Source organism: Nocardioides litoris (genome assembly GCF_006346315.1).
Classification (GTDB): Bacteria; Actinomycetota; Actinomycetes; order Propionibacteriales; family Nocardioidaceae; genus Nocardioides; species Nocardioides litoris.
In genome coordinates, this window is record NZ_VDMR01000004.1 from 54,793 (window position 1) to 109,936 (window position 55,144).

Here is a 55,144-nt window from a genome sequence, read left to right on the forward strand (position 1 = left end):
CGCGGTGCTCGCCGACGTCGACGCCGCCGACGTGCCCGAGCTGGTCGTCATCAACAAGGCCGACGCCGCCGACCCGCTCGTGCTGGCCCGGCTGCGCCAGCACGAGCCGCACTCGGTCGTGGTCAGCGCCAAGACCGGCGCGGGCATCGCCGAGGCGCTCGCGGTCGTCGAGTCCGAGCTGCCCCGCCCGGGCGTGGAGTTCCACGCGCTGCTGCCCTACGAGCGCGGTGACCTGGTCAACCGGCTCCACCAGCACGGCGAGATCGACAGCATGGAGCACACCGCCGACGGCACCGTCGTCCGCGGTCGCGCCAACGCCGACCTGGCCGGCGAGCTGGCGTCGTACGCCGTGTGACGCGCGACGTCCTGCACCGACGACGACGGGGCCCGGGGATCACCCCGGGCCCCGTCGTCGTACGGCTCAGAAGGTCAGGTGGTCCAGGTAGCAGCGGCCGACGGCGGCCGAGGTGAGGGGCGTGACGTCGGGGGTGTCGTTCTCGACGATGTACTCCTCGACCTGGTGGGCCCGGAAGATCCGGGCGAAGTCGACCACGCCCGTGCCGAGGTCGCTCATGTCGCCGGACGTCGCGTCGCGGTCCTTGACGTGGTACTGGCGCACCTTGTGCGGGGCGTCGCGGACCACGTCGATGGCGAACTGGTCGGGGTCGACGGCGCCGGTCTGCACGCCGGCGGTGTAGGCCCAGTAGAGGTCGACCTCGAGGTGGACCAGCTTGGGGTCGAGGCGGTTCATGAACACCTCCCACGGCGTCTTGCCGTTGCTGAGCTTGATCGTGAACTCGTGGGCGTGGTTGTGGTAGCCGTAGGCGATGCCGTAGCGCTTGGCCTGCTGGGCCTCGGCGTTCATCTGGTCGGCCCACCGCTGCCAGTCCGACAGGTTGTTGGAGTTGAGATAGGGCACGTTGATGTACTTCTGGCCCAGGATCGCGGCGTTGCGCAGCTTGGCCTGCAGCGCGGCCGAGTCGGCGCTGATGCCGTCGTGGCTGGAGCTGGTCCAGATGTCGAGGCCCCGGGCGAAGTCGCGCAGCTCGGTGGCGGTGCGGTCGCCGAGCCCGGCGAGCTCGATCCGGCTGTAGCCGTACTGCGCCAGCCGCTTCATCACCAGGTCGAAGCCGGCGCGGGTGCCGGTGGCGGCGCGCAGGGTGTACATCTGGATGCTGATCCGGTCCTGGGGGACCTCGCGCTGGCGGCCCTTGCCCGGCCCCTGGCCGGGCTTGGGGCCCTTGCCGGGCTTGGCCTGAGCGGGCGCGGCGCCCGCGATCGCGGCGAGACCGACGGCGCCTCCGACGCCCGCCGCGGCCCCGCGCAGCACGTGGCGCCGCGAGCTCCCACGCTCCTCGAGCGAGCGCTGCAGCGCTGCGTCACCGTCGTACCCGAAGCACATGTGGTTCTCCTCAGTTCAGGGGTGCACGTCTGGCGTGCGTGGTCGGCCGAGACCCGGCCCACCTCCACTGTGACAGCGCTCACCCCTTCTGTCGAGGTTCGTGCAAAAGATTCCCGGCGACCGGTCCGAAGGGGCGCGGACCTGTCCTCCACAGGCCGCCGCGTCGAGGTCGAGAGGGTCGGGGGCCGCCGTTAAGGTGCTCCGGTGCCCCCGACCGCGACCAGCTCGACGACTGGCTCGACGACCGGCTCGACGACCGGCTCGACGACCGGCTCGAGCACCGTCCGCGAGGTGCTGGGGCGCGCCGTGGAGGCGCTCGGCGGCACCGAGCGCGAGGGCCAGGTGGCGATGGCCGAGGCCGTCGCCGCGGCCATGACCGACGAGCGCCACCTGCTCGTGCAGGCCGGCACGGGCACCGGCAAGTCCCTGGGCTACCTCGTGCCCGCGCTCGTCCACGACCAGCGGGTCGTCGTCGCCACCGCGACCCTCGCCCTGCAGCACCAGCTCGTCGAGCGCGACCTGCCGCGGCTGGTCGAGGCGGTCAAGGACGTCGCCGGGGTCGACACCTCCTTCGCGGTGCTCAAGGGCCGCTCCAACTACGCCTGCCTGCACCGCATCCGCGAGGGCGTGCCCGACGACCAGGGCGTCCTCGTCGACGTGCCGCAGGGCTCGATGGCCAAGACGGTGCTCCAGCTGCGGTCGTGGGCGGAGGAGGAGGCCGAGTCCGGCGGGTCGGGCGAGCGCGACCACGCCCCGCGCCACACCGACCGCGAGTGGCGCCAGGTCAGCGTCGGCCACCGCGACTGCCTCGGCGCGACCAAGTGTCCCTTCGGGCAGGAGTGCTTCGTCGAGCTGGCCCGCGAGAAGGCCCACCGCTCCCACCTCGTCGTCACCAACCACTCGCTGCTGGCCATCGACGCCGTCGAGGGCGTCCCGATGATCCCCGACTACGACGTCGCGGTGGTCGACGAGGCCCACGAGCTCGTCGCCCGGGTCACCCAGGCGGCCACCGACGAGCTCGCCCCCTCCGACGTCGAGCGGGCCGCCCGTCGCTCGCAGCGCCACGTCGAGGGCGCCGAGGCCGACGACCTCGCCGACGCCGCCGACACCCTGCGCGACGCGATGGCCGAGGCCCGGGCCGGTCGCTTCGACCCGGTGCCGACCGAGCTGGCCGACGCCCTCGCGCTGGTGCGCGACGCCGCCCGCGCCTGCCTGTCGGCCTACCCGCGGGCTGAGAAGAGCGAGGGCGGCGGGGCCGGCGAGCCCGACGCGGGGCTCGCCCAGGCCAAGGGATCGGTGCAGGAGGTCTTCACCACCGCCGAGCGGATGGCCGCGGGGTCGACCGCCGACGTGCTCTGGCTCTCCGAGGGTGGGGAGCGGATGCCGCCGCGGCTGCACGTCGCGCCGCTGCAGGTGTGGGGCCAGATGCGCGACAAGCTGCTCACCGACAAGACCGTCGTGCTCACCTCGGCCACGCTCATGCTGGGCGGCGACTTCGACACCATCGCCGGCAGCGTCGGGCTCAAGCCGTCCGAGCGGGTCGCGGGCGAGGTGGAGCGCGACCGCACCGAGACCGTCCTGCCCTGGACCGGACTCGACGTCGGCTCACCGTTCGACTACGCGCGGCAGGGCATCCGCTACGTCGCCCGCCACCTGCCCCCGCCCGGGCGCGACGGGCTCGGCCCGGCCCAGCTGGCCGAGATCACCGAGCTGGTCGACGCCGCCGACGGGCGGGCGCTGGGGCTGTTCTCCAGCCGGCGGGCGGCCGAGGCCGCCGCGGCCCACGTGCGGGCCGAGCTGCCCCACCTGACCACGCTGGCGCAGGGCGACGCCCAGCTCCCCGAGCTGGCCGCCCAGTTCGTCGGCGACCCGCACACGGTGCTGTTCGGCACCCTCTCGCTGTGGCAGGGCCTCGACGTGCCCGGCGACACCTGCCAGCTCGTGCTCATCGACCGCATCCCGTTCCCGCGGCCCGACGACCCACTGATGAGCGCCCGGCAGAAGGCCGCCGACGCCGCCGGCGGCAACGGGTTCATGCAGGTCGCGGCCACCCACGCCGCCCTGCTGCTCGCCCAGGGTGCAGGCCGGCTGATCCGCACGACGTCCGACCGCGGGGTCGTCGCCGTCCTCGACCCGCGGTTGGCGACCGCGCGCTACGGCAGCTTCCTGCTCAGCAGCCTGCCGCCGATGTGGACCACGACCGACCCGGCCGTGGTCCGCAAGGCGCTGGCGCGGCTCGCCGCCTCCGCCGCCTCCGAGGCCCGCTGAGCCGGGCGTCGACCGACGCCCGCGCCCGCGCCGCCGGCGGTGGGCCCCCGGGACGTCCTACGAGCTGGTTGCCGGCGCCGCCGGGTCGGATGACGCTCCCGCCGCTGCCGCCGTCCCCGCCGCCTGCGGCCGGGGGACGCTCAGCGCACCGCCGTGGCGCGCAGCGACACCTGGCGGCCGTCGTCGAGCGGCGTGCCGCTGCAGGAGTAGCTCGGCAGCCGGTTGGAGGTGTAGCACCGGAACCGGCCGCTGCCGTTGACGAGGGTCACCTCGACCGAGCGGACCCGGCGTCCGCTGAACGGCACGGTCCGGGTCGCGCGGCCGGCCTTGCCCGCCTTGAGGTACATGGTCGAGACCTGGCCCGAGCGCGTGGTGGTCGTGATCGCGGCCTGTCCACCCCGCCCGCGCGGGCCGAGCTGCATGACCAGGCGCAGCTTCCAGCGCTTGGCGGGGACGTTGCGCGGCCGCAGCCGGACGGTCGCGGTGGTGAGGTGGTCCAGGCGCAGGGTGCGGGTGGCCGGGCTGCGCGGCCCCACCCGCAGGTCGCCCGCCAGGGGCGCCCGGGGGTAGCCGCCGGCCCGCCCCTCGGCGTACGACACCTGGGGGCGGCGGTTGGCGACGGCGTACGCCGCGAGCATCTTCTTGCCGCTGGCGCCGCGGGCCTTCAGGGCCCGGTCGACGGCCTGCCAGGAGTAGGTGCTCGGGCTGCCGGCGCGCTGCACCATCTCGAGGACGACGGCCGGGAGACCGCCCCGCTCGGCGCGGTAGCGCTCGGTGAGGAAGCGGAAGAACGACCAGGTGCCGTAGTGGAAGCCGCTGTCGGCGAAGGTGTCGAGCGGGGTGCGGGGACGGCGCAGCTGGCTGGCCCGGAGGTACTGCCGGTTGTCGTCGACGCCGTCGTACAGCTCGTCCTCGGCCCAGGTCGCGGTCGCCTCGAGGAACCACGGGTCCTCGAAGCGGTCGTAGGCGTACTGGACGGCGTGGTAGTACTCGTGGGCCGCGGTGACCTGCAGGTTGGCCAGCGGGCTGCCGCGGAACCCGGCGTAGTCGTTGTCGAGGGCGCAGTAGGCCCAGCGAGCGGGGTCGGTGCGGCTCTGTGACGGGTCGTCGGAGGTGCAGTAGCCGTAGAAGCCGTTGCCGATGTCGCCGAGGTAGACGTCGAGCCGACTGTCACCGCCGCGCGTGCCGTCGGACTTCGGCTCGCGGTAGCCGGCGCGCAGATAGGTGTCGTGGACCTGCGTCAGGGTGTCGAGCACCGTGTCGACCCAGGCGCGGGACGACCGGTGGCGGCCGCTCGCGACCCAGTGCACGCAGATGTCGGTGGAGCAGACCGGGGTCTGCTCGGGCACGTCGTAGCGGAGGATGTCGGCCTGGCCGGGGTTGGTCGGCCGGGCCAGCAGGGCGTCGGCGGCCGCTCGGTCGTCGCCCTCGAGCGCGGGACGGGTGTTGGCCACCTCGAGCAGCGCCATGGTGAGGTCGGTCGTCTCCGCGGCGTCGGGTTCGGCGACCGCCTCCTCGACGGTCTCGACCGCCTCCAGGGCCTCCTGCACGGTCGGCTCCGCCACGTCCTGGACGACGTCGGTGACCGGGCTCAGCGGCGCCGTCGGGGTGGCGTCGTCGGCCCGGGCCGGGACGGCGAGCGCCGAGACGACCAGCGCCGCGGTCGCGGCGAGGGCGCTGAGCCCGAGCAGGCGCGGACGGGTGGGCACGGGGGAGGGCATCGGTTCTCCGGACGAGACGGCGACGGCGGGCGGGTGCTGCACGAGCCCGGCCACGGTAACCCGGCCACCTGAGCGTCGCTGCTTCCCGGCCGCGGCCGGCGGGGAGGCGACGAACCTGAGGGTTCGTCGACGAAGGTTCGTCGACGAACCCTGAGATTCACCACTTAAGTGGTGATTCTCAGCCCCCGACCGGCCCCGTCAGACGCGCGCCTTGCCGTCCCACCCGCCGCGCGGCCGGCCGCGGACGCCGAAGAAGCTGGCCACGGTCGGGGCGACGTCGACGGTCTGTGCGACGGCCGACGAGGCCGCCCGGTGCTTCAGGCGCGGGTGGCCGCCGTTGACGAAGAACGGGATCGGTCGGGTGGCGGGGTGGCCGTGGTTGCCCGGGATGGGGTTGCTCGTCAACGGGTCCGGGTCGCTGAAGCGCCACCCGGCCCGGCAGAACACCACGACCTCGCCCGCCTCGGGCCCCAGCCGCAGCCACCGCGTCCGTCGGTCGTGCGCCGACAGGACGCCCGGCTCGGCCTTGGCGATCCGCAGCATCCGGCGCACGGCCTCCTCGCGCTGGCGGGTTGCGCCGGTCCAGTAGAGGAGGTCGGCGCCGCCGTTGTCGGCGATCTGCACCTTGCCGCGCAGGAACGGGTCGTCGTCGAGCGGGCCGGCGAGGCTGATGACCGACGTCGGGGTCGACCAGTCCATCGAGTGGTCGGCCAGCACCAGGACCATGGAGTCCTTCCAGGTGCCGCGGTCCTTGAGCATCTGCACGAACCGGCCGACGTAGGCATCGGTCTTGAGCAGCGCGAGGCGGCGCAGCACCTTCGCGCCGAGCGGGCCGGTGACGTCGGTGTGGCCGTAGCGGTCGATGTCGCCGAGGTTGACGAACATCAGGTGCGGGTCGACGTCCTCGACCATCTGCATCGCGGCGTTGATGGTGAACTCGTCGGGCGCGTGGCCCGAGACCGGGATGATCGGCGCCGGCTCCCACCGCGCGGTGGCCCGGGCGCCGAAGATGCCGTAGAGGTACTCCTTGCTCAGCACCGTCCCGGTGCGCAGCCCCCGCCGGTTGAGCCGCTGGATGATCGTGTCGGCGCGCAGGTCCGAGGGCCGGTCGAGGTCGCGGACGTCGCGCAGCCGGCGGTCGTAGATCGCGTTGGCCGGCACGCCCGAGCGGTCGGGCCGCACGCCGGTCATCATCATCACGTGGTTGGGGATCGTCTCCATGATCGGCATCGACTGCGCCCGCCGCCACCGCTGGCCGGTCACCATGAGCTCGAACAGGTGCGGCGTCTGGCCGCCCGTCACCTCCTCGGGCAGGCAGCCGTCGACCACGAGCACGTAGACCCGTCGCCGCTCGCGGCGCGCCGGCGCCGCCTCGGCCAGCCCGCCCGAGGCGGTGGCCAGCCCGGCCGCGGCCGAGAAGGCCACGCCGCCCCCGGCCTTGAGCAACGTACGACGGCCCGTGGCCAGCTCGGCCCGCCCGGCGTCGTACGGCGTGGGCGTGCCGGGCTCGTGCCGGTCACCACACCCGCACATCAGGACTGGCCCGGCTTCTGGCGGTGGAGCGGCACGAAGGCCTCCTTGACGAGGTTGGTCGACGCGAGCGTCACGAACGAGCGGCTCCAGCGGATCGAGGTGCCGCGGTCGGCCCGGTCCCCGATGACGAACCAGTCCATCTGGGCCCGCTTGGCGTTGAGGTCGAGCACCGAGTACCCGTGGTCGTCGAAGTTGAGGTACTTGATGTGCCGGTTGTTGGCCAGGATGGTCTGCTCGACCGCGGTGCTGGTCGTGTGGGCCGGGGTGCCGGTGATGTCCTTGAGGTTGTTCGACGTCACCGAGGTGCACACGAACTCGACCGCGCCGGTGCCGCCGAGCGGGTAGTTGCCGGCGTCGTAGGGCACCTCGGCGGCCCACCCGGAGTGGATGTCGCCGGTGACGAACAGCGCGTTCTGCACGTGGTGGTCCTTGATGTGGCGCAGCACCTCGGCCCGGTCGGCGGTGTAGCCGTCCCACTGGTCGACGTTGTAGGGCACGCCGTCCGCCGGCAGCAGCCCGGTGACCTCGTTGACCGCGCCGACGATCGCCGACGGCAGCTGGGCGAAGGTGACGGGTGAGATCATCACCGGGTTGCCGATGACCTTCCAGAACGGCGCGGGCCGCGACAGCGACTGCTTGAGCCAGCGCATCTGCGCGTCGCCGGTGATGGTGGCGGCGGGGTCGTTGATCTCGCGTGCCGCCGTCGGCCCGCTCGGCTGCCGGGTCCGGTAGGTGCGCAGGTCGAGCATGCTGATCTCGGCCAGCCGACCGAACGTGAGCCGGCGGAAGAGCCGGTCGCCGTCGCCAAGCCGTGCGGTGCCGTCCATCCGCACCGGCATCCACTCGTCGTATGCGCGGTGGGCGCGGGCCCGGCGACGGAGGTAGTCGCCCTCGGCCGCCTGGTGGTTCTCCGCGCCGCCGCGCCACTGGTCGTTGGTGACCTCGTGGTCGTCCCAGGTGATCACCCACGGGTACTTCGCGTGCAGCGCCTGCAGGTCGGGATCGGTCTTGTACTGCGCGTGGCGGCGGCGGTGGTCCTCGAGCGAGACCATCTCGCGGGCCGGGTCGTGGCGGCGGATGTCGCGGTCGGACTGGCCGTAGCCGTACTCGCCCGGTGCGTACTCGTAGAGGTAGTCGCCCAGGTGCAGCACGGCGTGCAGGTCGTTGCGCGCGGCCAGGCCGCGGTAGGCCGCGAAGTAGCCCGCCTGCCAGTTGGTGCACGACACGACCCCGAAGCGCAGGTTGGTCGGGCGGGCCTTGGCTGCCGGGGCGGTGCGGGTGCGGCCGACGCGGCTGCGGGCGCCGCGATAGGTGAAGCGGTAGTAGTACCAGGTGGCCGGCTTCAGCCCGGTCACGTCGAGCTTGACGGTATGGTCGCGGTGGGCGCCGGTGACCACCTGGCCGCGGCGGACGACGCGACGGAAGTCCTTGCGGGTCGAGACCTCCCACCGCACGCGTGCCGCGGGCCCCGTGCCGGAGCCCGGGGTGGCGGCCGCGGTCGGGGTCACCCGGGTCCACAGCACGACCCGGTCGGGCATCGGGTCGCCGGAAGCGACGCCGTGGCGGAAGAAGCGGGCGCCCGCTCCAGCGGCGTCGGCCGGCGTCGCGTCGACGGTCGTGGCGAGGGTGGTGAGGGCAGCGCCGGCCGAGCCGGTCGCGAGGACCGTACGGCGGCGTACGCCGGTGGTGGCGCCGGTGGTGGTGGTCACGCCAGGCCCAACGAGCCGGACCGCGCCGGGTGATGCCCCGGTCGGTCCGGTCGCCGACTGTTCACCCGGAGTACGCCGGAGCCGTGACCTGGGTCGCTCAGACCTTGCGGAGCACCGCGGTGACGACGCCGAGGATCGTGGCGTGGGTGCCGTCGATGGGGTCGAAGGCGGGGTTGTGGGGCAGCAGCCAGACCTGGCCGTCCTTGCGCTGCAGGGTCTTGACCGTCGCCTCGCCGTCGATCATGGCCGCCACGATCTCGCCGTTGCTGGCGGTCTGCTCCTGCCGGACCACGACGTAGTCGCCGTCGCAGATCGCGGCCTCGATCATCGACTCCCCGGAGACCTCGAGCAGGAACAGCTGGCCGTCGCCGACCAGCTGCTGCGGCAGCGGGAAGACGGCCTCGAGGTTCTGCTCGGCCAGGATCGGCCCACCGGCGGCGATGCGGCCGAGCAGGGGCACGTTGACCGGGGGCACGGCGACGTCACCGATGCCGGTCTCGTCGTAGGAGGTCTCCTCGGCGCTGCTGATCGAGCGTCGGGCCGCCATCACCTCGGGCAGGAACACCTCGAGCGCGCGCGGCCGGTTGGGGTCGCGCTTGAGGTAGCCCTTCTGCTCCAGCACGCGCAGCTGGTGGGCCACGCTCGAGGTGCTGGTGAGCCCCACCGCCTCGCCGATCTCGCGCATGCTGGGCGGGTAGCCCCGGTGCTCGATGCTGTCCTTGATGTGCGAGAGCACGCGCTGCTGGCGCGGCGTCAGGCCGGTGGCGTCGGCCGGGCCGTCGGGCAGCTCGCTGACCTTGCTGCTCGCCTTGCTGCTGGCCTTGCTGCTGGCCTGGCGGGGGGCGCGGGTGCGGGGCGTGTCTGGCATGCGAGCAGGGTCGCACCACCCGCCGACGATTTCAAACACCTGTTCGAACCGCGTGTCGCGGGAGCCCCCACTGCCACGATGGCCCGGTGAGCTCCTCCACCTCCCGCACCTCCGCCGTCGTGACCGGCGCCGCCCGTGGCATCGGCCGCGCCGTCGCGGTCCGGCTCCTCGCCGCCGGCCACGACGTCGTCGTGACCGACCTCGACCCCGACGCGGTGGCCGCGACCGCCGCCGAGATCGGCGCCACCGGCGTCGCGCAGGACGTGCGCGACCCCGGGTCCCACCGCGCGGTCGCCGCCGCGGCCGTGGCGCGTGCGCCGCTGGGCGTCTGGGTCAACAACGCCGGCGTCGGCTTCGACGGCGACCTGGCCGAGCTCCCCGACGAGCAGGTCCGGGCGCTGGTGGAGGTCAACCTCCTGGGCACGCTGTGGGGCATGCGCGCCGCGCTGGCGGCGTACGCCGCGGCCCCGGGCGGGCGCGGCGAGGTCGTCAACGTCGCCTCGCTCTCCGGCCTCGGGCCGGTGCCGGGCCTGTCGGTGTACGCCGCCACCAAGGCCGCGGTCGTGTCGATCACGACCTCGGTGGCGCTCGAGGCACCCGAGGGGGTCGGGGTGCACGCGGTGCTGCCCGACGGGGTGGCAACGCCGATGGTCGAGGCCATGCACGGCGGCACGGGGCAGCGGCTGGTCGAGTCCGGCGGACGGCTGCTCACGACCGAGGAGATCGCCGAGGCCGTGCTCGGGCTGGTCGGCTCGCGCCGGGTGCTGCGCACCGTCCCGGGCTGGCGCGGGGCCGCGATGCGAGCCGGCGCGCTCGTGCCCTCGGCCGCCGGCCCGGCGATGGCGCTGTTCGAGGCGCAGGGTCGCAGGCGGGCGCAGCGGCGCTCGACGTCGTAGAACACATGTTCGCCTAGGGGGTTGCGCTCGTTCGAACACCTGATCTAGTCTCGCTCATGTGTTCGAACCGGCTGAGGCCGGACCCGTTCTGTCGGTGGTCACCACTAGACATCGGGATCGACCGCTCCACTTCCCCAGGAGGCACCTCATGAGCACCGCCACGCACGTCCCCGTCTACCGGCTGACCCGCCGCGGCCGCATCGTGGTGTTCCTGCTCGCCGTCCTGCTCCTCGCCGCCGCGGCGCTCGCGCTGGCCGGCGGTTCGGTCGCCACGAGCGAGGCCGAGGCCACCGAGACCGTCGTGGTGCTGCCGGGCGACACCCTGTGGTCCATCGCCAGCGACGTCGTCTCCGACCAGGGCGGCCGCGACGTGCGCGACACCGTCGACCACCTGGTGCAGCTCAACGACCTCGACACCAAGGTCCTCGCAGCCGGCCAGCACCTCGAGGTGCCCGCCGCCTGACCCACCGACTTCGTCCGCCGCCTCGACCCCGGCGGGCGAAACACCAAGGGACCGCCGGGTGCGGAGCTGAGGGAAGACAGCTCTCGCCCGGCGGTCTCGGCGTTCCCGGGCTCGCCCACGGTGGTCGAGGAGGGCCGCCTGGCGGCCCCTCGCGGGACCACGCGACCGCAGCCGCTCAATAGGGCCTGACCTACAGGTCGGACCACCAGGCGCGCAGCTCCGACAGGTCGGTCAGGTCCCGCGGGTCCTCGCCGGCGGCGGTGACGACCACGACCGCACCGATGGTCAGCACCACGGCCACGACGAGCAGCACCGCCAGCAGCACGAGGTAGTCCTGCCACGGCGCGCGCCCGGTCTGCAGCGTCACGTGCGCCCGGTGCTTGGCCCGGGCCGACCGCGCCGCCGCGGCGGCACTGCCGGACCGCACGGTCGCGGTCCAGCCGCACGCACACCCGACGTAGCGCGACCAGCGTCGGCCGTGCGCCGTGGCGGCACTGACCGAGCGCGGGTGCCGGTAGCGGGCCGCCGCCCGGGGGCGCAGCCTCGCCGAGGGCGACTGCCGCGGGTGCGCCTGGAGCAGGTGGTCGAGCCGCTCCCGGGCGGCCTCGGCCAGTGCGAGCGGCTCGCGGTCGCCGTACGCCGTGCCCTGCCAGCCGCAGTCGCACGAGCACGTCGCGTGGAAGCCGTCGCGGTCGACGATCGCCGCGGTCACGCTCACGTCGTACTTGGTCGACACGGGGCACCTCCGCCGGGGGCGACCGCGGCGCCTCGTCGCGCCTGGTCAGCGGCAGGATAGGACGCCGTACGCGCGCCCGTCAGCAGTTCGTCGCCGCGGTCTTGCGCAGCATCAGCGCGCCGCTCGCCGCCCGCCGGGCGGCGGGGGAGGGGCGTCGCCGTCCTCGGACGGGTCCGGGGCCTGCGACGGCGGGGGTCCGGTCAGGCCGACCACCCGGCTGATCCGGGCGATGAGGACCAGGGCGAGGAACAGGCAGACCACGGCTCCGAGGGCGGCGACGAGCAGGAACCACCACGCCGTCTCGTCGCCGTTGCGGGCCGAGCTGCCGAAGTCGATGGCCGCCCACACCAAGTAGCCCCAGGCCACGAACGAGGCGGTCACGCCGAGCGCGAGCACCAGCAAGACCGGCCGGAACCGGCGCTTCGGGCGCGACCCGGCCCGCTTGCCCGCCGATCGCTTGCCCGCTGCCACGGGCCCATCATCGCTGATGGACGAAGCGGAGGTGAGCGCTACAAGCTGATGACGACCCCGGCGACCGCGGCGTTGGCCAGGTTGGCCAGGCTGCCGGCCAGCAGCGCGCGCAGGCCGAGCCGGGCCACCTCGGCCCGCCGCTGCGGGGCGAGGGTGCCGAGCGCGCCGATCTGGATGGCGATGGAGGAGAAGTTGGCGAACCCGGCCAGCGCGAAGGTCACCACCGCCACGGTCACGGGGGAGAGCGAGTCGACGTTCGGGCCGAAGTCGGCGTAGGCGACGAACTCGTTGAGCACCGTCTTCTGCCCGATCCAGGAGCCGGCCTCGACGGCCTCGGACCACGGGACGCCGAGCAGCCACGCCAGCGGGGCCACGGCCCAGCCGAGGATGCGCTCGAAGGTCAGGTCGTCGACCCCGAACCACCCGCCGACCGAGCCCAGGATGCCGTTGGCCAGCGCGATGAGGGCGACGAAGGCGATGAGCAGCGCGCCGACCGTGACGGCGATGCGTCCGCCGGCGAGGGCGCCCCGGCCGATGGCGTCGATGACGTTGGCCGATTCCTCGTCACGCACCTGCCGCACGTCGACCTCGTCGTCGCGCCCGGCCTCGTCGTCCTCGTGCTCGGAGTCGTCCGGTCCAGCACCGTCGGGCCACATCAGCTTGGCGACCATCAGCGAGGCGGGGGCGTTCATGACGGTGGCCGCGAGCAGGTACTCCAGCGGTGCGCCGAGCAGGGAGTAGCCCACGAGCGTGGACCCGGCGGCCGCGGCGAACCCCGCGGCCATGATGGTGAACAGCTCGCTGCGGCGCAGCCGGTCGAGGTAGCCCTGGACCATCAGCGGGGCCTCGGACTGGCCCAGGAAGATCACCGTGCCGGCGTACATCGACTCCACCTTGCCGATGCCGAGCAGCCGCGCGAGCGCGCCGCCGACGAGGTAGGTCGCCCACTGCACGACGCGCAGGTAGTACAGCAGCCCGATCAGTGCGCCGAGGAAGACGATGACCGGCAGCACCTGGAGCGCGAAGATCGTCTGGTTCTCCCCACCGGCCTCCAGGAGCGGTCCGAAGAGGAACGACGTGCCCTCGTCGGCGTACCCGATGAGCGACTCCACGCGCGCCGAGACCCAGCCCAGGGCCCGCTCGCCCGGCCCCCAGCGGAGCACGAGGAGCGCGAAGCCGACCTGCAGCGCCAGGGCCACGCCGACCGTGCGCCAGGCGACGCCGCGGCGGTCGCGCGAGACCGCCCACGCGATCAGCAGCAGGAGGGCGAGACCGAGCACGCCGCGCAGGTCGGCCATGGCGTGAGTGTGTCGCCGCCCCCACGAGCCGTCCCCACCTACCGGGGTGGCGGGGCGAGCCCGCCCGCCGGTGAGACTGGGCGGCGTGGTGGTCCTGCCCGACATCGTGGCGCCCGACCCGGTCGTCGTGTTCTGCGGCCTCGCCGGTGCGGAGAGCACGAAGGAGCGCGACCACTACTACGAGACGCCGGGCAACAGCTTCTGGGAGTCCCTGCACCTGTCCGGGTTCAGCCCGCACCTCCTGCGGCCCGAGGACGACCACCGCGTCGCCGACCTCGGCGTCGGGCTGACCGACCTGGTCGGGCACTGGGACCCGCGCTGGGTGGAGCTCGACGCGCTGGTGGCCAAGCTCGAGCAGTGGCGACCGGAGTGGCTGGCCTTCACGTCCAAGGGCGTGGCCCAGGAGGCCGCCCGGGCCGCCGGCACACGCCCGCCGCGGACGCTGGGGGCCGCTGACTGGTACCTCGCCGACGCCCAGGTCTTCGTGCTCCCGGGCGTGAGCGGGGCCAACCGCCGCAAGGACTACGACGGCCGTCCGAACCGGCTGGCCTGGTGGCGCGAGCTCGCCGCGCTCGCCGGCGTCGAACCCGCCCCGGAGCCTCCGGAGGGGTGAGGTCCACGGGGCCGCCGACACGTCCGTCGGAGGTCGTCCCGGTCCTGCGGTCAGGCCGCTGACCTGCGGTTTCGCGGGTGGTCTGGACGGCGCCCGATCAATGTCGCTCCACAGGTTGCGCGCCCCTGGGCCCCCGGCGTACTGTCACCACAACATCTAGTACTTACAACGGTGTAGTTATCCACATCTAGTTCACAGCTGGAGCCGGAAGACCCACACCTCAGCGGTTGTTCTCCACAGGAAAGCCGCATTGCTCCACAGGCCCTCCGGGGTCTCACGAGCGCGCCCTCGCCCTCTTTGCAACTGCCCCGGAAGGAGATCCTCGTGCACTGCCCCTACTGCCGCAGCACCGACACGAAGGTCATCGACTCCCGGGTCGCCGACGACGGTGGCTCGATCCGCCGCCGGCGGTCCTGCCCGGCCTGCGAGAAGCGCTTCACCACCGTCGAGCTCATGCAGCTGACGGTGCTCAAGCGGTCCGGGGCCAGCGAGCCCTTCACCCGCGACAAGGCGATCGCCGGCGTCCGCAAGGCCTGCAAGGGCCGCCCGGTCACCGACGCCCAGCTGGCCTGCCTCGGCCAGGAGGTCGAGGACGCCCTGCGCCTCACCGGCGCCGCCGAGGTCAAGTCCCACGAGGTCGGGCTGGCCATCCTCGGCCCGCTGCAGCGCCTCGACGAGGTGGCCTACCTCCGCTTCGCGAGCGTCTACCGCTCCTTCGACTCGGCCGACGACTTCATCGCCGAGATCGCGGCCATGCACGCCGACGCCCTCGCGGTCGGGCGTGCGGCCGCCCCCCAGCCCACGGGCTGACCAAGACCGCCCGGCAGGTAGTGGGGAAGCTGCCTGCCGGGCGCACCACCTCCACCCCCACCGCCTCTCCCCCCACCACCACGCCCTCCCGACGTCCCGGGGGCTCCTCGCGAGCGCCCAGGGCTGTCGGTGGCGACCGCTTCACTGGACACCGGCACACCACACCCCGCCCGCGGGCCCCTCAGAGGAGACAGCAGATGACCGAGACCGTCAGCTCCAGCCAGACCGGCCGCACCCCGGACGGCACCGGCCTCACCCTGGAGCGGGTCTTCAGCACCGCGGGCGTCCACCCCTACGACGAGCTGACCTGGGAGCGCCGCGACGTCGTCCAGACCAACTGGAAGACCGGCGAGGCCGTCTTCGAGCAGCGCGGCGTGGAGTACCCCACGACCTGGTCGCTCAACGCCTCGACCATCGTCACCACGAAGTACTTCCGCGGCGCCGTCGGCACCGACGCCCGCGAGTGGAGCCTCAAGCAGCTCATCGACCGGATCGTCCACACCTACACCAAGGCCGGCGTCGACCACGGTTACTTCGCCACCGCCGCCGACGCCGAGGTCTTCGAGCACGAGCTGACCTGGCTGCTGGTCAACCAGTACTTCTCCTTCAACAGCCCCGTCTGGTTCAACGTCGGCACCGCCTCGCCGCAGCAGGTCTCGGCCTGCTTCATCCTCTCCGTCGACGACTCGATGGACTCGATCCTCAACTGGTACAAGGAGGAGGGGTTCATCTTCAAGGGCGGCTCCGGCGCCGGCCTCAACCTCTCCCGCATCCGCTCCTCCAAGGAGCTCCTCTCCTCCGGCGGCACCGCGTCCGGCCCCGTCTCCTTCATGCGCGGCGCCGACGCCTCCGCCGGCACCATCAAGTCCGGCGGCGCTACGCGCCGCGCGGCCAAGATGGTCGTCCTCGACGTCGACCACCCCGACATCGAGGAGTTCGTCGAGACCAAGGCCAAGGAGGAGGACAAGATCCGCGCCCTGCGCGATGCCGGGTTCGACATGGACCTCGGCGGCGCCGACATCACCTCCGTGCAGTACCAGAACGCCAACAACTCCGTGCGCGTCAGCGACGAGTTCATGCGTGCCGTCGAGGACGGCACCGACTTCGCGCTGCGCGGCCGCAAGAACGGCGAGGAGATCGAGCGCGTCGACGCCCGTGCCCTGTTCCGCAAGATCAGCGAGGCCGCGTGGGCCTGCGCCGACCCCGGCCTGCAGTACGACGACACCATCAACGACTGGCACACCAACCCCGAGACCGGCCGCATCACCGCGTCCAACCCGTGCTCGGAGTACATGTCGCTCGACAACTCCTCGTGCAACCTGGCGTCGCTCAACCTGCTGAAGTTCCTCAAGGACGACGACACCTTCGACGCCCCGCTGTTCGCCAAGGCCGTCGAGTTCATCATCACCGCGATGGACATCTCCATCTGCTTCGCCGACTTCCCGACCGAGCCGATCGGCCAGACCACCCGCGACTACCGCCAGCTCGGCATCGGCTACGCCAACCTCGGCGCCCTGCTCATGGCCATGGGCCTGGGCTACGACTCCGACGGCGGCCGCGCCATGGCCGCGACCATCACCTCGCTGATGACCGGCCAGTCCTACAAGCGCTCGGCCGAGCTGGCCGCGATCGTCGGCCCCTACGCCGGGTACGCCCGCAACGCCGAGGCCCACCAGCGCGTGATGCGCAAGCACCAGGCGGCCAACGACACCATCCGCACCCTGGCCATCGCCGACTCCGCCACCCACAAGCTGGCCACCCAGGCCTGGGCCGACGTCGTCGAGCTCGGCAAGGCCAACGGCTTCCGCAACGCCCAGGCCTCGGTGCTCGCGCCCACCGGCACCATCGGCTTCATGATGGACTGCGACACCACCGGCATCGAGCCCGACTTCTCCCTGGTGAAGTTCAAGAAGCTCGTCGGCGGCGGCTCGATGCAGATCGTCAACCAGACCATCCCGCGGGCCCTGAAGAAGCTCGGCTACCAGCCCGAGCAGGTCGAGGCGATCGTCGCCTACATCGCCGACAAGGGCCACGTCATCGACGCCCCGGGCCTGCGCACCGAGCACTACGAGGTCTTCGACACCGCCATGGGCGCCCGCGCCCTGCGCCCGATGGGCCACGTTCGGATGATGGCCGCCTGCCAGCCCTTCCTGTCCGGCGCCATCTCCAAGACCGTCAACCTCCCCGAGACCGCCACGGTCGAGGAGATCGAGGACGTCTACCTGCAGAGCTGGAAGCTCGGCCTCAAGGCCACCGCGGTCTACCGCGACAACTGCAAGGTCGGCCAGCCGCTCTCGGACGGCAAGGCGGAGAAGAAGGACACCGGCGCCACCACCGAGGCCCCCGAGGCAAAGGTGATCGAGAAGGTCGTCTACGCCCCGGTCCGCAAGCGCCTGCCCAAGTCCCGCGTCTCGCGCACCACCTCCTTCACCGTCGGTGGCGCCGAGGGCTACATGATCTCCGGCGCCCACGACGACGGCGAGCTCGGCGAGGTCTTCCTCAAGCTCGGCAAGCAGGGCTCCACCCTGGCCGGCGTCATGGACGCCTTCTCCATCGCCGTGTCGGTCGGCCTGCAGTACGGCGTCCCGCTCGAGACCTACGTCTCGAAGTTCACCAACCTGCGCTTCGAGCCCGCCGGCCTGACCGACGACCCCGACGTCCGGATGGCCCAGTCCCTCATGGACTACGTCTTCCGCCGCCTCGCGCTGGACTACCTCGACTTCGACGCCCGCTCCATGCTCGGCATCTACTCCGCCGAGGAGCGCCAGCGCCACCTCGAGACCGGCTCCTACGAGCTCCCCGCCGAGGAGACCGGCTCCGCCGCCGAGCTCATCGACACCCCGGCCACCCCGGTGGCTGAGGTGCGAGGGACGAGCCTCGAAGCCCCCGCCGAGGCCGACGTCGAGACCAAGGACACCGAGGGCCACAACACCCGCGCCGTCCCCGCCGAGAAGACCCAGCGCGCCCACACCAGCGCCGAGCTCCTCGAGCAGCTCACCGGCACCGCCGTCGACTCGCCTCTCTGCATGACCTGCGGCACCAAGATGCGCCCCGCCGGCTCCTGCTACGTCTGCGAGGGCTGCGGCTCCACCAGCGGCTGCAGCTGAGCACCCTGACCCCAGCGACGGACCCGGGCTATCGCCCGGGTCCGTCAGCGTTCGCGACGACTAGCTCCGGCGAGCTGAGGTTGTGAAGCTGTGGCATGCCCTCAGCCCCGCACCACCGTTTCGTCCGTTCCGGGCTGTCCCCGGCGGAGACCGACGAAGTGGGCCACGTTGACCACCTGGCCGCCCAGCTGGCCGCCCATCTCACGGACAGCGCACCAGAGATCGCGCTCGTTCACGTGCATCGCGCTCAGAGCAAGGTGGTCCAGGACATCGTGTCGCGACTGCTCAGGGTCGAGATCGGCTTTGGCGAGGAGGTGGTCCTGAGTCCTCAAGAGGGTTTCACGACACGAGCACGGCCGGACTTCTATTTTGAGCTCGAACCAGGTCGTGGCGTGCTGGCCGAAGTGGAGCGCGGCGGGACCACGACGAACAACCACGACCTGAAAGATCTTTGGAAGACCCACATCGCTCACAACGCCCAACACCTTTTCCTCGTCGTGCCGGTTGCGAATTGGAACGAGGCTGGTCAACCGCGAGAGAGGCCCTTCAATCGGGTGGTCAGTCGGCTGGGGGCGTTCTTCGGCGACCCGCGGCGTGAGGTCGATGTGGTCAGCCTCCACGTGTTCGGCTATGGAGCCGACGTACTGGGTGGGTGACATCTGCGCCGCCACAACTCTTCCACCCTGGCACCGGCGGACTCGACATCGTCGTGTTCCCACAGACGCACCACGGACCAACCCGCAGCGCGCAGGAGCCCGTCAGTGTCCCGGTCCCGCGCTGTGACCGTGCCGAGTTTCCAGTGCCACCAGTCGCGGTTGTTGGAAGGCAGGTGCAGGTGTTCGGGGCAGCTGTGCCAGAAGCAACCATCGACGAAGACCGCGATGCGGGCTCGGGTGAGCGCGACATCGATGGTCCGTCGCGGCGCGGGAGGCACAGGAAGGTGGACCCGGAACCGAAGACCGCGGCGGTGGAGCTCGGACCTGACGAGTAGCTCTGGTCTGGTGTCGAAGCGTCGGATGCCTCTCATGATCCTGGAACGCTCGGCGCCCGGGGCAGCGGGCGTAGGAGGGCCAGTGGTCACCATTCCGACACTGTGGTCCTCGACGCCGACCGATGGGTGACTCATCCACAGGTAGGAGCCAGCGTCACGAGCACTGGACCAGACCATCCGCCTGCGGGGGAGCCGTCCGGCGCGGCGTACCCGATGATGACCCGCACGGTTGAACCGGCCACAGGTGGGGAGAGTGCCCCTCGGCCCGCACCACCTGGAGAGACCATGACTGAGACGCCGACCGACGGCACCCCCCACACCGCCCCCGGGGGTCTCGTCGCGACGCTGCGGCGGGTCGGCAGCGCGGTCTACTCGGTGGTCAACAGCCCCCGGCACCTCGTCTACGTCATCCTCGGCATCTGGGTGGCGTGCTCGCTGGCCTACGCCGCGCTGGAGAAGAACGGCGGCCCGATCGACGGGTTGTGGTGGGGCATCGTCACCGGCACGACGGTCGGGTACGGCGACTACTACCCCGAGACCGACGTCGGTCGGGTCATCGCGAGCATCCTCATCGTGTCGATGATCGTGCTGGTGCCGATCGCCATCGGCCACGTGATCGCGAAGTTCGTGCAGGACCGCAACCAGTTCACCCACGAGGAGCAGCTGGCGCTCGCGCACACGATGGAGGCGATGTACGACCGCGTCGAGATGCTCGAGCGGCTGCTGCTGGCCAGCCTGGCCAAGGACCACGGCGACGACTGGCTCAAGGAGCACCTCCTCAAGCTCAAGCAGCTCGAGGCCTCCGACAAGGACGTCGCCGACCAGATGCTCGCCCTGTTCAACGATGCCGACCGGTAGCCGGCTGCGGGCCGGGGCCGTCGGCACCACCGTCTCGACCGTCTTCAGCCTGTCGTCCACCGCTCCGGCGTACTCGCTCGCGGTCTCGGTCGGCCTGCTCGTCGCCCTCGTGGGGGCCTGGACCCCGTGGGTGCTGGTCGTCTCGGCGCTCCCGGTCGTGCTGGTCGTGCTGTGCTTCGCCCGCCTCAACGCCGCCGAGCCCGACTGCGGCACCTGCTACGCCTGGGTCTCGCGCGCCTTCGGCCCCCGCACCGGCTGGCTGACCGGTTGGGTCGCGATGGCCGCGTGCGTGCTGGTGATGAGCAACCTCGTGCAGGTGGCCGCGATCTACGCCCTCGACGTGGTCGGGGCGGACCACCTCGCCGACCAGCGGTGGGCGCAGGCTGTGCTCGGGCTGGCCCTCCTCGGGCTCATGGCCTGGCTCGCCCACCGGGGCATCACCATGGCCGCCCGCACCCAGGTCGTGCTGTTCACGCTCGAGGTCGTCGCGATCCTGTACTTCGCCCAGCGAGCGCTCACCGCCGACCCGCTGCCGCCGCTCGAGAGCGCCGCCGGCGCTGCCGGCACCCCGTCGTGGTCGGCGCTGAGCGCGGCCTTCCTCGTCGCGGTCTTCCTCTACTGGGGCTGGGACTCCTCCTTCGCCGTCAACGAGGAGTCCGACGACCCGGGCCGTACGCCGGCGCGCTCCGCGCTGCTCGCGATGGCCGGGCTCGTCGTCCTGTACGCCGGGTTCACCTGGGCCGTCATCGGGTGGGCCGGCGCCGACCGGCTGGCCGCGGTGGGGGAGGAGGACCTGTTCGTCGAGCTCGGCTCGGCCCTCGTCGCCACGCCCGCCGGCACCCTGCTCGCCGGGGCCGTGCTGCTCTCCGCCCTGGCCAGCGCGCAGACCACGATCCTGCCCTCGGCCCGGGCGGCGTTCTCGATGGCCCGGCGCGGCGACCTGCCCCAGCCGCTCGCCCGGGTCTCCGCCCAGGGCTCCCCGTCGGTCGCCACCTGGACCTTCACCGCCCTCTCGGGCTCGGTCTACGCCGTGCTCGTGCTGACCAGCGACAGCGTGCTCACCGCCTCGGTGGCGGCGACGGCGGTGCTGGTCGCGGCCTACTACGCCGTCACCTGCGCCACCGTGCCCTTCCACGACCGGGCCGCCACCCGCGCGCGCCCGGGCCGGCTGGCCGTCGTACCCGGGCTGACGGCCGCGCTCTTCATCGTCGTCCTCGTCGCCTCCCTCGGCGACGTCGAGCCCGCCTCGCTCGTGGCCGTCGCCGTCGTGGCGGTGCTCGGCCTGGCCGGCGCGCTGCGCTTCGCCCGCCCCGACCGCACCCCCACCGCCCTCCCTCCCCGCAGCACCCCGCGGACCCCCGCAGAAAGGACCCACCCATGACCACCGCCCGCCGCCGGATGAGGTCGTCCGGCGTGGCCATCGGCGTCACCGCGCTCATGGCCGCCGGCCTCACCGGCTGCTCGTCCTCGGCCGACTACGCCGCCGTCTGCGTCGACCCCGAGACCCAAGAGCGTGTTCCCGACGACGAGTGCGACGACGCCGACGACGACTACGACGGCGACAGCGTCGGTTCCTCCGGCTTCTTCTGGTACTACCTCGCCGCCAGCCGCAGCTACCCCGGCATCGGGTCGCGGGTCTCCGGCGGCACCTTCAACGCCTCCAAGGTCTCCGGGTCCGTCCAGCGCGGCGGCCTGTCCTCCTCGGGCGGCTCGTCGGTCAAGTCCGCCACCACCAAGGGCGGGTTCGGCGGCAGCGGCCGCGGCTCCTCCTGACCCAGCCACCCCACCCCGATCCTCCCCGACGCACGAGAACCGAAAGAGACCACGCCCATGTTCAACGACCTGATCGACGCCCTCTGGCACGCCGCGGTGTACGCCGTCCTGGCCGGCGCCCTCCTCGTGCTCGCCTACTACGTGCTCGACCTGCTCACCCCCGGCCACCTCGGCAAGCACCTCCAGGGCGTCGACGAGACCGGGACGGAGTCGGTGCACCACCAGTCGCGCTCGGCCGCCCTGGTCACCTCGGCCTGGCTGGTCTCCAACGCCCTCGTGCTCTTCACCTCGATCTGGCGCAACGGCGAGACGGCGTTCGGGTGGGCGCTCGGCTACACCTTCGCCTTCGGCCTGTTCGGCATCGCGCTGAACTCGGTGATGTTCCTCGTCATCGAGGCCGTCACCCCCGGCAAGCTCCGCGAGATCGTCACCCAGCCCGGCCCGGTGCGGCCCCTGGCCGTGGTGGCCGCCGCCATCGCGCTCTCGGTCGGCGCCATCGTCTGCGCCAGCATCGCCTGACCCATGTGGCGTCACCGGATCAAGCCCCGCGAGGACTGGGAGCGGGTCGTCACCGAGCAGGGCCTCGTCTTCCCAGTGACGAAGAAGCCCGACGGCACCTCGGTGCCGTACTGGAACGAGTCGGCCTGGTACGAGCTGACGCTCGATGAGGTCGAGACGCTGGAGGCGGCCACCGAGGAGCTGTGGGCGATGTGCGTCGACGCCGCCGGCCACATGGCCACGACGATGACCGACCAGCGCCTCGGCCTGCCCCCCGGCTCCCTCGACGTCGTACGACGCTCGATCGACCGCGCGGACCCGTCACTGTACGCCCGGTTCGACCTGGCCTACGGACCCGACGGGTCGATCAAGATGCTCGAGGTCAACGGCGACACCCCGACCGGCCTCGTCGAGACCGGGGTCGCCCAGTGGCGCTGGCTCGAGGACGTCATGCCCGACCTCGACCAGTGGAACAGCGTCCACGACCGGCTCGTCGCCGCCTGGCAGCGGCTGCGGTCGTCGGGCGGGCTCGACACCGACCAGGTGCTGTTCGTCTACGACGAGGCCGAGGGCGAGGCCTACGACGGCGGCGAGCTCGAGATGACGTGCTCCTACCTCATGGACACCGCCGTCCAGGCCGGGCTCGTCGCGATGGAGCACCCCATCGGCGAGCTCGGGTGGAACCCCGAGACTCGCGACTTCCGCAACGCCCACGACCAGCCGGTGCGCAACATCTTCAAGCTCTACCCCTGGGAGGACCTGCTCGGCGACGCGTTCGGCCGGCACGTCGTCGACCAGGACGAGGCGCGCCCCGTCCGCTGGCTCGAGCCCGCCTGGAAGATGATGCTGTCGACCAAGGCGCTGCTGGCGGTGCTGTGGGAGCGCCACCCCGGCCACCGACTGCTGCTGCCGGCGTACTTCGACGACCCGGGCGACCTGACGGAGTGGGTCGCCAAGCCGCTGCACGGCCGGGAGGGCGACAACATCCGCATCCACCTCGACGACGGCACCCCGGACCTGGTGATGCCAGGCGAGTACGGACCCGAGGGTCTGGTCTACCAGGCCTACACCCAGCTGCCGGTCTACGAGGGCAACCACGTGGTCATCGGCTCGTGGATCGTCGACGGTGAGTCCGCGGGCATGATTGTGCGCGAGTCGGACGGCCCGGTGACCGACTACTTCAGCCGTGTCGTGCCGCACGTCATCAGCGACGCGCTCAGCCCGGACGACGCCCAGGTGCAGGCCTGGCTGCGCGAGCGGGTCGGTCCCGACCAGCCGAGGACCCCCAACCGCTGAATTCTCCGGACGTCCCACCCCCCGTGAGGCACAGTGGAGGGCGTGTCCGTCTTGCCCGCCCTCGACCTGGCCAACGCGTCGTTCGTGACGCCGCGCCTGCTCGTCGGTGGCGACCTCGACCAGTGGGACGACGCGCTGGCGCACTGCCAGCTCGGTGAGCTGGTCGGCCAGGGTGTCACCCACGTCGTCGACGTGCGCATCGAGGCCGACGACCGACGCTTCGTCGAGCGCGTCAGCGACCGGGTGACCTACCACTGGCACGGCATGCACGACCAGGGCCAGCGGGTGCCGACGGCGTGGTTCGACGAGGGCGTCCGGCTCGTGCTCGACGCGCTCGAGGACCCCGACGCGATCGTCCTGTGCCACTGCCACATGGGCATCAACCGCGGACCGTCGCTCGGGTACGCCGTGCTGCTCGCCCAGGGCTTCGACGTCGTCGAGGCCATCGACGCGATCCGCACCGCCCGGCCCATCGCCGCCGTCGCGTACGCCGAGGACGCGCTGCGCTGGCACCACCGACGCACCGGCGCTCCGCTGACCCAGCGGCGCGAGGACCGCGCCCGGCTCAAGGCGTGGCGCCAGGAGCACCCGCTCGACGTCGTGCGGATCATCGCCGAGCGGCGTCGCGACGAGGGTCCGGCCCAGGCCTGACGCCCGGGTCACCGCGGCACCCCGTCGGGGACCGGCCGCAGGTGGCGACGCCGATCGGGACCGACGCCGTCGAGGAGGGCGTGCAGCGGCAGGTGTGGTCGACCGAGCAGCTGCGGGTCGACCAGGCGCGCGAGGGTGAGCAGCTCGGTGACGGCCACCCCGTGGCCCACGCACCCGACGGTGCAGGCGAGCTCGACCAGGAGCGCCGAGGTGCGGGCGTGCTCGGCCGACCCGGCCAGGTCACCGGGTCCCACGGCGACCACGTCGAGCCGCCGCGACCGCCACCGCAGTCCGATCAGGTCGCCGGTGCCCCGGTCGGGCAGCCACCCCGGAGGTCCGAGCAGCGTCGCGCCGCCCCGACCGGCGCGGGCGACCCCGCCGGAGCGGAGCTCGAGCGGCCGCGCCCCGGCCAGGCGGGCGAGCGGGTCGAGACCACCCCGCACCCGGAGCTCACGCCGTCGCGTGCTGGTGGTCGTCTCGACCCGGTGGACCAGCACGATGCCGTCGAGCAGGTCCGCCAGGTGACCGATCCGGCCGTCGGCGCGCCGGTGGAGCAGCGGCGAGCGCCGAACCGCCTCGTCGACGTGGTCCACCTGCACGCCCGGGTCGACCGTCAGCTCGCGCGCCCAGAGCACCAGGCGGGCGCGGGAGGCCGGGCCCGCGGCGTACGCGGCGCGCTCGACGGCGACCAGCCGTGCGCGGTGCACGTCGGTGTCGACGGTGGCGGTGCGCCGGACTGGTGCGTCGGAGTGGCGTGTGCTCATGGGTCCTCCCGGGGTGGAGGCACAAGTCTGCGACAGGCCACGGACAGTCCTCGCCGTCCTCCACAGCCGTCCACAGGACGCCGCCGTCGGCGCCCGGATTGTGTCGGAGGTCGCCCGTAGCGTGCGGGGTGTCGGCAGGGACGACCCGCCGACGCGGGCGACGGTGAGGAGCGCACCTTGGTGGACGAGCAGCAGGTCGGCGGGGCCGGAGGGCACCCCGGCGAGCACGAGGAGGCCTGGACCTCGTTCTTGGTCCGGCTGGGTGACCGGCTGGCCGGGATGGGCGAGGGCGAGGTCCTCGTCCTGGCCCACCCGGCGGCGCTGGAGGCGGCCCGGGCCGTCCACGACGCCGACCCCGACGGACCGGTCGGCGCGGCGCCGTACGTGCAGGTGCTGGCGCTCGACGAGGGCGTGCTGCGCCTAGAGGCGGTCGGGGACGCCTACCTCGACGACCACCTCGTGCTCACCGCGGAGCAGGAGGACCTGCTGCTCGGGCTCGACTGGGACGAGCCAACCGACGACGACCTCAACTTCCACGGCTTCGCCGCCGTCGACGAGGCCGACCGGGCCGCGGCCCTGCTCGTCGCCACGATGCGAGAGGTGTGGGGCGTGCCGCACCCGGCGTTCCTCGAGGCCCGGGGGCTCGACGACGACCTCGAGACCGACGACGCCGACGAGGCAGACGAGGTGGACGATGACGCCGACCACGCGCACGAGCTCGTCGCCGTCGTCCCGCGCACGCACCGCCACCTCCAGCAGCTGGTCGACGAGGCGATGGGGGAGGACTTCCCCGACCTCGAGCACGACGGCGACGGCGACATCCCCGTGCGCTCCGGCGCCAGCGTGGTCTTCGTCAAGGTGCTGCCCGACCGCCCCGCGGTCGAGGTGTTCGCCGAGCTCGTCATCGACCCGGTCGACGACGAGCGACTCGGCGAGGAGCTGGAGATCCTCAACCGCACGCGGTCGCTGTGGACCTTCTGGCGACGCGACCAGGTGGTCGTGGCGAGCCACGAGCTGCTCGCGGTGCCGTTCTCCGGCACCCAGCTGCGGCTGCTGGTCAAGCGTCTCGTCGACGAGGTCGACGTGCTCGCCGGTGACCTGGTGGCGCGGGTGGGTGGTCGGCGGTTCCTCGACCCGGTGCCCGACGACGCCGTCCACGAGACCGCCGATGAGGGCGACGACGGCGACGACGGGCTCGACGCGACCGGTGCGCTCGCCCTGGTCGGCCTGCTCGAGCTCTGCCACCTCGGACGGCCGCGCGAGGCGACGGTCGCGGGGTTGTTCGACCACGACCGGGTGGCGCTGGTGCGCCAGATCGTGCGGGTCCGCACCGGTCGAGCCGACCTCGACGGCCACCACGTCGACGACGTGCTCGGGGCGCTGCGCCGGGGGCTGCGCTGGATCGCCGACGGCAGCGGACGCACGCGGTCGGTGCCGCCGCGTCCGCGGTCGGTCCAGCCGAGCCTGCTCAGCGACGACGACGCGGGGGAGGAGACGCTCGACCTGGGCTGGCCGGCCTGACCTCCGGGGGGCGAGCCCTCAGACCAGGCGTACGGCGCCGGCGCGGCGCGGGTCGGCCGCGGCCGTCAGACCGCCGTCGGCCCCGCGGAGCACGGCTCCCACCCCGCCGAAGTACATCGTCGGCTCGGTCTCGACGTGCACGACCTCGTCGTCCCGACCTGCCCGGTGCACGTGCACCCGCGGGTGGTCGACGGCGTCCTGCAGATCGGCGCCGGCGACGACGCGGGCCAGCACCTGCGCGATCGCGGTCGTGATGCGGTCGGCTCCGGGCGAGCCGATGGCGATCGTGCGGCCGTCGGTGTGCCGGGCCACGGTGGGCGCCATGTTGGACAGCAGCCGCGTGCCGGGTGCGGTGCCGTGGAGGCCGCGCGGGTTGAGCTCCTGCTCGCCCAGGCAGTTGTTGAGCCAGATGCCGGTGCCGCGCGCGACCATGCCCGACCCGTAGCCGGAGGAGACCGTCACCGCGCAGGCCAGCCCGTCGGCGTCGACCGCGGACACGTGGGCGGTCGAGCCCGACTCGACCACCTGCCGCAGGTACGCCGCCGCGTCGGCCGCGAGGTCGGGGCTCCGGTCGAGCACGGCGAGCCGGTGGCCCAGCACCTGCCGCTGGGCGGCGACCACCCGGTCGCGGGCGTCAGGTCGATCGGGCCGCCAGCCCGCCAGCCTCGCGAGCAGGGCGGTCACGACCGTGCCGCCGACCGACGGTGGCGGGGTGGTGGCGAGCGTCCACGGCCCGAGCCGCGAGGTCAGCGCCGGGCGCACCACGGGCTGGAAGGCCGCGAGGTCGGCGGTCGAGAGCAGCCCGCCCCGCTCGACGACGTCGTGAGCAACGGCCCGCGCGAGGTCGCCCACGTGCAGGGCGCGCGGGTCGGCGGCCACCTCGAGCAGCGCGTCGGCCAGGCCGGGCACCACCACCGGATCGGTCGTGAGCCCGCCACCGGGGCCGGTCAGGGCCGCCCGGCTCACCTCGTCCCAGCCGAAGATGCTCTCGCGCACGTGGTCGAGGTAGTAGCGCGACGCGGAGCCGAGCACGAACCCGCCGCGCGCGACCGCGACGGCGGGGGCCACCACCTCCGCCCAGGGCAGCCGGCCGTCGCGGGCGTGCGCCTCGCCCAGCGCGGCCACCGACCCGTGGGTCGCCACCGAGCCGGGTCCGATGGTGATGTCCACGCCGCCGCCGTACGCGGTGTGCACGTCCCAGGTGCGGGCGGCCCGGCGGCGCTCGTCGGAGAGGCCGCGGCCGGGCACGTCCATCCAGCCGTCGACGCAGTACGCCGCGCCCTGCGTGGGCTGGACGGTCACGAACCCGCCCGAGCTCAGCGACACGATGCCCACCTCGTTGACCATCGCGACGAGGGCGGCCGCCAGGGCGGCGTCGACGGCGTTGCCCCCGGCTCTGCCCACCTCGACGGCGGCGTCCGCGGCCGGGTCGGAGGGCGCCGCGACGGCGAGGGTGACCACACCGCCACGGTAGCGAGGAGCGTCCGTCCACAGCCCGGGGTGCGCGAACGTGCAGTGGTCCCAGGCGGTCGTCCACAGGTTCGCGGACGTCGGTGGCGCGTCGTCGGTGGCGGCGGCGACGGTCTGCGGCATGACTCGATCCCTGCTCCCCACGCCGTCGCCCCGCGCCGCGGTGCTCGCCCTCCTCGCCGTGCTCGCCCTCCTGACGACCTCGCTCGCGCTCGTCGTCGCCCCGCCCGGCGGCCCGCCCCCGGCCGCGGCGGCCACCCGGGTCGCCAAGGACGAGTGCCGACGCGTCGACCCCAACCTGGTCAACGGCGTGTGCCTGCGCTACGAGACCCCGCAGGGCAGCGGCCTCACGTGGATCGGCACCTACCGCGCTCCCGACGGCCGGGTGTTCTTCTGCATCGATTTCCTCTACGACCCGCGGCTGCCGCGTCGCGCCGAACGGGTGCCGACCGACCGGCTGGTCAACCAGCTCGGCGACCGCGTCGGTGACGCCGAGGTCGCCGCCCTCAACTACGTCGTCTCGACCTGGGCCGGTCGCGGCTCGACCGGCAGCGACGACCGCGACGCGGCGATCGCGCTGCTGGTCCGCGAGGTGATGGGCGACGGACGACGCCCCGGCGGCCTCGTCGTCTACCCGGCCGGGCTGCGGGTCGGGGGCGTCGTCCGTCCCCCGGTCGGCGGCCTCGACCGGCGGGTCATGCGGCTGGCGCGGTCGATGTGGCGCGAGGCGTCCGCTCGGCGTGGACCGTGGCGGCTCTCGGTGGACCTGGTCGGCGACGGCCCGGTCCGGGTCGGGGAGGTCCGTTCCTACCGCGCTCGGCTGGTCTCCGCCGCCGGCCGCCCCGTGCCGGGCGTCCGCGTGCGGGTGGACTGCGACGGCCCCGTCGCCTGCCCCCGTACGACGACCACGACCCCGGCGGGCGCGGCCGTGCGCGTGCGGGCGACCGACGTCGGTCGGTTCCGGCTGCGGGTGCGGGCCTCGGGCCCGGCGCCGGACGGCGTGCTCTACCGCCAGCGCGGCTGGTCCACCCACGGCGGGTCGACGGCCCGGCCGGCCGGCGTCCAGCGGGGGTGGATCGCCCAGTCGACGCGGGCCCGGGCCGAGGTCGTCGAGACCTCCCGCGTGCGGGTCGCCTTCCCCACCGTCCGCACGGTCACCTCGGCCGGCGTGGTCACCCCGGGCACCCCGATCCACGACGTCGTCACCGTCACCGGGCTCGCCCCCGGCTACGACGCGACGGTCGTCGGCGAGCTGCACGGTCCGTTCGCGGCCGCTCCCGACGCGTCCTCGTGCACGCCGGCGACGCTGGCCGGCCGGGTCACCTGGCGGCTGCGCGGCGACGGCACCTCCAGCACGCCGACGGTCACGCCGGCCGCGGTCGGGTGGTACACCTGGGTGCAGCGGCTGCCCGGTAACACCGACACCACCGCGGTGACCACGCCCTGCGGCCTGCCGGAGGAGACGACCAGGGTCGTGCCCCGCACGCCGTCGATCGCCACCACGGTCTCCGAGCAGCGGTCGCTGGTCGGCCGCTCGCTCCACGACGTCGTGCGGATCATCGGCCTCGCCCCGAGCGACCGCACCACGCTGACCTGGCGCCTGCACGGTCCGCTGGCGCCGCGCTCCGGCACGTCGTGCGTCGGTCTCGGGTGGAGCCGCGCCGCGGTCGCCGCGTCCGGCACGATGCCGGTGACGGGCAGCGGCACCGTCCGCACGCCGGCGGTCCGGGTGGGTGCTCCCGGCTGCTACACCTACAGCCAGTCGTTGGCCGCCACCCCCACCACCACGGCCGCCTCCTCGCCGCCCGGCCTGGTCGCCGAGACCTCGCTGGTGACCCGGCCGGTCACGCCGGTCGTGCCGGAGGTGCCGACCGGGCTCGTCGGTCGCACGGTCGCAGACCGCGCGCTGCCCGCGCCCGGCACGGTCGCGACCACGGACCCGTCGCCGTTCGTGCCGGCCCGTCGCTCGGTCCCGCGGTTCCTGGACTCCGACTACCGCGCCGCCGCACCGGCCCGCCGGGCCTCGGGCAGCCTGGTCGTGCCTCGGGTCGGGGTGCGGGTCGGCATCGCCGAGGTGGGGCTCGACCGCGGTGCGGTGGCCGTGCCCCGGCGGCGTGACCTCGCGGGCTGGCTCCGCACGACCGCGACACCCGACGACCTGCTGGGCTCGGCCGTCATCTCCGGCCACACCTCCGCCCAGCCCGGCGAGCTCGGAGCGCTCGAGCGGGTCCGTCGCGGCGACGTCGTCCGCTGGAGCCTGGGCGCCCGCGCGGCGTCGTACACGGTCACCGCGGTGCGTCGCGTGCCCCGCTCCCGGGGGTTGCCGGCGTCGCTGTTCCGCACCGACGGGCCGGCCGTGGTGCACCTGGTCACCTGCGCCGGGCTGGTGCGCGACCGACAGGGCCGGGCGCGGTACGTCGACAACCTGGTGGTCACCGCGGTGCGACGGTGACCCCCGCGGCGAGCGGCGGCGGGGCAGACTGGCCCCGTGCCCGACGACTTCGTGATCGCGCGCAATCCCGACGGCGACTCGACGCTGCCCTACCTGCTCCGCGTCCCGCTGCCCGGACGGCCCGTGGTGCTGAAGGCTCGCGACACCTGGCCCCGCACCTCGAAGATCTACTGCCACCGGGTGGAGGAGTGGCCGGCCGAGCCCGAGGTCGTCGAGCGGGTGCCCGTGCGCAGCTGCGAGCGGCGGGGCGCGGCCATCGACCTCGTGCTCGACCGCGGCCGGGAGAACCGCAGCCAGCTCGTGATGACGACTGTCCGCGGCGGGCGGCAGGTGATCTTCTGGCAGTCCGCACGCACGACCAAGCAGGCGCGCCCCACGGGGGCCGTGCCCCGCGCCCGGGCGAGCGGGCTGCGCGACCTCGAGATCGTGGTCGACACCCACGAGCGCTACGCCTGGAGGTTCTCCGAGCAGCAGGCCACCACCTCAGCCGGGGCGCTCGTCGCGGGCGACTACGGGGTCCTCCGTGACGGATCGCTGGTCGCGACGGTGGAGCGCAAGGGCCTCGACGACCTGGTGTCGTCGTTGACCAGCGGCAAGCTGCGCTACCAGCTGGCCGACCTCGCGGCTGTCCCGCGCGCAGCGGTGGTGGTCGAGGAGCGCTACTCCCGGGTGCTCACCCTCGAGCACGTCCGGCCCGCCGCGGTGCTCGAGCGGCTCGCCGAGTGCCAGGTGCGGTTCCCGCAGGTGCCGGTGATGTTCTGCGAGACCCGCAAGCTGGCCCAGGAGTGGACCTACCGGTTCCTGGCCGCCGCGCTGGTGGCCTCGGAGGAGGAGGACCACGGGGTCGCGACGATCACCGACCTGCGCGACGCCCCGGCGCTCGAGCCGGCCCCGCCGACGCCGGCCGAGGTGCGGGCGTGGGCCGCGCTCCACGGCCACGTCGTCTCCGACCGCGGTCGGGTGCCGCGCGCGGTCGTCGAGGCGTACGTCGCTGCGCACGCGCCGGGGGCGCCTGGCTGAACATGTGGCTGACCGTTCGGCCAGCGTTCCTGGCCCGGACGGGTGGTCTGGGCGGGAGTGCCTGCGGGGGAGGGCGCGCTCGGGTGCACTGGAGGGGTGTACGACGCCGTCCGCCGCCGCTCCTCCCCGCCGCCCCCGCCGCCCCCGCCGCCCGCGCCCAAGGTCTGGCAGGCCGCCTGGTGGACCCGCTCGCGGGTCGCCGCCTCCAGCGGCGGCGCGGGCCTGCTGCTCGGGATGGTCCTGGGCGGCGTGGCCGGGTTCGCCGGCGCGACGGCCCCGTCGACCGCGCAGGCCGACGCCACCGGCCCCGTCCCTCCGGTCACGGTGACCGCCTCGCCGGAGCCCGGGCCGTCGGAGGCCGACGTGCAGGAGCAGGTCGACGACGCGGTCACCGAGGCCACGGCCGGCCTGCAGGACGAGCTGGAGGCGCAGGCCGCCGAGGCCGACGCCCGGCTCCGCAAGGTTCGCACCAAGGCCGCGCGCCAGCAGGCGGCCGCGGTCGACCAGGCGGTCGCGCGAGCCCTGGCCGCGGTGCCGGAGATGCCCGTCGCACCAGAGCCGGAGCCGGTCGCCGAGCCCGACCCGGCGCCGACCACCGACCCCCTGTTCGACACCTGCGGCGCGGCCAACGACGCCGGCTACGGCAACTACGTCCAGGGCGCCGACCCCGAGTACGACCACTACGACGACCGGGACGGTGACGGGGTGGTCTGCGAGACCTGACGGGCGCCAGGACTGTCGGCGCCCGCGGGCACACTGGTTGCCATGAGCGACGACGCGGCCCCGACGCCCGCCGCGGTGGCCGCCCGCCTCGACGTCGAGCGGCGCCGTACGACGCGGAGGCTGGCCCAGCTCCGGGGCGACCTGGCGGGGTTCGTGGCGGCCTCGCGCGACACCAACGCCGACGACGAGCACGATCCGGAGGGCGCCACGATCGCCTTCGAGCGGTCGCAGGTCGATGCCCTGCGGCGGCAGGCCGAGCGCACCCTCGAGGAGGTCGAGGCGGCCCAGGCGCGCCTGCAGGAGGGCACCTACGGCACGTGCGAGGTGTGCGGCCGGCCGGTGGCGCCAGCGCGGCTGGAGGCACGCCCCACGGCCCGCACCTGTGTCAGCTGCGCGTGACCGGGGCGGTCGGCACCTCGACGGCGATCTCCTCGCCCAGGCGCGCCCCGCCCATCAGCTCGAGGTCGTCGCCCGACCAGAACTTCCCGGGGTCGTAGTAGTTGGTCGGCTGGCGTGCGTCGAGCAGTCCCATGTCCTGGTAGGTCGCGGCGACGACCTCGGCGCAGTAGGTCATCTCCACGCCGGCTCGGCGGCGCAGCCGGCCGCGCGCCCAGCGGCCGGCGAGGGCCGCGGTGGAGGGGAAGGGCGTGCCGTCGAGGCGGGCCACGGTCCTCAGCACCGCGTCCTCCTGCTCGCGCGTGACCGGCCGCTCCAGCTGGCGCAGCCACGCCCGCTGCTCGTAGCGACCGCACCACTGGACGACAGCATCGCGCAGGTCGTGCAGCTGCACCCCGCGGTGGTGGCCGCCGGTCCACACGTCACGCAGCCCCTTGCCGAGCTCGGCGTGCCACATCAGCGGCGGCAGGTCGTCGAGGACGACGGCCATGCCGACGTGGTTGACCGGTGCGTTGGTCAGCACCCGGATCGCGTGGTCGGCGGCCGAGCGGCCGCGGAACAGCCACAGGTCGCCGGTCCGGGTGAGGTCGACGGCCGCGTCGAGCCCGAGGCTGGTGCCCATGGGGAGTGAGTCTGGCGCATGAAGGTCTGGAAGTGGCTCGGGGTGGCCGGCGTCGCCGGGGTCGCGGCCACCGGTGCGGTGGTCGTGCGCGACCAGCGCCGGCGCGCTCAGGTGACGCCCGAGGAGGTGCGCGACCGCCTCCACGAGCGCCTCGCCGCCGCCCGGGGGCCCCACGGCCGGCCCGGGGACGACCGCCGGTCGTGAGCGAGCACGCCCCGCGACTGGTGCACACCAGGAGCCCCCGCGACCCCGCCGGCCTCGTCGTCGTCCTGCACGGCGGCGCCTCCCGAGGCGACCGGATGGCCGTCAGCCCCACCCAGCTCTCGGTGGTCCGCATGATCGGTGTCGCCGGCCGCATCGCCCGCGCCGGCCGCGGCCGTCTCGCCGTCGCCCGGCTGCTGAACTCCTACCGCGGCTGGGACACCGAGCACACCCCGGTCGACGACGCCCGCTGGGCGGTCGACCAGCTGCTCGAGCGCTGGCCCGGCCGACCGGTCGCCCTGGTCGGCCACTCCCTCGGCGGCCGCGCCGCCCTCCTCGCCGCCGAGCACGAGGCCGTCACCACCGTGGTCGCGCTCAACCCCTGGGTCTACCCGACCGACGGCGTAGGGCTCCCCGGACGGTCGGTGCTCGTGGTCCACGGCGACCAGGACCGCATCGCGTCCCCCGAGCGCGCCCGCCGGGTCGCCGACCGCATCGGCCGCAGTGCCGAGGTCACGTTCCGCGTCGTCGAGGGCGGCAAGCACGCGATGCTCCGTCACGGCCGGGTCTTCGAGACCGCCGCCTCACGCTTCGTCGTCGACCACCTCGGCCCACGCCGATGACGCGGCTCGTGGTGGCCGGCATCTCCGGCTCGGGCAAGTCGACCGTCGGGGCGGCGCTCGCCGAGCGGCTCGGCGTGCCGTTCTGCGACGGCGACGACCTCCACCCGCCCGCCAACGTCGCCAAGATGCGCTCCGGCACCCCGCTCACCGATGCCGACCGCTGGCCGTGGCTCGACGCGGTGGGGCAGTGGCTCGCGTCGTACGACGCCGGCGTGGTCGCCTGCTCGGCGCTGCGCCGCACCTACCGCGACCGGTTGCGCCACGCCGTGCCCGACCTCGTCGTCGTCCTCCTCGACGGCGACCCGGCCCTGGTCCGCGAGCGCCAGGCCACGCGGGGGCAACACTTCATGCCGACCTCGCTGCTCGACTCCCAGCTGGCGACCTTCGAGCCGCTCGCGCCCGACGAGGGCGGCATCACCCTCGACGTGGCCGACCCCGTCGAGGTGCTGGTCGAGCAGGTCGCGTCCCGGGTTGTCGGTGGTCGCGGCTAGCGTCGCGCCCGTGGACCTGCGCGACGCCTTCGCTCTGGCCGAGGACCTGCTCGCCCACCACGGCCTCGACGACTGGACGGTGGCCTACGACGGGGCCAAGCGGCGCGCCGGCATCTGCCGGTTCGGCCCGAAGGTGCTGGGGCTGTCGGCGCCCCTGACCGCGCTGCACTCCGAGGCCGACGTGCGCGACACCATCCTGCACGAGATCGCCCACGCCCTGGCCGGCCCGCGGCACGGCCACGACGAGGTGTGGCGGGCGGTCGCCGTGCGCATCGGCTGCTCCGGCGAGCGCTGCGTCTCGCCTGACGCGCCGGCGGTCGAGCCGCCGTGGCTCGGCACCTGCGCGGCCGGCCACACCACGGGCCGGCACCGTCGTCCCGAGCGCGTGGTCACCTGCGGTCGCTGCTCGCGCACCTTCGACCTCGCCCACGTGCTGACCTGGACCCACCACGGCCGCCCCGCCGTCATGCACCCCAACTACGAGGCCGAGCTCGCCCGGCTCCGCACGGGCGCCCGGCTCACCCTCCACCGCATCGGCACGCGGGTGCGCATCACCGCGCCCGGCGAGCACCGCGGGCGGGTCGGCAAGGTCGTCAAGCTCGGCCGCACCAGCTACCACCTGCGCACCGGCCGCGAGACCCTCCGCGTCCCGTTCTCCCTGGTCGAGCGTGCCTGAAGCCCCGAAAGACCACTGACCCGTCGTAGATCTACGACGGGTCAGCGGGAGAGGTGGCGACTACGGGCTGAGGCGGTTGAGGTCGCGCGGGAACAGGGTGACCTGGCGGACGTTCTCGGCGCCGGTGAGGCGGGCGACGAACCGCTCGAGGCCGATGGCCCAGCCGCCGTGCGGGGGCATGCCGTGCTCGAAGGCCTGCAGGTAGTCGGCGTACGACTCGACCTTCTCGCCGCGGGCCTCGATGGCCGCGACGTAGTCGGAGTAGCGGTGCAGGCGCTGGCCGCCGGTGACGAGCTCGAGGCCCCGGAAGAGGATGTCGAAGCTGTTGGACCAGCGCGGGTCGCTCGGCTGCGGGTGGGTGTAGAAGGGGCGCTTGGCCATCGGGTAGCCCTCGACGGCGACGAAGTCGCTGCCGTGCTCGGCCTTGGCCCACTCGCCGATCGCCCGCTCGTGGGCGGGGGCGAGGTCGGGCTCGTCGGCGGGGGCGCCCGCGATCTCGAGCGCGCGGGAGAAGTGGATGACCGGGATCTCGTCGGGCACGCGCGGCAGCTCGAGCTTGAGCCGCTCGACGGCGGGGGCCGCGGTGGTCTCGATGGCGCCGACCATGCCGGCCAAGGCCTCGCGGAGCACCGCGAGCACGTCGCGGTGGTCCTCGATGAAGCCGAGCTCGGCGTCGAGGGAGACGTACTCGGCGAGGTGGCGGGCGGTGTCGTGCGGCTCGGCGCGGAAGACCGGGCCGACCTCGAAGACGCGCTCGAAGACGCCGACCATCTGCTGCTTGTAGAACTGCGGGCTCTGGGCCAGGAACGCCTTGCGGTCGAAGTAGTCGACCTGGAAGACGTTGGCGCCGGACTCGGTGGCCGAGCTGACGATCTTGGGGGTCTGGATCTCGGTGAACCCGAGGTCGCTCAGCGAGGACCGGAAGCCCTGCATGGCGGCCGAGGCCAGCTCCCAGCCGGCCCGCTGCACGGGGTGGCGCCACATGACCGGGGCGTGGTCGAGGATCGTCGGCAGGCCGGTGTTGAGCTTGGGGCGCCACAGCTCGACCGGCGGCGGGGCGGCCGGGTCGCACAGCGCTGTCAGCTCGGGGCTGACGACCTCGATGCCTCCAGGAGCGGCGTCGTTGGCCGAGGCCACGCCGCGGACGGTGAAGACGGTCTCCTCGCGCAGGTCGCCGAGCTGCTCGAACAGCGCGTCCTCGGGCCGGACGACGACCTGGGACAGACCGGAGCGGTCGCGGATGACGAGGAAGGCCACCGAGGCCAGCACCCGCTTGCGGTGCAGCCAGCCCTGGAGGACGACCGGTGCGCCCGCCTCGAGGCCGGAGACGTCGGCGGCGAGGGTGCGCGGGGCAGAAGCGTGGTCACTCACACCCCCGACCCTAGTGGCCGCCGGCCGCGCCCCCGCGATCGGCGTACGCCTCAGCAGTCGGTCAGCCGTCGGTCAACCGTCGGTCAGCCGTCGGTCAACCGTCGGTCAGCCCGCCGCGGGCTCGCGCAGCCTGCCCAGGTCGTGCAGGTAGCGGCTGGTGGGCACCAGGTCGATCCCGCGGTCGGCCCCGATCCGGGCGACGCTGGCCATGAGCCGGGTGATGCGGTCGTCGAGCTCGGCCTGGTCGCCGCCGCTGCCGTAGAAGGCGTGCACGTCGTGCACGGCTGCCGCCGGGAACAGCTCCTCGACGACGGCGGCCACCGGCTCGACGCCGTCGGGAAGGACGCCGACCTGCTCGAGGACCACGTTCTGCAGGTAGCCGAAGGTGGCCTGGGTCGCGATCGCGACGGGGGTGTGCTCCTCCAGCCACCGCCGGCGCCACTCGGCGTGCTCGAGCTCGGGCGGGCGTCGCAGGATCGCGACGTTGGCCAGGCAGTCGGACCGGTCGCCGTCCCAGGTCTCCGGCGGGGCGAGCGGCCGCCGCTCCTCGACCCGCCAGCCGACGAGCGCCGAGGCGGCCTCCGCCAGCACCCGGCGTACGTCGAGGGCCGCGGCGTCGTCGGGCAGCCAGGTGCTCACCACGGCGCCGACGGGGGTGGGTCCGGCGGGGATGCGCAGGGCGTCGGCGACGTGCTCGTCGTCGAGGTTGACCTGCAGGTGGGTGACGCCGAGCGTGGCCAGCGCGCCGGCCAGGGCCGGGGCCCGCAGGGCCGTGTGGTCGGCTCCCCAGAGGGCCCACACGAGCTTGGTGCCTGACGGGTCGACCACGGTCGTGCTCACGAGCGACAACCTAGCCCGACGGGGTGGTGGCCGGCCCGTGAACGCGGTGGGGCGCCCTGGCATACGCCCCGCCCCCGGGGGTACGGCGTGGGCGGCGCGGGTCTTCCCCCGGGCCGTCGCACCGCCTCTGCTCGGGCTCCGGCACGCATGGGGACGGTCCCCCACGCAGGAGGCAACCAGCGGTGCCCGCACGCTTCGTCGTCATCGACCCGCCCCTGGGGGAGGGTGAGGTGCGGTTCCTCGCGGCGTTCGCGGCCGACGCCGCCGTCCGGCGCGTGTGGCCCGGCCAGCCGCGACGGTGCTGCCCGTGGCGGCCGAGCGAGGACGGCCGGTTCCTGCTGCTCGTCGACGAGCTGGCCGACCAGCCCGACGACGCCGACGCGGTGGCGAGCTGGCTGCGGTTCCTGTCCCGCGAGTTCCTGGCCCCGAGCACCGAGACCTCGCTCGACGCGGCCCTGACCGCGGGGCTGCGCGGCGGGCACCGGGTGCGGGGCGAGGTCGTGGTCGGTGGCCGGAGGGTCACTATCGACGTGGGCCGGGTGACGATCGAGGACCTCGAGCCAGCCGCGGCGGACGGCCGGGACGCCGTGGTGGTCGACCTCGACACGCGGCGCGCGCAGGCGGCGCCGCCGGCGGCTCAGACCGAGCGGTAGACCTCGACCGTGCGGCGGGCGATGGCGTCCCAGCCGAACGACTCGACCGCGCGCGCCCGGCCGGCCCGGCCGTAGGTCGCGGCCCGGTCGGGGTCGGTCACGAGCCGGGTCAGCGCGTCGGCGAAGTCGGCGACGTACCTCTCCGGGTCGAGCGGGGTGCCGGTGCCGTCGGTGGCCTGCTCGATGGGCACGAGCACTCCGGTGGCGCCGTCGACCACCACCTCGGGGATGCCGCCGGTGGCGGTGGCGACGACCGCGGTCTCGCAGGCCATGGCCTCGAGGTTGACGATGCCGAGCGGCTCGTAGACCGACGGGCAGGCGAACACGGTGGCCGCGGTGAGCAGCGCGACGACGTCGGCGCGGGGGAGCATGTCCTCGATCCACACCACGCCGGTGCGGGTGGCCGAGAGGCCGTCGACGAGCCCGCGCACCTCGGCCATGATCTCGGGGGTGTCGGGCGCGCCGGCGCACAGCACGACCTGCACCTCCGGCGGCAGCGCGGCGACCGCGCGCAGGAACAGCGGCAGCCCCTTCTGCCGCGTGATCCGACCGACGAAGACCACCGACGGCCGGTCGGGGTCGACGCCGATCCCACGCACCCGGTCGGGCGCCGCGGTCGGCGACCACAGCTCGGTGTCGATGCCGTTGTGCACGACGTGCACGCGCGCCGGGTCGACCGCGGGGTAGGCGGCGAGCACGTCGTCGCGCATCGCCGCCGAGACGGCGACGACCGCCGCCGCCCCCTCGTACGCCGTCCGCTCGGCCCACGACGAGACGGCGTACCCGCCGCCGAGCTGCTCGGCCTTCCACGGCCGGAGCGGCTCGAGGGAGTGGGCGGTGACGACGTGCGGGACGCCGTGGAGCAGGCCCGCGAGGTGGCCGGCCATGTTGGCGTACCAGGTGTGGGAGTGCACGAGGTCGGTGCCGGCGCACGCGTCGGCGATGGCCAGGTCGACCCCGAGGGTGCGCAGCGCCGCGTTGGCCTGCTCGAGCCCCGCGAGGTCGGCGTACGACGTCGTGCCGGTCTCCTCGCGCGGCGCACCGAAGGCGTGGACCCGCGCGTCGACGTCGAGCTCGCCGCCGAGGCGGCGCAGGGCCCGCACCAGCTCGGCCACGTGGACCCCGGCGCCGCCGTAGATCTCGGGTGGGTACTCCTTGGACAACACGTCGACCCTCACGCCGAGCAACCTATCCCGATGTGATCCCCACTACGGTTCCACCATGAGTGCCCGCAAGAAGGTCCTGGCCATCGTGCTCGCGGGCGGGGAGGGCAAGCGCCTGATGCCGTTGACGGCCGACCGTGCGAAGCCGGCCGTGCCCTTCGCCGGCATCTACCGGCTCATCGACTACGCGCTGTCCAACGTCGTGAACTCCGGCTACCTGAAGATCGTCGTGCTCACGCAGTACAAGTCGCACAGCCTCGACCGGCACGTCACGCAGACCTGGCGGATGTCGACGATGCTCGGCAACTACATCGCCCCGGTGCCGGCCCAGCAGCGCGTCGGCAAGCACTGGTACCTCGGCAGCGGTGACGCGATCTTCCAGTCGCTCAACCTCATCCGTGACGAGAAGCCCGACATCGTCGTCGTCGTGGGTGCCGACCACGTCTACCGCATGGACTTCTCCCAGATGGTGGCCGCGCACGTGGACTCGGGCGCGGCCTGCACGGTCGCCGCGATCCGCCAGCCGATCGGCCTGGCCGACCAGTTCGGCGTCATCGACGTGGTGCCCGACCAGCCCAGCCGCATCCGCGACTTCCTGGAGAAGCCGACCGACCCGGTCGGCCTGCCCGACTCGCCCGGCGAGGTGCTGGCCTCGATGGGCAACTACGTCTTCGACGCCGACGCGCTCGTCGAGGCCGTCACCCGCGACAGCACGACCGACGGGTCCAAGCACGACATGGGCGGCGACATCGTGCCGTCGTTCGTGCGTCGCGACCAGGCCGGCGTCTACGACTACCAGCTCAACGACGTGCCCGGCTCGACCGACCGCGACCGCGGCTACTGGCGCGACGTCGGGACGCTCGGCTCCTACTACGCCGCGCACATGGACGTCGTGTCCCCCCTCCCAGTGTTCAACCTCTACAACTTCCAGTGGCCGATCTACACCTCCTACGGACCTCAGCCGCCGGCCAAGGTCGGCGCCGCCGAGGGCCAGGCCTCCCACGTCGACGACGCCGTCCTCTCGCCCGGGGTCGTGGTCAGCGGCGGGTCGGTCGTGCGGTCGGTGCTCTCGCCCGCCGTCGGCGTCGCTCCCGGCGCGTCGGTCGAGGGGTCGGTGCTGATGAACGGCGTCCGCGTCGGCGCCGGCGCGACCGTGCGCAACGCGATCCTCGACAAGAACGTCGTCGTCCCGCCCGGCGCCCGCATCGGCGTCGACCCCGAGGAGGACCGCGCCCGCGGGTTCGTGGTCGAGGACGGCCTCACGGTCCTCGGCAAGGACCAGCCCTTCCCGGTCTGAGCCCCAACCGGGCCTGTCAGCCGGGCCTGTCAGCCGGGCCTGTCAGCCGGGCCGGTCAGCCGGGACCGAGCAGTCCCGCGGCCCGCGCCGGCTCGGCGTACGCCGCGGCGAGGGTCTCGACGGTGTCGTGGGCGTTGAGGCCGCTGGGGTTGGGCACGACCCAGACCTGGGTCGTGCCCCAGTCGTCGGGCTGGCGGCCGGCCCTGGCCTTCGGTTGCCGGTACGCCGCCCGCCAGGCGGTGACGCCCGCGACGGCGACCACGGTCGGCTGCACCCGGTCGACCAGGTCGCGCAGGCGGGCGCCGCCCTCGGCGTACTCCTCGGGGGTGAGCTCGGAGGCCCTGGCCGTGGCGCGGCGCACCACGTTGGTGATGCCGATGCCACGGGAGCGCAGGTGCTCGCGGTCGTCGTCGGTCATGCCGGTCGCGGGGTCGATGCGGCGCTCGACGATGCCGGCGCGCTGCAGCGCGGGGTAGAAGCGGTTGCCCGGCCGGGCGAAGTGGGTCTGCGTGGCCGCGGTCCACAGGCCGGGGTTGATGCCGACGAAGAGCAGCCGCAGCGGCTGCCCCGGCCCCGGCAGCAGGTCGGGCACCTCGGTGTCGCGGAACGCCTCCAGCTCGGCCTGCGTGAAACCCACGCGACCAGCCTGCCAGCACCCCACCAGCCCCCCGCCGGCACTGCCGGAACCGATCCGGGCGCAGTACCGTCGAAGGACCATGCGACGACCTCTCGGTGCCCTGGCCGCCCTCGCGGCGACGTCCGCGCTGCTGCTCTCCGGCTGTGGCGACGGCGGCGACGACTCCGCCTCCGACCCCGCGCCGACCGCGCAGTCGCCGACCCCCTCGGCCCCCTCGAGCCCCTCGGCGCCCGCGCCCTCCTCGACCCCGTCGACCGGCCCGAGCGACGGTGACGAGCCGACGAAGTCGCCGCCGCTGACCCCGCCGTCGCAGCCCGACGGCGCGGAGGGGGGCGTCGTCGTCGCCCTCGAGCACGCCACCGCCGCCGGCGGCACGGTGCAGACCGAGGCCGTCCCCGTCGCGCCCGGCGAGACCGACGCGCTGCTATCCGGCATCACCGACGAGGGCCTGCGGTCGGCCGTGGAGGAGCAGGTGCGCTCAGCGGCCGCGGCGGGCGACCGGCTCGGCGAGCTGTACGGCGCCGTGGTGTCGGTCGGCTGCGACGTACCGCCCGGGGTGTCGGTGGCCCGGGCCGGCGAGGGCTGGGTGATCACGCCGCAGAAGGTCGTCGACCCGCTGCCCAACTGCTTCGCGCCGGTGACGACCGTGGCCGTCGTGGCGGTGCTGGGCTGACCGGCTGACGTCCGACCGGTCGACCGAGAGGGCTCAGCGCGGGCGGTACTGGATCGACACGCCGTTGGCGACCCGACGCTGGGCGCCGTCGGAGGGCACGTTGACGACGCCGAGGGTGGCGGAGCCGGCGCGCCGGGCGACCATCGTGGTGGAGCCGCCGCCGTCGAGGTTGAGGGCCGACTCGGCGCCGAGGTCCATCATCTTCTGGGCCAGCTCGACCATCGTGTAGCCGCGGCTGGCCTGCGAGCGGCCGTCGACGGCGAGGAAGAGCAGCGTGCCGGTGTCGCGGTCGATGCCGACGGCGGTGCGGGGGTGCATCTCGCGGTCGTCGACGACGGTGACGGTGCCGTCGAGGAGCAGGAACTTGTTGCCGGTGACCGCCATCTGCGGCTGGCCGGGGACGCGGCGCTCCAGCTTGAGCCGCATGCCGCGCTTGAACTGGCGCAGCTGCGCGGCGCCGGCGTCGCGGCCGACGAGGAGCGTCCCGCGGAACGCCGTGCCGCGCGGCAGGCGGGTGCCGGTCCACTTCACCTTGTTCTTGACGACCTGCACGATGCGGACGCGCTTGCGCTGCCCATCGGTCCAGCGGTAGCCGGAGGTGCGGCCCCAGGCGGGCGTCCAGGCGGCGATCCGGCCCGGCAGCACCGAGGGGGAGTTGAACCCGTCGACACGCAGCTGCGGGCGCTGCTTGATGCGGACCACGGTGGGCAGCGGCCCGATCTGGGGGGTGCCGGTGCGGTCGACGTAGAACGCGGAGTTCCAGCTGTCGAGCCGTCCGTGCAGCAGGCCACGCTGGCGGTCGCGACCCACACCGAGCGGGGCGCCGGTGTCGCCGATGTCGAAGAAGTCGGCGTTGACCCCGGCCACGCCGCCGTCGCGGGCGACCATGCGGGAGACGGTGTCGACGGCCGCCACGGGCCCGGAGTTCACCTGGTCGATGCTCAGACCGGGGGTGCCCCACCGGACCGAGAGCAGCGAGAGGTGCACCGGGCCGCGGCTCGTCGCCTCGTCCCAGGTGGTGACGTCGACGCCCGGCACGACCGGCGTCGTGACCGGGGTCCGGCGTGCGGAGCCGCGCAGCGAGGGGGCGACCTCGCGCGGCGCGGGCCCGACCACCCCGTCGCTGGTCTGGGGCTTGCGGGTGCCCTGGACGAACCCGGTGGGCCGGTCCCGGTCGCGCTGGTCGCGCTGGTCGCGCTGGTCGCGCTGCGTCCCCGCCTGGGCCGGGACGGCGGCGGGGGCGGCGGGGGCGACGACCGGCGCCGCGAGGGCGAGCAGGCAGGTCAGGGCGGCGGCGGGGAGGGGGCGCACCGACCCAGGGTAAACAAGAGGCGTCGCCGTGCCCATGTTTCGGGTGAGACGGATGTGACGCACACGGGGCCCGGTCAGGGGCCGAGCGCGGCGAGGTGCCCGTCGAGCACGGCCTCGGCCGCGGTGGGCTCGAGGTCCGCACCGGGGCCGAGCAGGTGCAGGGCGAGGCCGTCGACGACCACCGCGAGCCGCAGCGCCTCGAGGTCGAGGTCGAGGTCGGGGCGCAGCAGGCCCGCGGCCGCGGCGAGGTCGAGGGCGGCCCGGCAGCCCTGCCGGAGGGCGTCGTCGAGGGTCGCGCGCAGCCGGACCAGCTCGGGGTGGCCGGGGGAGCCGAGCACGAGGGCGAGGTGCGTGCGCAGCTCGAGGCTGCGCTCCTCGTCGAGCGGGAGCAGCTCGGTGAGCAGGGCGAGGACGGCGGCGCGGTCGGGCACCGGACGGTCGGCGCGGGCTCGGAAGCGGGCGGCGGCCCGCTCCACCACGAGCTCCATGGCGGCGGTGAGCAGGTCGGCCTTGGTCGGGAGCACGTGGCGCAGCGACCCGGCCGAGACCCCGGCCTCGGCGGCGACGTGGCGCACCGAGACGGCCTCGAGGCCGTCGCGGGCGATGATCCGCCAGACCGCCTCGGCCAGCTCGGCGCGGCGGTGGTCGTGGTCGATGAGCCGGGGCACGGGACGATGGTAGTACGGCCGTGTCACAACCGTGCTAGGGTCGTTGGCAACACAGTCGTGCTGGCTTGGGAGGGGTCATGATCGCGTTCGTCATCGTCGCGTGCGAGGTGGCGTTCTGGGTGGTGCTGGCCGCCGGGATGCTGCTGCGCTACCCCGCGAGCCGACCGCGGCTCGGCGCGGTGGTCCTGGCCGGGGTGCCCCTGGTCGACGTCGTGCTGCTCGTCGCGACGGGCGTCGACCTGGCGCGCGGGGCCGAGTTCCACTCCGTGCACAGCCTGGCCGCGGTCTACCTCGGCTTCTCCCTGGCCTTCGGCCACAGCCTGGTCCGCTGGGCCGACGTGCGCTTCGCGCACCGCTTCGCCGGCGGTCCGCCACCGGCACCCAAGCCCGCCGCGGGCTCGCCGGAGCGGCGGCGTGCCCTGTGGGTCGAGTGGTTCCGGGTCGTGCTGGCGGCCACGATCGCCGTCGCGGTGCTCGGGCTGCTGTCGTTGGTGGCCGACCCCGACCAGCGCGCGGCCGTGCTCGGCTCCGCGGGTCCGCTCGGGCTGGTCGTGGTGGTCTGGCTGGTCGCCGGCCCCCTGTGGGAGTCCGGCTCACGGCGTACGGCGGAGCGGGCCTAGGCGACCCCGGCGGCCTTCTCCAGGGCGGCGACCTCGTCGTCGAGGTGGGTGAGCAGCCGCTGCAGGTGGGGCACGGTGCGGCGGCAGCCCGTCAGCCCGAAGGCCATGTTGCCGTCGTAGGAGCTGCAGGTGATGTTGAGCGCCATGCCGTTGATGGGGATCGACAGCGGGTAGGTGCCGAGGAGCTTGGCGCCGTTCCAGTAGTGCGTGCTGCGCGGGCCGGGCACGTTGCTGATGATGAGGTTGTACGGCGGCCGCACGATGCCCTGCATCTTGAGGACGGGCGTCAGGATGGCCGGCACCTGGCCGATCGCGCTCATGGCGACGATCTGCACGGGCGTCATCGACGACAGCGCGTCCTTGCCGTCCTTCATCGACTTGTGGATGGCGCCGAGGCGGCGGGCCGGGTCGGCGAGGTCGGTGGCCATCTGCACCATGACCGCGCCCACCGCGTTGCCGCCCTCGGCACTGGCCGCCTGGGACTGCTTGGCGTTCAGGCCCACCGGCACCATCGCCACGAGCGGCTTGTCGGGCAGCGCGTCGAGCTCGCCGAGGTAGGTGCGCATCGCGCCGGAGCACATGGCCAGGACGACGTCGTTGATGGTCGTGCCGGTGGCCTTGCCGATCGCGCGCAGCCGCTCGATCGGCCAGTCGTCGGCGGCGAAGCGACGCGAGCCCGTGATGTCCTGGTTGAAGATGGTGCGCGGGGCGTAGAGCGAGAGGGCGGAGGTCTCGTTCTTCAGGCCCTTGCGCAGCGTCTTGACCAGCGCGCTCGGCATGCCGGCCGCCTCGGCGGTGATGCCGAGTGCCGTGCGCAGCGCGGTCAGGGGCAGCTCGGACAGGCCACCGCCGTCCGCGGCGCGGTCGTCGTTCCTCGTACGGCGTCGGCGCGGCTGGTGGCCCCACGGCGGCGGCATGTCGCGCTCGTCGGGGTCGGTGCTCAGCACGCTGGCCAGCAGCCGCATGGCGGAGACGCCGTCGACGAGCGCGTGGTGGGTCTTGGTGTACATCGCGACGCGGCCGTCACGCAGGCCCTCGATCAGGTGGGCCTCCCACAGCGGACGCTCCCACGCCAGGCGGGTGCTGTGCAGCCGTCCGCAGAGCTCGAGGAGCTCGCGCACGCGGCCGGGCTGGGGCAGCGCGCTGTGCCGCACGTGGTGCTCGATGTCGAACTGGTCGTCGGGCTTCCAGACCAGCTGGGCGCCGGTGCGCACCGAGCGGTGCGGGTGCTTGAGGAACAGCGGCGCCACCTCGTCGACGTCGAGCATCGACTCGAACATCTGCCGGGTGTAGTCGCGGTCGGCGCCCTCGGGCTTCTCGAACAGCTGCAGGCCGCCCACGTGCATCGGCATGTTGCGGTTCTCGGCCAGCAGGAACGCGGTCGCTGTCGGGTCGATCGGGGTGGCCACCTCGCGATCCTGTCGCGGCGTGACGGGCTCCACAAGACACCCGTCCGGGGCCGGGTCGCCGAGAGGTGGAGCAGCGTTCACCGAGGGTTCTCCCTCGACCTGCGCGCCGACGGTTGTCGTGGGGGCCCCGGGGCCGCAGGCTCGGGCCCGACCGCCACGCACACCGCCGCACACCACCACGGACACTCGGGAGTCCAGCATGCGTCGTCCGCTCACCCTCGCCCTCGGGCTGCTCACGGCCTCGTCCGGCCTCCTCGCCGTGTCGCCGGCCGCGCACGCCGAGTCCTACTCCGCGCCCCTGGTCACCGCGATCGGCGACCTGGCCGGTGCCTCGGAGGTCCGCACCGGCTACAGCCGCGACCTGTTCAACCACTGGATCGATGCCGACGGCGACGGCTGCAGCACCCGCAACGAGGTGCTGGTCTCCGAGGCCGACGACCCGGTCAGCGTGGGCTCGTCGTGCTCGTTGTCCGGGGGCCGCTGGTACTCCTACTACGACGGCGTCTCGCAGACCTCGGCCTCCGCGCTCGACATCGACCACATGGTGCCGCTCGCCGAGGCCTGGGACTCCGGCGCCCGCACCTGGTCGTCGGCGACCCGGCAGGCCTACGCCAACGACCTCGGCGACTCCCGCGCGCTCGTCGCGGTGACGTCCTCGGTCAACCGGTCCAAGAGCGACCAGGACATCGCCGAGTGGCTGCCCGCCCGCGACCGCTGCCGCTACCTGCGCGAGTACGTCGCGGTGAAGCTGCGCTGGCGGCTCTCGGTCGACTCCGCCGAGCGGTCGGCGATGTCGTCGCTGGCCTCGGGCTGCACCAACAGCACGATCACGGTGACCCGGGCCCGCTGACCGGCCGGGCCTGTCCCGGAGTCGTCCCCAGGCCGGGCACCCGCGGCGGCTGTCCACAGGGCCCGTCGCGGTCGGGCCGCACCGTCGGCGCGCGTCCCTAGCGTCCCTCGCGTGCCACCGGACCAGCCGGTGGACGACCGAGAGGACCCTCCTGTGACCGCTCCGACCCGCCCCCTGCCGCTCCTGCTCGCGACCGCGGTCCTCGGGCTGCTCGCCGGCCTGCTCGCCCCGGGCGGTCCGGCCTCGGCCGCCCTGGCGACCGACCGGCCGATCATCACCCACGTCGAGGGCGACCCGGCCAACGGGTTCACCCTGACCTACGCCGACGGCTCGACCCTCAGCCCGCCCACCGACTCCGAGGCCGCGGCCGAGTGCAGCGAGTACGACACCCGCCTCGACCGCGTCCGCTGCCGGGTCGAGGTCCGCACCTGGTACCGCGACCTCGGCGACCTCCAGCGTTCCCTCGCCTGGGTCCGCGCCCACGAGTGACCGAGCGCCAGCCGTACCCGGCTCCCCGGTGGTCGAGGAAGGCGGCCTGACGGCCGGGCGCCACGGTGGTCGAGGAAGGCCGCCTGGCGGCCTGTCCCGAGACCACGCTCGCGCACCGGTGGCCCCGGGGGTGACAGCATCACCCCATGACCGTGCCGGTGCTGCACGTCGACCTCGACCAGTTCCTCGCCGCCATGGAGGTGCTGCGCCGGCCCGAGCTCGCGGGCCGACCGGTGGTGGTCGGGGGGCGCGGTGACCCGACGGAGCGGGGTGTCGTCTCGACGGCGTCGTACGAGGCGCGCGAGCACGGGGTCCGGTCCGGGATGCCGCTGCGCACGGCGCTGAAGAAGTGCCCCGACGCGGTCTTCCTCCCGGTCGACTTCCCGACCTACGAGGGGGCCTCGGCCGCGGTGATGACCACGCTGCGCGCGGCGCGGTGGGCCGGCGACCCGGTCGACGTCGAGGTGCTGGGCTGGGACGAGGCGTTCGTCGGGCTCCGGCCGGGCCCCGACGGTGCCGAGCCTGGTGGTGGGCACGACCCGGAGGCCTTCGCCCTGCAGGTGCGGGCCGAGGTGCTGGCCGCGACCGGCCTGCACTGCTCCGTCGGCATCGGCGACAACAAGCTGCAGGCCAAGATCGCCACCGACTTCGGCAAGCCGCGGGGCGTGTTCCGCATCAGCGACGAGACCTGGTTCGCCCAGATGGGGCACCGCCCGACCCGGGCGCTGTGGGGCGTCGGCGCCAAGATCGAGAAGCGGCTCGCCGCCCTCGGCATCGAGACCGTGGCCCAGCTCGCCACCTCCGACGTCCGGGTGCTGGCCGAGGCGATCGGCCCGACGATGGGGCCGTGGTACCACCGGCTCGGCCGCGGGGTCGACACCAGCCGGGTCGACCCCACGCCGTGGGTGCCGCGGGCGCACGGCCGGGAGGAGACGTTCCAGGTCGACCTGGCCGACGACGCCGACGTCGAGGCGGCCGTCCGCCGCATCACGGGGCGGGTGGTGGCCGACATCGCCGCCGAGGGGCGGCCGGCCTGGCGGGTGGGGCTCAAGGTGCGCGACAGCGCGTTCCAGACGGTGCAGCGCAGCCGCAAGCTGCCCGACGGGCCGACCGACGACCCGGAGGTGCTGGCCGACGCGGCCGTGTCGCTGCTGGCCCGGGTGGAGCGCCGTCGACCCGTCCGGCTGGTCGGCGTACGCCTGGAGATGGTCGAGCCCGACGGCGGGTACGCCCGCTAGGCCCAGGACCCTGCGCCCGGGTCAGACCGAGGCGCGCAGCTCGCGGACCACGGAGTCGACGACGGCCACCAGGTCGCCGTCGTGGGCGGCGGCGACCGCCCGCTGCCGCTGGTACGACGCCCCGCCGGCCACCACCTCGGCCACCGAGGCCAGCTCGGCGGCGCAGCCGAGCCGCTCGGCGGTCGGCTCGAGCCGCACCAGCAGGTCGGCGAGGTCGTCGGTGACGAGCCGCTCGGTGGAGGCGGCGTCGAGGATGACGATGGCGTCGAGGCCGTAGCGGGCGGCGCGCCACTTGTTCTCCTGCACGTGCCAGGGCGGCATGGTCGGCAGGGTCTCGCCGGCGGCCATCCGGGTGTCGAGGTCGACCACGAGGCAGTGGCACAGCGCGGTCAGGGCGGCGAGGTCGCGCAGGGAGGAGACGCCGTCGCAGACGCGGTTCTCCAGCGTGCCGAGGTGCGGCGCGGGCCGCAGGTCCCAGCGGATCTCGCTGAGGTCGTCGATGACGCCGGTGGTGACCTGGTCCTGGGCGAAGGCCTCGAACTGCGCCCAGGTCTCGAACTGGAACGGCAGACCGGCGGTGGGCAGCTGCTGGAACATCAGGGCCCGGTTGGACGCGTAGCCCGTGTCGAGGCCGCCCCACACGGGCGAGGAGGCCGAGAGCGCCTGCAGGTGCGGGAAGTAGTTGAGCAGGGAGGACAGCACGGGCAGCACCCGGTCGCGCTCGGGGAGCCCGACGTGCACGTGGACGCCCCAGATCAGCATCTGCCGGCCCCACCACTGGGTGCGGTCGATCAGCTCCTCGTAGCGGTGGCCGGCGCTGAGCTGCTGGCCGGTCCAGGAGGCGAAGGGGTGCGTCCCGGCGCCGTACAGGTCGAGGTCGAGGTCGTCGCCCGCGGCGAGCACGGGCGCGAGCGTCGCCCGCAGGTCGTCCATCGCCTCGCCGACCGTCGAGCACACGCCGGTGACCAGCTCGACGGTGTTGCGCAGCAGCTCCTGGTGCAGCCGCTCGGGGTGCGGCAGGCGGGGGCGAGCCCGGGCGAAGAGGTGCTGGGCGTCGTTGCGCAGGTCGCGGCTGCGGCGGTCGACGAGCGCCAGCTCCCACTCCACGCCGAGCGTGTAGTCGGCCGAGGCGTGGAAGTCGATCCGCACCGGGCCAGCGTTCCACAACGGCTGGGGGGCGGCCTCTCCCGCCGGGGTGACCGACATCGCTCGCCCGCTCCTTGGGTGGCCCCGGCCCCGTGCGCGACCATCGCAGGATGGCTGAGCAGGACCTCCCCGCGACCCAGCAGATCCCGCTGCCCAACCGCCTCGCGCTGACCCTCGACTTCTGCCTGCGCGTGGGTGAGCTCTTGCTCTCCTCCGGCGCCGGGGCGGCCGACGTCACCGCGACGATGCTCTCGCTCGCGCGGGCGCTCGGCGCCGAGCGCGCGGAGGTCGACATCACCTTCACCTCGCTGTCGATCACCCACCAGGACGACCCGCAGGACCCGCCGCTGATCGTCACCCGCCAGGTCGTGCAGCGCACGATCGACTACCAGGACCTGACCCGCGTCGACCACCTCGTGCGCGACGTCGTCGCCGGCCGCACGGGCCTGCGCGAGGGCCGGGCCGAGGTGCGGCGGATCGTCTCCACCGGCCATGACCGGCCGCGGTGGGCCGTCACCGGCGGGTGGGCCGCGATGGCGGCCGGCGTCGCCCTCCAGCTCGGCGGCGACGTGGTGGTCATCCTCCTCGCCGCCCTGGCCGCGGTCCTCATCGACCGGTCGCAGCTGCGCATCGCCCGGCGGCGGCTGCCGGTCTTCTACCAGCAGGTCGCGGGCGGTGCGGTGGCCACCGCGGTCGCCGTGGGGGCCGCGGCCGCCGACCGGTGGCTCGACCAGGGCCTCGACGTGTCCCTCGTCGTCACCGCCAACATCGTGATGCTGCTCGCGGGCATCGGGTTCATGGGGGCCATCCAGGACGCGCTCACTGGCTTCTACATCACCGCCGGCGCCCGCATCACCGAGGCCATGCTCTCCACCGCGGGCATCATCGCCGGGGTCAGCGGCGGACTCAGCCTGGCCGCCGCCCTGGGGGTCGAGCTGCCGACGTACGAGCCCGGGGCGACGAGCATCCAGACCGTCGGGCTCGGGGTCGCCGGCGCGGCGGTCGCGGCCGCGGCGTTCGCGTTCGCGTCGTACTCCCCGAAGCGGGTCCTGCTGCCCATCGCCGCCGTGGCGGGCCTGGCCATGGCGATCTCGCGCACGGTCGAGGCGCCGGGCATCACGGGCGCGTGGTCGGTGGGGTTCGCGGCGCTGTTCGTCGGCCTCGTCGGGTACGCCGTCGCGCGCCGCCTCACGGTGCCGCCGCTGATCGTCGTGGTCTCGGCCGTGGTGCCGATGCTGCCCGGCATCGCGATCTACCGCGGTCTGTCGCTGCTCGGCGAGGGCAGCCGCCGCGACACCTCGCTCGGGCTGGTGGCCCTCATCGGGGCCGCGTCCGTGGCGCTGGCGGTGGCGGCGGGCGTGATCCTGGGGGAGTACCTCGCCCAGCCGTTGGCCCGCGAGGCGCGCCGGGTCGAGTCCCGGCTGGCCGGCCCCAAGCTGGTCGGTCCGGTCGGCGTGATCAGCCGCCGAGGGACGCGAGCAGGTCGAACCAGCGACGAGCGGCCACCCCGTCGAACGGCGCCGACCCCGCCGACACCGAGCCCGCCACCCACGCACACGAGGTCTCGGCGAGGCTGACCACCTCGGGCGGGTAGCCGAGCGTCACCCGGTGCTCGGCGAACTCGTCCTCGTCGTCGACCACCACCCGCCCGTCGGGCATCTCGATGACGTCGAGGTCGAGGTCGACCGCGCGGCACGTCGGCACCGGCGCGGCGAGGTCCCAGACGGGCACGCTCGTCATGTCGACGTACGTCGCCACGACGTAGCCGGGGGCGTGGAAGGTGGCCAGCCACCCGGCGTCGGCTGGCACGAGCCCGACCTGGGCCGTCTCGGTCACCAACGACGCGCCCGGTCGCGCCATCGGCGTCCCGGACGGGATGCCGATCCAGGCGCCGTGCACGTCCGTGCCGAGCCACACCGCGTCGAAGGCCCAGTGCGGCCGGTCGCCCCACTTGGTCATCTCGACCCGCACGGAGGCGCCGGCGTCGAGGTCGGGCGACGTCATGCGGGCAGCCTGTCACGACGCTGACCCGTCGTGCATCGACGACGGGTCAGCGTGGGTGGAGCGGGAGGGGCGGGGTCAGACGACCTTGGTCTTGGCGGGCAGCACCTTGCCGGCGCCGGCGGCGACGACGTCCTGGTAGCGGGCGCCGACGAGCTTGGCGGCGGTGTGGATGGCGTGGGCGTCGAGGCCGACGAGCACCCGGGGCTGGTTCTTCAGGATGCCGCGGACGATGATCGCCGCGGCCTTCTCCGGGGTCATCTTGGCCAGCTTCTCGTCGAAGAACTTCGCCGTGGCGGCCTGGTCCTCCTTGGCCGAGACGCGGGAGTTGCGGGCGATGGCGGTCTTGATGCCACCGGGGTGGACGGCGGTCACGCCGACCGGGTGCTTGGCGATGAGCATCTCCTCGCGCAGCGCCTCGGTCATGCCGCGCACGGCGTACTTCGAGGCGTTGTACATCGACTGGCCCGGCATCGAGACGAGGCCGAAGAGCGAAGAGATGTTGACGACGTGGCCGTCGCCGCTGGCGATCAGGTGGGGCAGGAACTCCTTGGTGCCGTGCACGACGCCCCAGAAGTTGATGCCCATGATCCAGTCCATGTCGGCGTACTCGAGGTCGGCGAGGTCGCCGGCGAGCGCGACGCCCGCGTTGTTGACGACCACGTTGACCCGGCCGAAGTGCTCGACCACGTCGAGGGCGTAGCGGGCGAAGGCGTCGCGGTCGGACACGTCGAGCCGGTCGCTCTTGACCTTCGTGCCCGGGGCGGCGGACTCCACGAGGCGGACGGTCTCGGCGAGGCCGGTCTCGTCGACGTCGGAGAGCGCGAGCTGCGCGCCCTTGCCGGCCAGGTCCAGGGTCAGGGCGCGGCCGATGCCGGAGCCGGCACCGGTGACGACGGCGACCTTGGCGTTGAGCGTCTTCATGCGGGGACGACCTCTCGATCAGGGGTAGGGGCCGTGACGGCGTACGCCGCCACGTCGAAGCGCCGGGTCAGGGCCCGGAACGTGAAAGTGGCGCGGGGCCACAGGGTGGTGTTGTTGCCGTGCTTGTCGAGGTACCAGCTCGCGCAGCCGCCGGTGCTCCACACCGTGCGGCCCATCCGGCGCTGCAGGTCGGCGTTGAACGCGCGTTCGGCGGCCTCGGTCACCTCGACCGCGGCGTACCGGTGGGTGCGCATCGTGCGGATCGCGTCGACGACGTACGAGACCTGCGCCTCGATCATGAAGACCATCGAGGAGTGCCCGAGGCCGACGTTGGGGCCGACCACGAAGAACAGGTTGGGGAAGCCCGGCACCGTCGAGCCCTTGTAGGCCGCCATGCCGCGCTCCTCGAACTGCCGCGCGAGCGTGTGGCCCTCCCGGCCGGTGATGTGCTCGGTGATCGGCAGCTCGGTGGTGTGGAAGCCGGTGGCGACGACGATGACGTCGACGGGCCGCTCGGTCTCGGTGCCGTCGGGGGCGGTGCTGACGATGCCGGTCGGGGTGACGCGGGTGATCCGGTCGGTGACGACGTCGGCGTTGTCGGCGGCGAGCGCGGGGTAGTAGGCGTTGCTGATGAGGATGCGCTTGCAGCCCATCCGGAAGTCGGGGGTGACCTTGGCCCGCAGCCCGGGGTCGCTGATCGCCTTGTCGATGTTGCGCTTCGCGACTTGCTGGACCGGGGCGAGGATGCCGGGCGCCTGGGTGAAGGGCAGCACGTAGGACTCCCGGCCCCAGTAGATGGCCTCGCGGTAGACCTTCTGCAGGCCCGGCACGTGGCGCAGCGCGGCCTTCTCGATCGTGGGGTAGCGGCGGTCGTGGCGCGGCATCACCCAGGGCGCGGTGCGCTGGTAGACGTCGAGGTGGCCGACCTGCGGCTGGATGGCCGGCACGATCTGGATGGCCGAGGCGCCGGTGCCGATCACCGCGACCCGCTTGCCGGCCAGGTCGACGTCGTGGTCCCAGCGCGCGGAGTGGAACAGCTCGCCGCCGAAGCCCTCGATGCCCTCGATGTCGGGCAGGCGGGGCTCGGAGAGGCCGCCGGCGCCGCTGATGACCGTGCGGGCTGCGTACGTCGTGGGGCCGGCCGGGCCGGTGGTGCGCACGACCCAGCGCTGCTGCGCCTCGTCCCAGCGGGCGTCGTCGACGGTGGTCTCGAAGCGGAACCGGTCGAGGGTGCCGGACTCGCGGGCCACGCGCTGGATGTAGGCATGGATCTCCGGCTGGGGCGAGAACGACATCGACCAGTCGGGGTTGGGGGCGAAGGAGAAGGAGTAGAGCTGGCTCGGGACGTCGCAGGCCGCACCGGGGTAGGTGTTGTCGCGCCAGGTGCCGCCGACGTCGGCGCCGCGCTCGACGACCACGAAGTCCGTCTCGCCCGCCTCGTCGAGCTTGATCGCCGCGCACAGGCCCGCGAAGCCGGCGCCGATGACAAGGTGGTCGACGGTCTGCTCGGTCATGGGGAGGACGCTATTGGCGTTATTGAACAAGTGTCAATAGACTGCGGTGCGTGACCGCAGGCACACCCACCCGCACCCGCCTCACCCCCGACGAGCGCCGCTCGCAGCTGCTCGACCTCGGGGTGCGGCTGCTCGCCGACCGCTCGCTCGACGAGCTGAGCATCGACCTGCTCGCCGAGGAGGCGGGCATCTCCCGTGGCCTGCTCTACCACTACTTCGGCAACAAGCACGCCTTCCACGAGGCCGTCGTGCGCCGCGCCGCCGACGACCTCGTCGCCCAGACCGCCCCGCCACCGTCGGGCGACCCGCTCGCCCGGCTCGCGGCGTCGATGACGGCGTACGTCGACTACGTGGTGAGCAACTACGCGGGCTACCTCTCGCTGGTCAAGGGCGCCCAGGGCGGCAACGAGACCCTCCGGGCCATCTACGACGAGGCCCGCTCGGCCCTGACGGACCGGATCTTCACCGAGGACGCCCAGGGCGACCTGATCCCCGACACCCCGGTCATCCGGCTCGTCGTGCGCGGCTGGTCGGCCATGGCCGAGGAGCTGGTGCTGTCGTGGGTCGCCGACCCCGCCGGCGTCTCCCGCGCCGAGCTCGAGCACGTGCTCGCCTCGTCCCTGCCGGCGCTGGTGGCCGCGGAGGTGTGACCACGGTGGTCGAGGAGGTTGCGCAGCAACCGTCTCGAGACAGGCGCTGGCGCGCCTTCCTCGACCACCGTGTGCTTCAGTCTGCGTCCTCGCCCACCCTGTGGTGCAGGAAGGCCAGCGCCTGCTCGACCCGGTCGGCGACCGTGCCGTGCACCTCGACCCACGGCACGCCGTCGTCGCCGAGGGTGTCGCGGAAGCGCTGCTGCATGGCGTGCCGCACGTGCTCGCCGTCGCGCAGGCCGTCCTGCACGAACGGGATCTCGTCGCCGGTGAGGATCCGCGCCGCCGGACGCACCTGGTCGGCCGCGGCCGTGGCGACCTCGGGGGAGAGGTGGCCGACGTACCGCTCGTGCCACAGGGTCGTGGCCTGGTTGTCGGTGTCGCAGACCAGCCACGGCACCGGCGTACGACGGGCGGCGGCCTCCTCCCAGGCGCGCTGCTCGCGCACCACGTGGACGAACTCCTCGGTGCGCCAGGGCGCGTCGAGCCCGCCGGGCCGGACCTCCGACCAGTGCCGGCCGAACTCCGGCACCCACGGGCAGCCCAGCCGCTCCGCCAGCGCGGCGGCCAGGGTGGTCGAGCCCGTCGACTCGGCGCCGGTGACGACGACGCGGCGGACGTACCAGGCGCGCACCGGCGGGGCGAGGAACGCCCAGTGGCCGCCGGGGTCGGCGCGCACGGCCGTGCCCGAGACCGGCACCTCGACCCGGCCCGGGTCGACCTGCACCCAGGTCGCGCCGAGCCGGCGGGCCAGCTCGGCGCCGTAGTC

General features: G+C 73.8%; 56 protein-coding genes (2 of these 56 running past the window's edge). 32 read left to right on the top strand and 24 right to left on the bottom strand.

What is annotated here, in order from left to right:
* Positions 1-355: the end of a GTPase HflX gene (hflX, locus tag FJQ57_RS14380; RefSeq protein ID WP_139981461.1), read on the top strand. 1,127 nt of this gene lie to the left of the window's left edge; only the last 355 of its 1,482 coding nucleotides appear in the window; the start codon falls outside the window, past its left edge; its stop codon occupies positions 353-355.
* Between the two features lie 66 nt (positions 356-421).
* Here hflX and FJQ57_RS14385 read toward each other — a convergent pair whose 3' ends face one another.
* A complete protein-coding gene (locus FJQ57_RS14385; protein WP_139981463.1) occupies positions 422-1,402 on the bottom strand; it encodes a sugar phosphate isomerase/epimerase family protein in 981 nt (326 codons plus the stop codon).
* Positions 1,403-1,693: 291 nt separating this feature from the next.
* On the opposite strand from FJQ57_RS14385, the gene FJQ57_RS14390 reads away from it, so the two are divergent.
* Complete coding sequence (locus tag FJQ57_RS14390) at positions 1,694-3,670, top strand: ATP-dependent DNA helicase (RefSeq protein ID WP_246081847.1); 1,977 nt, start codon at positions 1,694-1,696, stop codon at positions 3,668-3,670.
* Between the two features lie 140 nt (positions 3,671-3,810).
* On the opposite strand, the gene FJQ57_RS14395 is transcribed toward FJQ57_RS14390, so the two are convergent.
* The 4 genes from FJQ57_RS14395 to lexA form a co-directional block, all read right to left on the bottom strand.
* Entirely contained in the window at positions 3,811-5,391 is a 1,581-nt protein-coding gene (locus tag FJQ57_RS14395) for an MXAN_6640 family putative metalloprotease (protein ID WP_139981467.1), read from the bottom strand.
* A 198-nt stretch (positions 5,392-5,589) separates the two neighbouring features.
* Entirely contained in the window at positions 5,590-6,924 is a 1,335-nt protein-coding gene (locus FJQ57_RS14400; protein ID WP_139981469.1) for an alkaline phosphatase family protein, read from the bottom strand.
* Complete coding sequence (locus FJQ57_RS14405; protein ID WP_139981471.1) at positions 6,924-8,633, bottom strand: alkaline phosphatase D family protein; 1,710 nt, start codon at positions 8,631-8,633, stop codon at positions 6,924-6,926. The genes FJQ57_RS14400 and FJQ57_RS14405 overlap by 1 nt, the downstream gene beginning before the upstream one ends.
* Before the next feature lie 97 nt (positions 8,634-8,730).
* Positions 8,731-9,501: a transcriptional repressor LexA gene (lexA, locus tag FJQ57_RS14410; protein WP_139981473.1), complete on the bottom strand. Its 771-nt coding sequence runs from the start codon at positions 9,499-9,501 to the stop codon at positions 8,731-8,733.
* Positions 9,502-9,587: 86 nt separating this feature from the next.
* Here lexA and FJQ57_RS14415 point away from each other — a divergent pair, with 86 nt between their 5' ends.
* Both FJQ57_RS14415 and FJQ57_RS14420 read left to right on the top strand, forming a co-directional pair.
* Complete coding sequence (locus tag FJQ57_RS14415; RefSeq protein ID WP_211348941.1) at positions 9,588-10,397, top strand: SDR family NAD(P)-dependent oxidoreductase; 810 nt, start codon at positions 9,588-9,590, stop codon at positions 10,395-10,397.
* A gap of 148 nt (positions 10,398-10,545) precedes the next feature.
* Entirely contained in the window at positions 10,546-10,860 is a 315-nt protein-coding gene (locus tag FJQ57_RS14420) for a LysM peptidoglycan-binding domain-containing protein (RefSeq protein ID WP_139981475.1), read from the top strand.
* Between the two features lie 190 nt (positions 10,861-11,050).
* On the opposite strand, the gene FJQ57_RS14425 is transcribed toward FJQ57_RS14420, so the two are convergent.
* From FJQ57_RS14425 to FJQ57_RS14435, 3 genes are all read right to left on the bottom strand, one after another.
* Positions 11,051-11,596 (bottom strand): hypothetical protein, encoded by a 546-nt coding sequence (locus FJQ57_RS14425; protein ID WP_139981477.1) that lies wholly within the window; start codon positions 11,594-11,596, stop codon positions 11,051-11,053.
* A 111-nt stretch (positions 11,597-11,707) separates the two neighbouring features.
* On the bottom strand, positions 11,708-12,067 hold the full coding sequence (locus FJQ57_RS14430) for a hypothetical protein (protein WP_139981479.1): 360 nt from the start codon (positions 12,065-12,067) through the stop codon (positions 11,708-11,710).
* Positions 12,068-12,105: 38 nt separating this feature from the next.
* Positions 12,106-13,365, bottom strand: a complete 1,260-nt coding sequence (locus tag FJQ57_RS14435) for a NupC/NupG family nucleoside CNT transporter (RefSeq protein ID WP_139981481.1) — start codon at positions 13,363-13,365, stop codon at positions 12,106-12,108.
* Positions 13,366-13,450: 85 nt separating this feature from the next.
* Here FJQ57_RS14435 and FJQ57_RS14440 point away from each other — a divergent pair, with 85 nt between their 5' ends.
* The 4 genes from FJQ57_RS14440 (at position 13,451) to FJQ57_RS14455 (ending at position 18,551) form a co-directional block, all read left to right on the top strand.
* Positions 13,451-13,978, top strand: a complete 528-nt coding sequence (locus FJQ57_RS14440; protein WP_170219446.1) for a mismatch-specific DNA-glycosylase — start codon at positions 13,451-13,453, stop codon at positions 13,976-13,978.
* A gap of 324 nt (positions 13,979-14,302) precedes the next feature.
* Positions 14,303-14,788 (top strand): transcriptional regulator NrdR, encoded by a 486-nt coding sequence (gene nrdR / locus FJQ57_RS14445; RefSeq protein ID WP_139982132.1) that lies wholly within the window; start codon positions 14,303-14,305, stop codon positions 14,786-14,788.
* A 197-nt stretch (positions 14,789-14,985) separates the two neighbouring features.
* Positions 14,986-17,895, top strand: coding sequence for a vitamin B12-dependent ribonucleotide reductase (locus tag FJQ57_RS14450; RefSeq protein WP_139981485.1), 2,910 nt, complete (start codon positions 14,986-14,988; stop codon positions 17,893-17,895).
* Positions 17,896-17,990: 95 nt separating this feature from the next.
* Positions 17,991-18,551, top strand: a complete 561-nt coding sequence (locus FJQ57_RS14455; protein ID WP_139981487.1) for a hypothetical protein — start codon at positions 17,991-17,993, stop codon at positions 18,549-18,551.
* On the opposite strand, the gene FJQ57_RS14460 is transcribed toward FJQ57_RS14455, so the two are convergent.
* Positions 18,524-19,063 (bottom strand): very short patch repair endonuclease, encoded by a 540-nt coding sequence (locus FJQ57_RS14460; RefSeq protein WP_342775394.1) that lies wholly within the window; start codon positions 19,061-19,063, stop codon positions 18,524-18,526. The two genes, FJQ57_RS14455 and FJQ57_RS14460, sit on opposite strands and share 28 nt — an antisense overlap.
* A 108-nt stretch (positions 19,064-19,171) precedes the next feature.
* Here FJQ57_RS14460 and FJQ57_RS14465 point away from each other — a divergent pair, with 108 nt between their 5' ends.
* Genes FJQ57_RS14465 through FJQ57_RS14490 form a run of 6 tightly spaced genes read left to right on the top strand, consistent with a single transcriptional unit; the run spans position 19,172 to position 23,962 of the window.
* Positions 19,172-19,744: a potassium channel family protein gene (locus FJQ57_RS14465; RefSeq protein WP_170219447.1), complete on the top strand. Its 573-nt coding sequence runs from the start codon at positions 19,172-19,174 to the stop codon at positions 19,742-19,744.
* Positions 19,731-21,125, top strand: a complete 1,395-nt coding sequence (locus FJQ57_RS14470) for an APC family permease (RefSeq protein ID WP_139981493.1) — start codon at positions 19,731-19,733, stop codon at positions 21,123-21,125. Before FJQ57_RS14465 ends, FJQ57_RS14470 begins: the two co-directional genes overlap by 14 nt.
* Positions 21,122-21,517, top strand: coding sequence for a hypothetical protein (locus FJQ57_RS14475; protein ID WP_246081828.1), 396 nt, complete (start codon positions 21,122-21,124; stop codon positions 21,515-21,517). The genes FJQ57_RS14470 and FJQ57_RS14475 overlap by 4 nt, the downstream gene beginning before the upstream one ends.
* A 57-nt stretch (positions 21,518-21,574) precedes the next feature.
* Positions 21,575-22,036 carry a DUF350 domain-containing protein gene (locus FJQ57_RS14480; protein ID WP_139981495.1) on the top strand — a complete coding sequence of 154 codons (462 nt, stop codon included), beginning with the start codon at positions 21,575-21,577 and terminating at the stop codon, positions 22,034-22,036.
* Positions 22,037-22,039: 3 nt separating this feature from the next.
* Positions 22,040-23,311 carry a glutathionylspermidine synthase family protein gene (locus FJQ57_RS14485; RefSeq protein WP_139981497.1) on the top strand — a complete coding sequence of 424 codons (1,272 nt, stop codon included), beginning with the start codon at positions 22,040-22,042 and terminating at the stop codon, positions 23,309-23,311.
* 42 nt (positions 23,312-23,353) lie between these two features.
* Entirely contained in the window at positions 23,354-23,962 is a 609-nt protein-coding gene (locus FJQ57_RS14490; RefSeq protein ID WP_170219448.1) for a dual specificity protein phosphatase family protein, read from the top strand.
* 8 nt (positions 23,963-23,970) lie between these two features.
* Here FJQ57_RS14490 and FJQ57_RS14495 read toward each other — a convergent pair whose 3' ends face one another.
* A complete protein-coding gene (locus tag FJQ57_RS14495) occupies positions 23,971-24,726 on the bottom strand; it encodes a hypothetical protein (RefSeq protein ID WP_139981501.1) in 756 nt (251 codons plus the stop codon).
* A gap of 180 nt (positions 24,727-24,906) precedes the next feature.
* On the opposite strand from FJQ57_RS14495, the gene FJQ57_RS14500 reads away from it, so the two are divergent.
* Positions 24,907-26,247, top strand: a complete 1,341-nt coding sequence (locus FJQ57_RS14500; protein WP_139981502.1) for a T3SS (YopN, CesT) and YbjN peptide-binding chaperone 1 — start codon at positions 24,907-24,909, stop codon at positions 26,245-26,247.
* Between the two features lie 18 nt (positions 26,248-26,265).
* Here the strand turns inward: FJQ57_RS14500 and FJQ57_RS14505 are convergent, their stop codons facing one another.
* Positions 26,266-27,840: a gamma-glutamyltransferase gene (locus FJQ57_RS14505; protein WP_139981504.1), complete on the bottom strand. Its 1,575-nt coding sequence runs from the start codon at positions 27,838-27,840 to the stop codon at positions 26,266-26,268.
* Here FJQ57_RS14505 and FJQ57_RS14510 point away from each other — a divergent pair.
* From FJQ57_RS14510 to FJQ57_RS14525, 4 genes are all read left to right on the top strand, one after another.
* Positions 27,839-30,169 carry a class F sortase gene (locus FJQ57_RS14510; protein WP_139981506.1) on the top strand — a complete coding sequence of 777 codons (2,331 nt, stop codon included), beginning with the start codon at positions 27,839-27,841 and terminating at the stop codon, positions 30,167-30,169. The genes FJQ57_RS14505 and FJQ57_RS14510 overlap by 2 nt on opposite strands.
* Positions 30,170-30,205: 36 nt before the next feature.
* Positions 30,206-31,189, top strand: coding sequence for an ERCC4 domain-containing protein (locus tag FJQ57_RS14515; protein ID WP_139981508.1), 984 nt, complete (start codon positions 30,206-30,208; stop codon positions 31,187-31,189).
* A gap of 96 nt (positions 31,190-31,285) precedes the next feature.
* A complete protein-coding gene (locus FJQ57_RS14520; RefSeq protein ID WP_211348943.1) occupies positions 31,286-31,912 on the top strand; it encodes an excalibur calcium-binding domain-containing protein in 627 nt (208 codons plus the stop codon).
* A gap of 42 nt (positions 31,913-31,954) precedes the next feature.
* A complete protein-coding gene (locus FJQ57_RS14525; RefSeq protein ID WP_139981510.1) occupies positions 31,955-32,311 on the top strand; it encodes a TraR/DksA family transcriptional regulator in 357 nt (118 codons plus the stop codon).
* Here FJQ57_RS14525 and FJQ57_RS14530 read toward each other — a convergent pair.
* Positions 32,298-32,930 (bottom strand): hypothetical protein, encoded by a 633-nt coding sequence (locus FJQ57_RS14530; protein ID WP_139981512.1) that lies wholly within the window; start codon positions 32,928-32,930, stop codon positions 32,298-32,300. The two genes, FJQ57_RS14525 and FJQ57_RS14530, sit on opposite strands and share 14 nt — an antisense overlap.
* A gap of 18 nt (positions 32,931-32,948) precedes the next feature.
* Here FJQ57_RS14530 and FJQ57_RS14535 point away from each other — a divergent pair, with 18 nt between their 5' ends.
* The 4 genes from FJQ57_RS14535 to FJQ57_RS14550 are packed head-to-tail and all read left to right on the top strand — an operon-like array spanning position 32,949 to position 34,921.
* Positions 32,949-33,134, top strand: coding sequence for a hypothetical protein (locus tag FJQ57_RS14535; RefSeq protein WP_139981514.1), 186 nt, complete (start codon positions 32,949-32,951; stop codon positions 33,132-33,134).
* Positions 33,131-33,754 (top strand): alpha/beta hydrolase, encoded by a 624-nt coding sequence (locus tag FJQ57_RS14540; protein ID WP_139981516.1) that lies wholly within the window; start codon positions 33,131-33,133, stop codon positions 33,752-33,754. The genes FJQ57_RS14535 and FJQ57_RS14540 overlap by 4 nt, the downstream gene beginning before the upstream one ends.
* The gene (locus FJQ57_RS14545; protein WP_139981518.1) at positions 33,751-34,245 is read left to right on the top strand and encodes a gluconokinase; all 495 of its coding nucleotides are present in this window, start codon (positions 33,751-33,753) and stop codon (positions 34,243-34,245) included. The genes FJQ57_RS14540 and FJQ57_RS14545 overlap by 4 nt, the downstream gene beginning before the upstream one ends.
* A gap of 10 nt (positions 34,246-34,255) precedes the next feature.
* A complete protein-coding gene (locus tag FJQ57_RS14550) occupies positions 34,256-34,921 on the top strand; it encodes a SprT-like domain-containing protein (RefSeq protein WP_139981520.1) in 666 nt (221 codons plus the stop codon).
* Positions 34,922-34,981: 60 nt separating this feature from the next.
* On the opposite strand, the gene aspS is transcribed toward FJQ57_RS14550, so the two are convergent.
* Positions 34,982-36,292 carry an aspartate--tRNA(Asn) ligase gene (gene aspS, locus FJQ57_RS14555; protein WP_139981522.1) on the bottom strand — a complete coding sequence of 437 codons (1,311 nt, stop codon included), beginning with the start codon at positions 36,290-36,292 and terminating at the stop codon, positions 34,982-34,984.
* Positions 36,293-36,397: 105 nt separating this feature from the next.
* Positions 36,398-37,132 carry an EthD domain-containing protein gene (locus FJQ57_RS14560; protein ID WP_246081829.1) on the bottom strand — a complete coding sequence of 245 codons (735 nt, stop codon included), beginning with the start codon at positions 37,130-37,132 and terminating at the stop codon, positions 36,398-36,400.
* Between the two features lie 182 nt (positions 37,133-37,314).
* On the opposite strand from FJQ57_RS14560, the gene FJQ57_RS14565 reads away from it, so the two are divergent.
* Entirely contained in the window at positions 37,315-37,785 is a 471-nt protein-coding gene (locus tag FJQ57_RS14565; protein ID WP_139981526.1) for a hypothetical protein, read from the top strand.
* Here the strand turns inward: FJQ57_RS14565 and glgA are convergent.
* Positions 37,770-38,963, bottom strand: coding sequence for a glycogen synthase (gene glgA, locus FJQ57_RS14570; RefSeq protein ID WP_211348944.1), 1,194 nt, complete (start codon positions 38,961-38,963; stop codon positions 37,770-37,772). The two genes, FJQ57_RS14565 and glgA, sit on opposite strands and share 16 nt — an antisense overlap.
* Positions 38,964-39,006: 43 nt before the next feature.
* Between glgA and FJQ57_RS14575 the strand changes: the two genes are divergently transcribed.
* Positions 39,007-40,245 carry a glucose-1-phosphate adenylyltransferase gene (locus FJQ57_RS14575; protein ID WP_139981529.1) on the top strand — a complete coding sequence of 413 codons (1,239 nt, stop codon included), beginning with the start codon at positions 39,007-39,009 and terminating at the stop codon, positions 40,243-40,245.
* 55 nt (positions 40,246-40,300) lie between these two features.
* On the opposite strand, the gene FJQ57_RS14580 is transcribed toward FJQ57_RS14575, so the two are convergent.
* The gene (locus tag FJQ57_RS14580) at positions 40,301-40,882 is read right to left on the bottom strand and encodes a mismatch-specific DNA-glycosylase (protein WP_139981531.1); all 582 of its coding nucleotides are present in this window, start codon (positions 40,880-40,882) and stop codon (positions 40,301-40,303) included.
* 79 nt (positions 40,883-40,961) lie between these two features.
* Here FJQ57_RS14580 and FJQ57_RS14585 point away from each other — a divergent pair, with 79 nt between their 5' ends.
* Complete coding sequence (locus FJQ57_RS14585; protein ID WP_139981533.1) at positions 40,962-41,555, top strand: hypothetical protein; 594 nt, start codon at positions 40,962-40,964, stop codon at positions 41,553-41,555.
* 33 nt (positions 41,556-41,588) lie between these two features.
* On the opposite strand, the gene FJQ57_RS14590 is transcribed toward FJQ57_RS14585, so the two are convergent.
* Entirely contained in the window at positions 41,589-42,866 is a 1,278-nt protein-coding gene (locus tag FJQ57_RS14590) for a phosphodiester glycosidase family protein (protein ID WP_139981535.1), read from the bottom strand.
* Between the two features lie 74 nt (positions 42,867-42,940).
* Positions 42,941-43,534: a TetR/AcrR family transcriptional regulator gene (locus FJQ57_RS14595; RefSeq protein WP_170219449.1), complete on the bottom strand. Its 594-nt coding sequence runs from the start codon at positions 43,532-43,534 to the stop codon at positions 42,941-42,943.
* 77 nt (positions 43,535-43,611) lie between these two features.
* Between FJQ57_RS14595 and FJQ57_RS14600 the strand changes: the two genes are divergently transcribed.
* Complete coding sequence (locus FJQ57_RS14600) at positions 43,612-44,154, top strand: hypothetical protein (protein ID WP_139981539.1); 543 nt, start codon at positions 43,612-43,614, stop codon at positions 44,152-44,154.
* On the opposite strand, the gene FJQ57_RS14605 is transcribed toward FJQ57_RS14600, so the two are convergent.
* Complete coding sequence (locus tag FJQ57_RS14605) at positions 44,151-45,563, bottom strand: WS/DGAT/MGAT family O-acyltransferase (protein WP_211348946.1); 1,413 nt, start codon at positions 45,561-45,563, stop codon at positions 44,151-44,153. The two genes, FJQ57_RS14600 and FJQ57_RS14605, sit on opposite strands and share 4 nt — an antisense overlap.
* Before the next feature lie 199 nt (positions 45,564-45,762).
* Between FJQ57_RS14605 and FJQ57_RS14610 the strand changes: the two genes are divergently transcribed.
* From FJQ57_RS14610 to FJQ57_RS14620, 3 genes are all read left to right on the top strand, one after another.
* A complete protein-coding gene (locus tag FJQ57_RS14610) occupies positions 45,763-46,413 on the top strand; it encodes an HNH endonuclease family protein (protein WP_139981543.1) in 651 nt (216 codons plus the stop codon).
* 153 nt (positions 46,414-46,566) lie between these two features.
* Positions 46,567-46,902, top strand: a complete 336-nt coding sequence (locus tag FJQ57_RS14615; protein WP_211348947.1) for a hypothetical protein — start codon at positions 46,567-46,569, stop codon at positions 46,900-46,902.
* A 146-nt stretch (positions 46,903-47,048) separates the two neighbouring features.
* The gene (locus tag FJQ57_RS14620) at positions 47,049-48,140 is read left to right on the top strand and encodes a DNA polymerase IV (protein WP_139981545.1); all 1,092 of its coding nucleotides are present in this window, start codon (positions 47,049-47,051) and stop codon (positions 48,138-48,140) included.
* A gap of 21 nt (positions 48,141-48,161) precedes the next feature.
* Here the strand turns inward: FJQ57_RS14620 and FJQ57_RS14625 are convergent, their stop codons facing one another.
* Entirely contained in the window at positions 48,162-49,289 is a 1,128-nt protein-coding gene (locus FJQ57_RS14625) for a glutamate--cysteine ligase (protein ID WP_211348948.1), read from the bottom strand.
* A 107-nt stretch (positions 49,290-49,396) separates the two neighbouring features.
* Between FJQ57_RS14625 and FJQ57_RS14630 the strand changes: the two genes are divergently transcribed.
* Complete coding sequence (locus tag FJQ57_RS14630) at positions 49,397-50,863, top strand: threonine/serine exporter family protein (RefSeq protein ID WP_139981548.1); 1,467 nt, start codon at positions 49,397-49,399, stop codon at positions 50,861-50,863.
* Here FJQ57_RS14630 and FJQ57_RS14635 read toward each other — a convergent pair.
* The 3 genes from FJQ57_RS14635 to FJQ57_RS14645 all read right to left on the bottom strand — a co-directional run bounded on the left by FJQ57_RS14635 (position 50,745) and on the right by FJQ57_RS14645 (position 53,725).
* Entirely contained in the window at positions 50,745-51,290 is a 546-nt protein-coding gene (locus FJQ57_RS14635; protein WP_139981550.1) for a ribonuclease FAU-1 family protein, read from the bottom strand. The two genes, FJQ57_RS14630 and FJQ57_RS14635, sit on opposite strands and share 119 nt — an antisense overlap.
* 75 nt (positions 51,291-51,365) lie before the next feature.
* A complete protein-coding gene (locus FJQ57_RS14640) occupies positions 51,366-52,211 on the bottom strand; it encodes an SDR family NAD(P)-dependent oxidoreductase (protein ID WP_139981552.1) in 846 nt (281 codons plus the stop codon).
* Positions 52,208-53,725: a flavin-containing monooxygenase gene (locus FJQ57_RS14645; protein WP_139981554.1), complete on the bottom strand. Its 1,518-nt coding sequence runs from the start codon at positions 53,723-53,725 to the stop codon at positions 52,208-52,210. Before FJQ57_RS14645 ends, FJQ57_RS14640 begins: the two co-directional genes overlap by 4 nt.
* A gap of 50 nt (positions 53,726-53,775) precedes the next feature.
* Between FJQ57_RS14645 and FJQ57_RS14650 the strand changes: the two genes are divergently transcribed.
* Positions 53,776-54,375, top strand: coding sequence for a TetR/AcrR family transcriptional regulator (locus FJQ57_RS14650; protein WP_139981556.1), 600 nt, complete (start codon positions 53,776-53,778; stop codon positions 54,373-54,375).
* Between the two features lie 76 nt (positions 54,376-54,451).
* On the opposite strand, the gene FJQ57_RS14655 is transcribed toward FJQ57_RS14650, so the two are convergent.
* Positions 54,452-55,144, bottom strand: partial view of an AAA family ATPase gene (locus FJQ57_RS14655; protein ID WP_139981558.1) — the 3' portion only. 309 nt of this gene lie beyond the right edge of the window; only the last 693 of its 1,002 coding nucleotides appear in the window; the start codon falls outside the window, past its right edge; the stop codon is at positions 54,452-54,454.

Bases quoted from the DNA above. Each gene is read 5' to 3' on its own strand.
- FJQ57_RS14385 (WP_139981463.1), bottom strand. From the start codon at position 1,402: ATGTGCTTCGGGTACGACGGTGACGCAGCGCTGCAGCGCTCGCTCGAG.
- FJQ57_RS14395 (WP_139981467.1), bottom strand. From the start codon at position 5,391: ATGCCCTCCCCCGTGCCCACCCGTCCGCGCCTGCTCGGGCTCAGCGCC.
- FJQ57_RS14400 (WP_139981469.1), bottom strand. From the start codon at position 6,924: ATGTGCGGGTGTGGTGACCGGCACGAGCCCGGCACGCCCACGCCGTAC.
- lexA (WP_139981473.1), bottom strand. From the start codon at position 9,501: ATGCCAGACACGCCCCGCACCCGCGCCCCCCGCCAGGCCAGCAGCAAG.
- FJQ57_RS14420 (WP_139981475.1), top strand. From the start codon at position 10,546: ATGAGCACCGCCACGCACGTCCCCGTCTACCGGCTGACCCGCCGCGGC.
- FJQ57_RS14435 (WP_139981481.1), bottom strand. From the start codon at position 13,365: ATGGCCGACCTGCGCGGCGTGCTCGGTCTCGCCCTCCTGCTGCTGATC.
- FJQ57_RS14450 (WP_139981485.1), top strand. From the start codon at position 14,986: ATGACCGAGACCGTCAGCTCCAGCCAGACCGGCCGCACCCCGGACGGC.
- FJQ57_RS14455 (WP_139981487.1), top strand. From the start codon at position 17,991: ATGCCCTCAGCCCCGCACCACCGTTTCGTCCGTTCCGGGCTGTCCCCG.
- FJQ57_RS14460 (WP_342775394.1), bottom strand. From the start codon at position 19,063: ATGGTCTGGTCCAGTGCTCGTGACGCTGGCTCCTACCTGTGGATGAGT.
- FJQ57_RS14465 (WP_170219447.1), top strand. From the start codon at position 19,172: ATGACTGAGACGCCGACCGACGGCACCCCCCACACCGCCCCCGGGGGT.
- FJQ57_RS14470 (WP_139981493.1), top strand. From the start codon at position 19,731: ATGCCGACCGGTAGCCGGCTGCGGGCCGGGGCCGTCGGCACCACCGTC.
- FJQ57_RS14475 (WP_246081828.1), top strand. From the start codon at position 21,122: ATGACCACCGCCCGCCGCCGGATGAGGTCGTCCGGCGTGGCCATCGGC.
- FJQ57_RS14480 (WP_139981495.1), top strand. From the start codon at position 21,575: ATGTTCAACGACCTGATCGACGCCCTCTGGCACGCCGCGGTGTACGCC.
- FJQ57_RS14485 (WP_139981497.1), top strand. From the start codon at position 22,040: ATGTGGCGTCACCGGATCAAGCCCCGCGAGGACTGGGAGCGGGTCGTC.
- FJQ57_RS14495 (WP_139981501.1), bottom strand. From the start codon at position 24,726: ATGAGCACACGCCACTCCGACGCACCAGTCCGGCGCACCGCCACCGTC.
- FJQ57_RS14510 (WP_139981506.1), top strand. From the start codon at position 27,839: ATGACTCGATCCCTGCTCCCCACGCCGTCGCCCCGCGCCGCGGTGCTC.
- FJQ57_RS14505 (WP_139981504.1), bottom strand. From the start codon at position 27,840: ATGCCGCAGACCGTCGCCGCCGCCACCGACGACGCGCCACCGACGTCC.
- FJQ57_RS14525 (WP_139981510.1), top strand. From the start codon at position 31,955: ATGAGCGACGACGCGGCCCCGACGCCCGCCGCGGTGGCCGCCCGCCTC.
- FJQ57_RS14530 (WP_139981512.1), bottom strand. From the start codon at position 32,930: ATGGGCACCAGCCTCGGGCTCGACGCGGCCGTCGACCTCACCCGGACC.
- FJQ57_RS14535 (WP_139981514.1), top strand. From the start codon at position 32,949: ATGAAGGTCTGGAAGTGGCTCGGGGTGGCCGGCGTCGCCGGGGTCGCG.
- FJQ57_RS14545 (WP_139981518.1), top strand. From the start codon at position 33,751: ATGACGCGGCTCGTGGTGGCCGGCATCTCCGGCTCGGGCAAGTCGACC.
- FJQ57_RS14575 (WP_139981529.1), top strand. From the start codon at position 39,007: ATGAGTGCCCGCAAGAAGGTCCTGGCCATCGTGCTCGCGGGCGGGGAG.
- FJQ57_RS14585 (WP_139981533.1), top strand. From the start codon at position 40,962: ATGCGACGACCTCTCGGTGCCCTGGCCGCCCTCGCGGCGACGTCCGCG.
- FJQ57_RS14600 (WP_139981539.1), top strand. From the start codon at position 43,612: ATGATCGCGTTCGTCATCGTCGCGTGCGAGGTGGCGTTCTGGGTGGTG.
- FJQ57_RS14610 (WP_139981543.1), top strand. From the start codon at position 45,763: ATGCGTCGTCCGCTCACCCTCGCCCTCGGGCTGCTCACGGCCTCGTCC.
- FJQ57_RS14620 (WP_139981545.1), top strand. From the start codon at position 47,049: ATGACCGTGCCGGTGCTGCACGTCGACCTCGACCAGTTCCTCGCCGCC.
- FJQ57_RS14630 (WP_139981548.1), top strand. From the start codon at position 49,397: ATGGCTGAGCAGGACCTCCCCGCGACCCAGCAGATCCCGCTGCCCAAC.
- FJQ57_RS14635 (WP_139981550.1), bottom strand. From the start codon at position 51,290: ATGACGTCGCCCGACCTCGACGCCGGCGCCTCCGTGCGGGTCGAGATG.
- FJQ57_RS14640 (WP_139981552.1), bottom strand. From the start codon at position 52,211: ATGAAGACGCTCAACGCCAAGGTCGCCGTCGTCACCGGTGCCGGCTCC.
- FJQ57_RS14645 (WP_139981554.1), bottom strand. From the start codon at position 53,725: ATGACCGAGCAGACCGTCGACCACCTTGTCATCGGCGCCGGCTTCGCG.